The 57,671-nt window shown below is 65.4% G+C and carries 44 protein-coding genes and 5 pseudogenes (1 of these 49 only partly in view); 32 read left to right on the forward strand and 17 right to left on the reverse strand.

Features of this window, described 5'->3' with window-relative positions:
- Positions 1 to 88: 88 nt before the first annotated feature.
- Positions 89 to 445 carry a hypothetical protein gene (locus tag ACFPOB_RS18265; protein WP_067993607.1) on the reverse strand — a complete coding sequence of 119 codons (357 nt, stop codon included), beginning with the start codon at positions 443 to 445 and terminating at the stop codon, positions 89 to 91.
- Between the two features lie 305 nt (positions 446 to 750).
- Here ACFPOB_RS18265 and ACFPOB_RS18270 point away from each other — a divergent pair, with 305 nt between their 5' ends.
- Positions 751 to 1,197 carry a hypothetical protein gene (locus ACFPOB_RS18270; protein WP_377799796.1) on the forward strand — a complete coding sequence of 149 codons (447 nt, stop codon included), beginning with the start codon at positions 751 to 753 and terminating at the stop codon, positions 1,195 to 1,197.
- A 14-nt stretch (positions 1,198 to 1,211) separates the two neighbouring features.
- Here the strand turns inward: ACFPOB_RS18270 and ACFPOB_RS18275 are convergent, their stop codons facing one another.
- From ACFPOB_RS18275 to ACFPOB_RS18285, 3 genes are all read right to left on the reverse strand, one after another.
- Entirely contained in the window at positions 1,212 to 3,926 is a 2,715-nt protein-coding gene (locus tag ACFPOB_RS18275; RefSeq protein ID WP_377799797.1) for a caspase family protein, read from the reverse strand.
- 139 nt (positions 3,927 to 4,065) lie between these two features.
- Positions 4,066 to 5,157 carry a hypothetical protein gene (locus ACFPOB_RS18280; protein ID WP_377799798.1) on the reverse strand — a complete coding sequence of 364 codons (1,092 nt, stop codon included), beginning with the start codon at positions 5,155 to 5,157 and terminating at the stop codon, positions 4,066 to 4,068.
- Between the two features lie 20 nt (positions 5,158 to 5,177).
- Positions 5,178 to 6,125 (reverse strand): LysR family transcriptional regulator, encoded by a 948-nt coding sequence (locus ACFPOB_RS18285; RefSeq protein WP_377799799.1) that lies wholly within the window; start codon positions 6,123 to 6,125, stop codon positions 5,178 to 5,180.
- A gap of 304 nt (positions 6,126 to 6,429) precedes the next feature.
- Between ACFPOB_RS18285 and ACFPOB_RS18290 the strand changes: the two genes are divergently transcribed.
- The 8 genes from ACFPOB_RS18290 (at position 6,430) to ACFPOB_RS18325 (ending at position 15,540) form a co-directional block, all read left to right on the forward strand.
- Positions 6,430 to 7,461, forward strand: coding sequence for a transporter substrate-binding domain-containing protein (locus ACFPOB_RS18290; RefSeq protein ID WP_377799800.1), 1,032 nt, complete (start codon positions 6,430 to 6,432; stop codon positions 7,459 to 7,461).
- 55 nt (positions 7,462 to 7,516) lie between these two features.
- Complete coding sequence (locus ACFPOB_RS18295; RefSeq protein ID WP_377799801.1) at positions 7,517 to 8,713, forward strand: ABC transporter permease subunit; 1,197 nt, start codon at positions 7,517 to 7,519, stop codon at positions 8,711 to 8,713.
- Positions 8,710 to 9,843, forward strand: coding sequence for an amino acid ABC transporter permease (locus ACFPOB_RS18300; RefSeq protein WP_377799802.1), 1,134 nt, complete (start codon positions 8,710 to 8,712; stop codon positions 9,841 to 9,843). Before ACFPOB_RS18295 ends, ACFPOB_RS18300 begins: the two co-directional genes overlap by 4 nt.
- Positions 9,840 to 10,634: an amino acid ABC transporter ATP-binding protein gene (locus ACFPOB_RS18305; RefSeq protein ID WP_377799803.1), complete on the forward strand. Its 795-nt coding sequence runs from the start codon at positions 9,840 to 9,842 to the stop codon at positions 10,632 to 10,634. Before ACFPOB_RS18300 ends, ACFPOB_RS18305 begins: the two co-directional genes overlap by 4 nt.
- Positions 10,635 to 10,696: 62 nt before the next feature.
- Positions 10,697 to 11,998 (forward strand): serine hydroxymethyltransferase, encoded by a 1,302-nt coding sequence (locus ACFPOB_RS18310; protein WP_377799804.1) that lies wholly within the window; start codon positions 10,697 to 10,699, stop codon positions 11,996 to 11,998.
- 90 nt (positions 11,999 to 12,088) lie between these two features.
- Positions 12,089 to 13,258 carry an aminotransferase class V-fold PLP-dependent enzyme gene (locus ACFPOB_RS18315; RefSeq protein ID WP_377799805.1) on the forward strand — a complete coding sequence of 390 codons (1,170 nt, stop codon included), beginning with the start codon at positions 12,089 to 12,091 and terminating at the stop codon, positions 13,256 to 13,258.
- Between the two features lie 19 nt (positions 13,259 to 13,277).
- The gene (locus ACFPOB_RS18320; protein WP_377799806.1) at positions 13,278 to 14,282 is read left to right on the forward strand and encodes an asparaginase; all 1,005 of its coding nucleotides are present in this window, start codon (positions 13,278 to 13,280) and stop codon (positions 14,280 to 14,282) included.
- 52 nt (positions 14,283 to 14,334) lie between these two features.
- Entirely contained in the window at positions 14,335 to 15,540 is a 1,206-nt protein-coding gene (locus ACFPOB_RS18325; RefSeq protein ID WP_377799807.1) for an FAD-dependent oxidoreductase, read from the forward strand.
- A 141-nt stretch (positions 15,541 to 15,681) separates the two neighbouring features.
- Here the strand turns inward: ACFPOB_RS18325 and ACFPOB_RS18330 are convergent, their stop codons facing one another.
- From ACFPOB_RS18330 to ACFPOB_RS18360, 7 genes are all read right to left on the reverse strand, one after another.
- Positions 15,682 to 16,386 (reverse strand): hypothetical protein, encoded by a 705-nt coding sequence (locus ACFPOB_RS18330; protein ID WP_377799808.1) that lies wholly within the window; start codon positions 16,384 to 16,386, stop codon positions 15,682 to 15,684.
- Positions 16,387 to 16,507: 121 nt separating this feature from the next.
- A complete protein-coding gene (locus tag ACFPOB_RS18335; protein ID WP_377799809.1) occupies positions 16,508 to 17,518 on the reverse strand; it encodes a tyrosine-type recombinase/integrase in 1,011 nt (336 codons plus the stop codon).
- A gap of 74 nt (positions 17,519 to 17,592) precedes the next feature.
- Positions 17,593 to 18,966, reverse strand: a complete 1,374-nt coding sequence (locus ACFPOB_RS18340) for a hypothetical protein (protein ID WP_377799810.1) — start codon at positions 18,964 to 18,966, stop codon at positions 17,593 to 17,595.
- A gap of 144 nt (positions 18,967 to 19,110) precedes the next feature.
- Positions 19,111 to 20,034 (reverse strand): hypothetical protein, encoded by a 924-nt coding sequence (locus ACFPOB_RS18345; RefSeq protein WP_377799811.1) that lies wholly within the window; start codon positions 20,032 to 20,034, stop codon positions 19,111 to 19,113.
- A gap of 190 nt (positions 20,035 to 20,224) precedes the next feature.
- Positions 20,225 to 21,100, reverse strand: a complete 876-nt coding sequence (locus ACFPOB_RS18350; protein ID WP_377799812.1) for a hypothetical protein — start codon at positions 21,098 to 21,100, stop codon at positions 20,225 to 20,227.
- 146 nt (positions 21,101 to 21,246) lie between these two features.
- Positions 21,247 to 21,600, reverse strand: a complete 354-nt coding sequence (locus tag ACFPOB_RS18355) for a recombinase family protein (protein WP_377799813.1) — start codon at positions 21,598 to 21,600, stop codon at positions 21,247 to 21,249.
- 728 nt (positions 21,601 to 22,328) lie between these two features.
- Positions 22,329 to 23,195, reverse strand: coding sequence for a hypothetical protein (locus ACFPOB_RS18360; protein ID WP_377799814.1), 867 nt, complete (start codon positions 23,193 to 23,195; stop codon positions 22,329 to 22,331).
- A 468-nt stretch (positions 23,196 to 23,663) separates the two neighbouring features.
- Here ACFPOB_RS18360 and ACFPOB_RS18365 point away from each other — a divergent pair, with 468 nt between their 5' ends.
- Complete coding sequence (locus ACFPOB_RS18365; protein WP_377799815.1) at positions 23,664 to 25,184, forward strand: SLC13 family permease; 1,521 nt, start codon at positions 23,664 to 23,666, stop codon at positions 25,182 to 25,184.
- Between the two features lie 143 nt (positions 25,185 to 25,327).
- Positions 25,328 to 26,681: pseudogene (locus tag ACFPOB_RS18370) on the forward strand (IS701 family transposase).
- A 31-nt stretch (positions 26,682 to 26,712) separates the two neighbouring features.
- On the opposite strand, the pseudogene ACFPOB_RS18375 reads toward ACFPOB_RS18370, so the two are convergent.
- A pseudogene (locus tag ACFPOB_RS18375) lies at positions 26,713 to 27,092 on the reverse strand (IS5 family transposase); the annotation flags it as partial.
- Between ACFPOB_RS18375 and ACFPOB_RS18380 the strand changes: the two are divergent.
- The 4 genes from ACFPOB_RS18380 (at position 27,084) to ACFPOB_RS18395 (ending at position 28,719) form a co-directional block, all read left to right on the forward strand.
- Positions 27,084 to 27,539, forward strand: a complete 456-nt coding sequence (locus ACFPOB_RS18380; RefSeq protein WP_377799894.1) for a sll1863 family stress response protein — start codon at positions 27,084 to 27,086, stop codon at positions 27,537 to 27,539. The pseudogene ACFPOB_RS18375 and the gene ACFPOB_RS18380 sit on opposite strands and share 9 nt — an antisense overlap.
- Positions 27,540 to 27,578: 39 nt before the next feature.
- Positions 27,579 to 27,908 (forward strand): hypothetical protein, encoded by a 330-nt coding sequence (locus ACFPOB_RS18385; protein WP_377799816.1) that lies wholly within the window; start codon positions 27,579 to 27,581, stop codon positions 27,906 to 27,908.
- Positions 27,909 to 27,974: 66 nt separating this feature from the next.
- Complete coding sequence (locus ACFPOB_RS18390) at positions 27,975 to 28,388, forward strand: hypothetical protein (RefSeq protein WP_377799893.1); 414 nt, start codon at positions 27,975 to 27,977, stop codon at positions 28,386 to 28,388.
- A gap of 127 nt (positions 28,389 to 28,515) precedes the next feature.
- Complete coding sequence (locus ACFPOB_RS18395) at positions 28,516 to 28,719, forward strand: hypothetical protein (RefSeq protein WP_377799817.1); 204 nt, start codon at positions 28,516 to 28,518, stop codon at positions 28,717 to 28,719.
- 363 nt (positions 28,720 to 29,082) lie between these two features.
- Here the strand turns inward: ACFPOB_RS18395 and ACFPOB_RS18400 are convergent, their stop codons facing one another.
- A complete protein-coding gene (locus tag ACFPOB_RS18400; protein ID WP_377799818.1) occupies positions 29,083 to 29,685 on the reverse strand; it encodes a TetR/AcrR family transcriptional regulator in 603 nt (200 codons plus the stop codon).
- Between the two features lie 546 nt (positions 29,686 to 30,231).
- Here ACFPOB_RS18400 and ACFPOB_RS18405 point away from each other — a divergent pair.
- From ACFPOB_RS18405 to istB, 11 genes and pseudogenes are all read left to right on the forward strand, one after another.
- Complete coding sequence (locus tag ACFPOB_RS18405; protein ID WP_377799819.1) at positions 30,232 to 31,353, forward strand: thiolase family protein; 1,122 nt, start codon at positions 30,232 to 30,234, stop codon at positions 31,351 to 31,353.
- The gene (locus ACFPOB_RS18410; protein WP_377799820.1) at positions 31,353 to 33,650 is read left to right on the forward strand and encodes a 3-hydroxyacyl-CoA dehydrogenase/enoyl-CoA hydratase family protein; all 2,298 of its coding nucleotides are present in this window, start codon (positions 31,353 to 31,355) and stop codon (positions 33,648 to 33,650) included. Before ACFPOB_RS18405 ends, ACFPOB_RS18410 begins: the two co-directional genes overlap by 1 nt.
- A 19-nt stretch (positions 33,651 to 33,669) precedes the next feature.
- Positions 33,670 to 35,430 (forward strand): acyl-CoA dehydrogenase C-terminal domain-containing protein, encoded by a 1,761-nt coding sequence (locus ACFPOB_RS18415; protein WP_377799821.1) that lies wholly within the window; start codon positions 33,670 to 33,672, stop codon positions 35,428 to 35,430.
- A 28-nt stretch (positions 35,431 to 35,458) separates the two neighbouring features.
- Positions 35,459 to 37,108 carry a long-chain-fatty-acid--CoA ligase gene (locus tag ACFPOB_RS18420; protein ID WP_377799822.1) on the forward strand — a complete coding sequence of 550 codons (1,650 nt, stop codon included), beginning with the start codon at positions 35,459 to 35,461 and terminating at the stop codon, positions 37,106 to 37,108.
- 181 nt (positions 37,109 to 37,289) lie between these two features.
- Positions 37,290 to 38,039 (forward strand): electron transfer flavoprotein subunit beta/FixA family protein, encoded by a 750-nt coding sequence (locus ACFPOB_RS18425; RefSeq protein ID WP_377799823.1) that lies wholly within the window; start codon positions 37,290 to 37,292, stop codon positions 38,037 to 38,039.
- Positions 38,039 to 38,983 (forward strand): electron transfer flavoprotein subunit alpha/FixB family protein, encoded by a 945-nt coding sequence (locus ACFPOB_RS18430; protein ID WP_377799824.1) that lies wholly within the window; start codon positions 38,039 to 38,041, stop codon positions 38,981 to 38,983. The genes ACFPOB_RS18425 and ACFPOB_RS18430 overlap by 1 nt, the downstream gene beginning before the upstream one ends.
- Positions 38,984 to 39,004: 21 nt before the next feature.
- Positions 39,005 to 39,226: pseudogene (locus ACFPOB_RS18435) on the forward strand (integrase core domain-containing protein); the annotation flags it as partial.
- A 445-nt stretch (positions 39,227 to 39,671) separates the two neighbouring features.
- Positions 39,672 to 40,691, forward strand: coding sequence for an AI-2E family transporter (locus ACFPOB_RS18440; RefSeq protein WP_377799825.1), 1,020 nt, complete (start codon positions 39,672 to 39,674; stop codon positions 40,689 to 40,691).
- A 2-nt stretch (positions 40,692 to 40,693) separates the two neighbouring features.
- On the forward strand, positions 40,694 to 43,555 hold the full coding sequence (locus ACFPOB_RS18445) for a cation-translocating P-type ATPase (protein WP_377799826.1): 2,862 nt from the start codon (positions 40,694 to 40,696) through the stop codon (positions 43,553 to 43,555).
- Positions 43,556 to 43,914: 359 nt separating this feature from the next.
- Positions 43,915 to 45,414 carry an IS21 family transposase gene (istA, locus tag ACFPOB_RS18450; RefSeq protein ID WP_377799827.1) on the forward strand — a complete coding sequence of 500 codons (1,500 nt, stop codon included), beginning with the start codon at positions 43,915 to 43,917 and terminating at the stop codon, positions 45,412 to 45,414.
- Positions 45,411 to 46,265: an IS21-like element helper ATPase IstB gene (gene istB / locus ACFPOB_RS18455; RefSeq protein ID WP_377799828.1), complete on the forward strand. Its 855-nt coding sequence runs from the start codon at positions 45,411 to 45,413 to the stop codon at positions 46,263 to 46,265. Before istA ends, istB begins: the two co-directional genes overlap by 4 nt.
- Before the next feature lie 123 nt (positions 46,266 to 46,388).
- On the opposite strand, the pseudogene ACFPOB_RS18460 reads toward istB, so the two are convergent.
- Both ACFPOB_RS18460 and ACFPOB_RS18465 read right to left on the reverse strand, forming a co-directional pair.
- A pseudogene (locus ACFPOB_RS18460) lies at positions 46,389 to 46,865 on the reverse strand (IS110 family transposase); the annotation flags it as partial.
- A 122-nt stretch (positions 46,866 to 46,987) separates the two neighbouring features.
- Complete coding sequence (locus ACFPOB_RS18465; RefSeq protein ID WP_377799830.1) at positions 46,988 to 48,004, reverse strand: nucleotidyltransferase family protein; 1,017 nt, start codon at positions 48,002 to 48,004, stop codon at positions 46,988 to 46,990.
- Positions 48,005 to 48,641: 637 nt separating this feature from the next.
- On the opposite strand from ACFPOB_RS18465, the gene ACFPOB_RS18470 reads away from it, so the two are divergent.
- Positions 48,642 to 48,824 (forward strand): hypothetical protein, encoded by a 183-nt coding sequence (locus tag ACFPOB_RS18470; protein WP_377799831.1) that lies wholly within the window; start codon positions 48,642 to 48,644, stop codon positions 48,822 to 48,824.
- Positions 48,825 to 49,146: 322 nt separating this feature from the next.
- Here the strand turns inward: ACFPOB_RS18470 and ACFPOB_RS18475 are convergent, their stop codons facing one another.
- Positions 49,147 to 50,043, reverse strand: a complete 897-nt coding sequence (locus tag ACFPOB_RS18475) for a LysR substrate-binding domain-containing protein (RefSeq protein ID WP_377799832.1) — start codon at positions 50,041 to 50,043, stop codon at positions 49,147 to 49,149.
- 527 nt (positions 50,044 to 50,570) lie between these two features.
- Between ACFPOB_RS18475 and ACFPOB_RS18480 the strand changes: the two genes are divergently transcribed.
- The 5 genes from ACFPOB_RS18480 (at position 50,571) to ACFPOB_RS18500 (ending at position 57,163) form a co-directional block, all read left to right on the forward strand.
- The gene (locus ACFPOB_RS18480) at positions 50,571 to 51,554 is read left to right on the forward strand and encodes an efflux RND transporter periplasmic adaptor subunit (protein WP_377799833.1); all 984 of its coding nucleotides are present in this window, start codon (positions 50,571 to 50,573) and stop codon (positions 51,552 to 51,554) included.
- Entirely contained in the window at positions 51,551 to 52,630 is a 1,080-nt protein-coding gene (locus tag ACFPOB_RS18485) for an efflux RND transporter periplasmic adaptor subunit (protein ID WP_377799834.1), read from the forward strand. The genes ACFPOB_RS18480 and ACFPOB_RS18485 overlap by 4 nt, the downstream gene beginning before the upstream one ends.
- On the forward strand, positions 52,627 to 55,716 hold the full coding sequence (locus ACFPOB_RS18490) for an efflux RND transporter permease subunit (protein WP_377799835.1): 3,090 nt from the start codon (positions 52,627 to 52,629) through the stop codon (positions 55,714 to 55,716). Before ACFPOB_RS18485 ends, ACFPOB_RS18490 begins: the two co-directional genes overlap by 4 nt.
- A gap of 111 nt (positions 55,717 to 55,827) precedes the next feature.
- Positions 55,828 to 56,535: a TetR/AcrR family transcriptional regulator gene (locus tag ACFPOB_RS18495; protein ID WP_377799836.1), complete on the forward strand. Its 708-nt coding sequence runs from the start codon at positions 55,828 to 55,830 to the stop codon at positions 56,533 to 56,535.
- Positions 56,536 to 56,668: 133 nt separating this feature from the next.
- The gene (locus tag ACFPOB_RS18500; RefSeq protein ID WP_377799837.1) at positions 56,669 to 57,163 is read left to right on the forward strand and encodes a hypothetical protein; all 495 of its coding nucleotides are present in this window, start codon (positions 56,669 to 56,671) and stop codon (positions 57,161 to 57,163) included.
- A 266-nt stretch (positions 57,164 to 57,429) separates the two neighbouring features.
- Here ACFPOB_RS18500 and ACFPOB_RS18505 read toward each other — a convergent pair.
- Positions 57,430 to 57,671: pseudogene (locus tag ACFPOB_RS18505) on the reverse strand (alpha/beta hydrolase) (its annotated part continues 109 nt past the right edge of the window); the annotation flags it as partial.

Raw genomic sequence — 57,671 nt, forward strand, 5'->3', positions numbered from 1 at the left:
TGGACATCGCGATACCCCCTGTAAGAAGCTGAAAAAACCAAGCGATCGGCCGGCGCGGAGATTCCGCGTCGAACCGGGAAAGAGGCCGTCAAGGCCCGAAGACACTCGCCGCGGCGTCCGCGACCTGTCGTTCCGGATACGCTCGGCAATAGGCGATGATCGCAGCGGCGATACCGTCTGGGCCCGCGAAGCGCCGGTGAGGCTCACCGGTGCCCGATTCCACACGCCCGGTGAGGTAGCCGAAGCTCCATTGCAGCGCGGCGTGCCCCTCCGGCAGACGCGCCTTGGGAGGCGAGTCCAGCACGCGGCAGGACAGGCCGCCCGCGCCGTTCAGGCGCGGCACCGCGCTCTTGGCTGGCGCCGTCGCGCAGAGGAGGCACAGCGCCAGTCCGGCTCGCGCCATCGATCGGTTGAGCGAAAGATGTCCTGGTGTGGTGATCGACATGGGTCCCTCGGCCGATCGAAGAAGATCTCGTTTACTTTTGCCACCGGGCCGGCATCTGTCGATTGCTTCCGGTTGCCGGGCCTTGCCGTTGGCGAGCCGCCTCAGCGGGCGCGGGCAAAGAGCATGGCGGCGTCAAAGAGGATGCGGCCACCCCTTCCTCGCGAATCCTGTCTCACGGCGAACCGCAACCCAGCGCAAGCAGGCGCAATCGTCGCCGAGCGATCAAAGCTGTATATTCGGAAAACAGATCAGAGGTCGCCACGGGCCACCCGGTACAGGACATCATCAGCGCGAAGGAGAACGTCATGGATCTTCAGCAGAACCCTGGGGCTGAGCCCCCCGCCGCGCAGAAGGAACTCGGCTGGACCGGGAACCTGCTGTTCATCGTCTGCGGCGCGATTTCGATGGCGGTGGGCCTCTGGATCGCCAGGGCGGCGACCGACTTCCTCTTCCCGGAACCGTGGCTGAAGCCCGGCGCCCCCTATCATCCCTCCGTCGCGTGGCTCGTGCGGGATTTCCCGGAGCCGCGGCCGCCACAGAACCACTGGGACATCGTGCAGGATGCCGGCTTCGCCGCGTCGTGGCTCGCCCACAAGCTCGCCACGACCGTCGCAAGCGTGGTGATGGTCTGGCCGGGCATCGTCTTCGGCAGTCTCATGCTCTTCACCGGCTTCCTATGCTTCTTCGTGACGTGGAGGCTCTTTGTGGAGCGGATCTACGATGGGCGGTGGCCGGCCGGCAGAGCATCGTGACCGGCACCTTCGATCTATGGCGTTGGGCCGCGCGATCCGACGCGCCTCGCCGGCGGCAGCTGGGCGAGGATGAGCCAGCGCAGTTCGTCCGCGGGAAGAGCATCGGCCTCCTCGCGCCTCTCGCCGCCGATGAATAGGACCGGCTGAGCCGTCAGCCCCGTCGCCACTATGATGTCGTCGTGCTGACGTTGGAGGGCCGCCCGAGCCGTACCGTTTCGAAGGCATGCATCGACATCGACGGGTGGGATGTCCCCCTCGCTGAGGACGTCAGCGAAGGCCCGTCTTCGCTGCGCTTCTTCGGCGATGCTCCCCCACCGGACGGCGGCGGCCACGAGCTTGCGAAACCGAGCGAAACGCGTCTCGGGGGCGGCGCAGACAGCGAGCAGCGAGGCCTCGACGCTCGCGTCGCCGGGAGCCCTGAGCGGCACGACCGAAAGATGCGCGTCGCCGCTCGCGACGAAGGGTTCGACGACCTGCATCAGCTTCTCGAGACCGCAACTCCCGCAGGACGGGGACATCGCGAGCGTCAATGACAGAGGCGCGTCCGGACGGCCGGCCGTGATGCCGAGCGAAGAATCGAGCACCCGCTCCAACGTTCGCTCTGTCGCGATCCGGTCGAGTTCACCGCGCGCATCGAGCCCGATCCGCGGTTCCGGCGTCGCTCTGGCGACATCGCGTAGCAGAGCCTCGGCCTTGGCCGGATCGCGCAGGGCGGGATCGCCGTAGAGGTAGAGCCGGGCGAGCGTAAAGCGGGCATGAAGGTTCTGCGCGACCTCAGGCCGCTGGAGGAGCGCCATCGCCTCCTTCTGCTGCGGGTTGACGATCTCGCGTCCGTCGGCGCCGGTTCGGCCATCGGCGAGGAGGAGGCCCAGCCTCAGGATCGGCTCAGGCTGACCAGCTTTCGCCGCCGCGCGCAGCATTTCGAGCGCCCGCTGCGGGTTTCGCCCGTCGCCCAGATAATAATCCGCGAGATCGAGTGTCGCAGGCTCGAATCCGGCCCTGGCCGCCTCGTCCGCGAGCGCAAGCGTGTCCGGCCCGATGCTGTGCTCGCGCCCGATGCGCTGGCGAGCCTGCCAGTAGCGGCCGGCGATATCGCCGCGTGACGCCAGAAGGCCGAGCAGGCGCGTGCGCTCCTCGGGCTCTAGCCGATAGGCCGGATCGGTTTCCGCACGCCGCACGATAACCGCGATGGCGGGCCGAAACCCGGCGGCGACCGCTTGCTGCAGCCAGGCACGTTCCCGTTCCGGCGAAAACAGAGCCGGCGAAAGACCGTTTCCGCTGAAATTCTGCGCAGCGTAATAGGCGACCTCACCGGTGCTGTCCTCTGCCGCCGCCTTGCGAAAGGCCGCCTCCACCTCGTCCAGCGCCTCGTACGGAATGCCTCCGATGCCGCCGCTGCGGAGCGTCGCCTCCGCGACCGGCGCGAGAATGGCCGCGACGAGGACACCCTTCGCCTCGGCGTCCCGCAGCGACCGGACGATAGCCGCCGGGCCGGCTTCGGCCGTATAGCGCAAGGGCGCGATCAGCATCGGCGCGATCACACCGAGCGGAAGATCGGTCTGTGCCGCCCTTTCGGCGAGAGCATAGGCCTCTCGCTCTCTCGTTTCCCGCGCTTGTAAATGGAGGGCGTCGGCATCCTGCGAGGCCCAGCCCGCGGCCAGCAGCACAGCCTTCGGATCGCCATCGCGGAGACCGGTCGCGACCTGCTCTTTGGCACCGGCTTGAGAAGCCGCCTTTTCGACCAGCATGCGCGGGATTAATTGACACCAGTCGCGGCGCGTCAGCCCATAGCGATCCGGCGCTCCGTCCCAGGGCCGGGCGCAGGTCAGATCATAGGCCGCCTTGTCGAGCAGGCCCGCGCGCAGCAGCCAGGTCGTGCGCGTTTCCGGATAGGCGGTCCACCACAGCGTTGCCGCCGCAACCATCGCCAGCGCCGCGACGCCGGTGGCCATGCGCTGCACGGCCTGCCGGCGCGAGAGCCGGAACGGCGGACGTTTGCTCCAGTCGCGCAGCCGCTGCTCGTCGGATTCCGTCAGGGACAAGGGCGGCATGAAGCCTTCGCGATAGACCGAGACCGTCTGCTCGTCCTTCGTCCAGAGGCCGACCTTGGTGGCGACGTCGTCGATCATGTCCTGCAGGCGGCGGCCGGGGACGAGCAGCCCCGGCAACTCCTCGGACAGAGCGAGCGCGAAAGGGCTGTGATCGCCCCATCCGTCGGCGGCGCGCGCCCGGGCCGCCGTCGAGAAGATGAGTTGCGAGGGGCGCGGCAGCTTGGCGCGCGCGAGCCCGGCCGTGACGCCGGCCGCATCCGCGGACATGTCGGTCACGACCTCGTCGCGGCAGGCGTCGATCGCGACGATGGTGGCGCGGCGGGGGCAGCGGGCCAGCTGCGCCACCGCGACGTCGAGCGGCAGCGATCGCGTTGCGAGATAATGCGGCGCCGGGATGCGCGCATCGACCGGCAGCAGGAAGTTGCCGCCCTCGTGCTGCACGCCGTGTCCCGCGAAATAGAGCAGCGCGATCGCGTTCGCGCCGGCCGCGTCGAGCTCTTCGCCGAAGGCGATGACCGCGTCCTGCATCGCAGCCAGCGTTGCGTTCTCGACCCGTCGCACGGAAAAGCCCATGCCTTCGAGAGTCCAGGCCAGCAGGCGCACGTCCCGGACCGGATTGGCGAGCGCAGCCGGGGAATAGGAGGCGTTGCCGATCAGCAGGGCGAAGCGCTGCTCCACACCGGATCCAGAAGGTCCATCGATCTCAGGAGCGGCGGCCGTGGAATCCGGCGGAGCGTTGGAATCCAAGGCACTGGCTGCGGTAGCGCAGCTCTCTCCCGATAGATCGAACCAGCGGCTGCGCATCTGCGTCGCTCCGTCAGATGGTCACGATGTACTCGGCGCTCGAAACCGTCACGGCGCCCGCGTTGCGCCGCTGCAGGCGGCGCAGATTGGTCAGGAAGCGGGCCGTCTCCTCCTCGTCTAGCGCGCCCGGCTCCGCATCCGCCCCCCGCGGATCGAGTAGTCGGCGACTGTCGGTATCCCAGAGCAGCGCCGTGGTCGCCAGGAACCGTCCGGGCTTGGGCTGCACGGGCGCCGCTTCAGGCATCAGCAGCAGCTTTCCCTCTACCAGGCGCGGGCGGGACGGGGACGGCAGCCAAAGGATCGTTTCGGCCCAGCTGAGTTCCCAACATCTGTGTCCGATCGGGCGCGTGTCGCGCGCAAGCAGCGTATAGGCCATGGCGGGCTCGCGATCGATGCCTTGCACCGCGATGCGGCCCTTGTGCCGGCCCGCCTCGAAGACCACGGGTCCGTCGCCGCCGGACGGCAAGAAGCCGTCGAAGCTGCGATCGGCCGCGAATTTCTCGATGACGAGCCGCACGGTTCCCTGCGGATTGACCCCAGGTGCCAAGTCGCCGAGCAGCGCGTCCTGCGCCCGGTCGAGCGTTTCGCCGTCCTCGATCCGCGCTGCCGACTGGATGCGACGGATGAAGTCGTAGAGCGGGAGTGTGAACTCGGACGGAGCCAGCGGCTCCGCCAGTCCGGGCAATCCACGCGCTCGCAGGCTGACGTCGAGACGCTTGTTGACGATCTCGGCGAGTTCGGTGGCGGTATCGAGGGAGAAGCCGTAATCGCCGTAAAGCAGCTTCGAGAATTTCGGCGCGCTGCTCTCCCAATTCGTCTCGCCGAACAGCCGAAAGGCAATCTCCGCCTCGGGCATCGGCATGCCGACGAGCTCCCGAAAAGCGCGCCATTTCAGATACAGGCCCGGAGTCGTCGCCATATGGTCCAACCACCTGCGATGCGGTTCAGCTTCATCATGATGCTGTGCCGCAGCCGCGAAGACAATTGCGGTGCCGAATGTCTGGTATCCAGCAAGCTCCCAATGTCGGGTTGTGGCGCAATCCATCCGCAAGAGAGAATCAGCGATAGCGGCCATTCGGCCCCGCTGCTCTGGCGTCCACTCCATCCCGACGACACCGATGCCGGTTACATCTCGGTTTGGGGTCGACCAGCGGCGCCGATGCGCCCCTTCAGGTCTGCCATCGCGGCGACCACGGATCGAAGTCCCTCGACGAACCCGGCGACCGCCGGATTTCGCAGTTCGCCGCTGCGGAAGGCGACGAAGATCCGCCGCGTGATCGTCGGGCGAATTTCCTTCAGGAGAAGTGTGCCGATGTAGTCACGGCCTCGAAGCCCCGGATTGATGGAGACCGAGCAGCCGGCCTCGACCATGGCCCGGACGACTTCGAAACTGTGGCAGCGGCCGTTGATGATCGGCTCGAACCCCGCCTCCTGACAAGCCGCGACGATGACGTCAGAGTAGGTCGCCGAGGTCGTGTCCAGTGCCCAGCGTTCCGTCGCGAGCTCCTGAAGCGAGATATGGGCCTGATCCGCGAGCCGATGATCGGGCGGCAACAGGACCTGCAACCGGTCGTCGAACAGATGCAGCGTCTCGACCTGCGCTTCGGCGAGGCCGGCCGAGGTCGTCAGATCGTCGATGATCGCGACATCCGTCTGCCAGGCACGCAGCGCGGCCAGGCTGTCGACCGGTTCGGATTCCTCGAACATCGCCACGAGATCGGGGAATCGCTGTGATAGCGCGCGAATTGTCGGCGGGATCAGGGAAGCCGCGACGGACGGAAAAGCGGCGACCCGCAACTCACCGGCGACAGTCTTCTTCAGTTCGGCGAGGTCGGTCTTCGCTTCCTCCAGGATGCCGATGACGCGGCCGGCATGCTCGACGAGGCGAAGACCGGCCGGCGTCAATCGCACCCCGCGGCCACGGCGCTCGACCAGTTCCACGCCCGCTTCGTCTTCCAGCAGCGCGATCTGCTGTGAAACCGCCGATGGCGAGATCAGCAGAGCCTCGGCCACCGATGCCATTGTTTTCCGCAATGACAGCTCACGGAGCGTGCGAAGCCGGCCCAGATCCATCGAAAGCTCCTCACTCTGCCTACGGGGTAATCATCCTCTTTTACTAATGTATATAGCAAAATTAATTAAGTAGACGCGAATGTTTTTCGAGCGCTAGCGTCCTCTTCAGGGAGCACGGCCGCTGTCCCGCGAGCGGGAGGAGCGTATCGACGAGACAGGCCTCGGCTCCCCCGGATGCTTGCCAGGGCAAAGGCTCGGCTGGAGCCGGTTCCGGCGCGAGGTGGCCATACGCTCGCCCTTGGTTTGCGATCCCGACGGCCTGTCACGACCAGATTCAACGACAACGAAAAGCAGGGGTGTTCACATGTTCCATTCGAAGTTTCTGGCCGTCGCGCTCACCGCGGCGGCATCGCTCTTGGCGACCGGCGCTTCGGCGACGGTGCTCGACGCCGTCAAGCAGCGCGGCATCCTGAATTGCGGGACGGACAATACCGCACCGGGCTTCGGCTACCTCAACACGAAGACCGGAAAGATCGAAGGGCTCGACGCCGATTTCTGCCGCGCCATCGCGGCGGCCGTGCTCGGCGACGCCGGCAAGGTCAACTTCGTCGTCGTCACCGACAAGAGCCGCTTCAACGCCTTGCAGACCGGCCAGGTCGACGTGGTCTTCGCACACACCACGGTGAAGCCGGTGCGCGAGTCCGCGATCGGCATCGACTTCCTGCCGATCAATTTCTACGACGGCACGGGTGTGATCTTGAAAGCCGCCTCGGGCGTAAAATCGGTCGCCGAGCTCGAAGGTGCCACGATCTGCACCACACAGGGCTCCGGCACCGAGAGCACGCTGGCCGGCGTGATCCGCCAGCGCGGCTTCAAGACGACGAAGGTCCTGACTTTCGAGAACCTGGAGAAACTCTTCGCCGCGCTCCAGGGCGATCGCTGCAATGCGATGTCGACGGACAAATCGGCTCTCGCCGCGTGGCGCGGCAATTCGGCCAACCCGTCCGACTATACGATCCTGTCGGAGACGCTCGACAAGTCGCCCTTCGCCGGCTTCGTCGTGGGGAACGACTCCAAATGGCGCAATCTGCTGCGCTGGGCGACCTATGCCCTGTTCCAGGCGGAGGAATGGGACATCACCTCCGCCAATCTCGGCGAGAAGCTGAAGGACGAGAGCCCCTTCATCCAGAAGTTCCTGGGAGTGAAGGGCGGCTTCGGCAAGGATTTCGGCGTCTTGGACGATTTCATCGCCGCGATGGTCAAGTCCGTCGGCAACTACGGCGAGATCTACGATCGCAACCTGGGGCCGAAGACGCCCTATTTCATCGACCGGACCGGCACGCCCAACGCCATGTGGTCCAAGGGCGGCGCCCAATATTCGCCGCCGTGGAACTGAGCCGCCTTTTCGGGGGCGAGCCAGACGGCTCGCCCCTCTCTCTGGAGAGCGGGTCATGACGATGCAGATCGCCGAATCCCATTCCATCGCGCCGGTTCGGCGACGCCGGCTCATCGCGTCGCGCTGGCTGCTGCAGGCCGCGATCGTCGCCGTGGTCGCAGGGCTCGCCATCTGGCTCGGCCTCGCCGTTCGTGAAGCGCTGGCCCGCAAGGGCATTCAGTTTTCGTTCGGCTATCTCGGGAACGCCGCCAATATCAGCCTGAGCGAGGGCTTGGTTCCGGTACTCGACGGGCTCTGGCCGGCGCTGGAGCCGTTCACGCCGTCGCACAGCAACGCGCAGGCCCTGCTCGCGGGCCTCTGGAACTCGCTCAAGGTCGCGCTCGCCGCGATCGTCCTGTGCACGGTGTTCGGCACGCTGATCGGGATCGGCCGCCTCTCGACGAACTGGCTGGTCCGCAATCTCTCCTTCGGGCTGGTGGAAGCCGTGCGGAACACACCGCTGCTGATCCAGATCGTCTTCTGGTATTTCGCGGTCGTCCTGCGCTTCCCACCGGCGAATGCCGCCTCGAACTGGTTCGGCGGGCTCCTCGCCAGCCGTTCCGGCGTCTTCCTGCCCGGCCTGACACTCTCCGAAGCGTCCAGCCCCGCCTCATGGATGCTGCTCACGGCCGCCATGGTCGCGCTGATCGCCGCCTGTGTCCTACGGGGGCGCGGACGGAAGCTGACTTGGCTCGCAGGAGCGGCCATCGCTCTCGCCGCATGCGCCTTCATCGGCTTTCCCCTCGCTCCAGACCTCCCCGTCGCCACCCGTTTCGGCGCCCGCGGCGGGATCGCACTTTCACCCGAGCTCACCGCGATCCTGCTCGCGATCACGGTCAACAGCTCGGCCTATGTCGCCGAGATCGTGCGTGGCGCGATCGATTCCCTGCCGAAGGGGCAGTGGGAAGCGGCCGCATCGCTCGGGCTCTCCCGCAGCCATACGCTGCGCGACATCATCCTCCCGCAGGTCTTCCGGATCGTCCTGCCGTCGCTCGCCAACCGCTACATCAGCCTGACCAAGGACACGTCGCTCGGCATCGCGATCGGCTTTCCCGACCTGTTCAACGTCTACGGCACCGTCTCGAACCAGACTGGCCGCAATCTCGAAGGCGTGGTCATCGTGATGCTGACCTATGTCGTCCTGAGCTGGATCATCAGCGCCTGCGTCAATGCACTCAATGCCCGCGTGAACGGGTCGGGAGGAGCGCGATGAGCACTGCAGCCCTGCGGTGGGCGCACCGCAACCTCTTCGCCAAGCCGTTCGACACCGCATTGTCGGTCGTCGTCATCCCGCTGCTCGGTTGGACGCTCTACGCCTTCGCGCATTGGGGGCTCGCCGAGGCCCGCTGGGAGGTGGTCGGCGGCAGCCTCAAGGTGCTGATGACGGGCATCTACCCCGCCGAACACCTCTGGCGGGCCTGGTTCTCCGCCGCGACGCTGTGCGCCATGTTCGGCTCCGGCCTCGGTCTGTCGGTTCGCCCGAGCCTCGTGGCGCTGACGGCGGTGACGTTGACCGGCCTCGCCGTCGCGATCATCGTCGCGACGAGTTCCGGAGCGGCGGCAGGCGCCGCGACCGCGGCCTGCGCCTCGCTGGGCATCGGCGCCTGGATCGCCGTCCATTCCTTCGCCCCCGTGCGACGCCTCGTCCTGCCGGGCCTTCCGCTCGGCGTGGCGGCGATCTTCGCAGTGCTGTCGCCGCCGGGCTTCGAAGCCTGGGGAGGATTGCTGCTCAGCGTCGTGCTCACCATCACGGTCTCGATCCTCACCATTCCCTTCGGCATAACGCTCGCTCTGGCGCGGCAAAGCCGGATCGCCAGCCTGCGCGTCATCGCGACCGCCTATATCGAGACGATGCGGTCTGTGCCGCTGATCCTCGTGGTCTACTGGATCTGGATCATCGTGCCGCTGCTCGTCCCGGACACGTCCGTGCCGAGTCTGCTGCGCGGCATGGCGGGCTATGCGCTGTTTTTCGCGGCCTACGTCGCCGAGTATGTCCGCAGCGGCCTGCAGGCCGTGCTGAAGGGACAGATCGAGGCGGCGCGGTCGCTCGGCATGAGCACCTGGTCGGTCAATGTCGATATCGTGCTGCCGCAGGCATTGCGCGTCGTGGTGCCTTCCCTCGTCGGGCAGATCCTCGACATCTTCAACGGTGCGACGCTGGTCTTCATCATCGGCCTGACCGACTTCCTGCGCGCCGGCCAGATGATCCTCGCCGATCCACAGAACAGCGGCCGGACCTACGAGATCTACGTTTTCCTGTTCGCCGTCTACTTCGCGATCGGCGGGGCCATCACCTACGCCTCACGCCGTCTCGAAGCCCATCTCGCAAGGGGATCGCGATGAGCGCCTTCCAGAGCACGACCACCGCCCCAGCCCGCGACGCGATCGTCAGCATCGCCCGGCTCAACAAGTCCTTCGGCTCGTTCCATGTCCTGAAAGACGTCGATCTCGATGTCGGCCGGGGCGAGGTGCTCGTCGTCATCGGCGCCAGCGGCTCGGGCAAATCCACGCTGATCCGCTGCGTCAACGGGCTGGAGATGTACCAGAGCGGCCGGCTGACGGTCGACGGCTTCCACATGCCGACCCAGGCCGACCGCGAGATCGGCGGCGACAGAGAGCTGGCCGAGATCCGCAAGGGGGTCGGCATGGTGTTCCAGCAGTTCAATCTGTTCCCCCATATGAGCGCGATCGACAATGTCGCCATCGCGCCCATCCGGGTGCGCGGCCGCAAGCCGCAGGACGCGAGGGACACCGCGTTGCGCCTGCTGGAGCGCGTCGGCCTGCGCGATCACGCGCACAAGTTTCCGGGGCAGCTCTCCGGCGGCCAGCAGCAGCGCGTCGCCATCGCCCGTTCGCTGGCGATGGAGCCGCGCATCATGCTGTTCGACGAGCCGACCTCGGCCCTCGACCCCGAAATGGTCGGCGAGGTGCTCGACGTCATGCGCGAACTCGCCCGCGAGGGCATGACCATGATGATCGTGACCCATGAAATGGGCTTCGCCCGCGAGGTCGCCGATCGCGTCGTCTACATCGATCACGGCTGCATCCTGGAAATGGGCGCACCGGCCGAGATTTTCGACCGGCCCGCCCATGAGCGGACCCGCACCTTCCTCTCCCGCGTGCTCAGGCACTGATCCTTCGACCGTCCATCGCGGTCGCGCGGAACGCGCGCCGCCTTTCCTTCACGAGGCTCATCATGTCGACATCTCCCGCTCCCCTCCAGACGCTCTCCAACGATGCCGGCTGGCATGATTTCTTCGATGCCGACGCCCGCCGGCTCGGCGCCGACGTCGTGGCGCTGATCGACCTCGACCGCGAGCGCGAGAAGCGTTCGCTCAACATGATCGCCTCCGCCTCCTATGCGCCGCTGGGCCTGCGCCAGATCGAGGGGACGCATCTCGTCAACCGGGCTCCGATGGGATTGCCGGGCCGGCGCAGCGTGGCGAATTGCGAGGAGCTCGACGCGATCGAGATGCTCGCCATCGAGCGGGCCAAGGCGATCTTCGGTTCCGAATACGTCAACGTCCAGGCCCTGTCCTCGACCATCGCCAACGTGGCTGCGCTGCGCGCGATCCTGCCGGCCGACGGCGCGCGGCTGCTCACCTTCGACGAACTCGCCGGCGGTCATGTCAGCCATGGCGCCCTGCGCCACATCACCGGTGCCGGCCGCGAGGTCGTCTCCTTCGGCGTGACCGCGACGGGCGCGCTCGATCTCGACCAGGCGCGCGATCTCGCCCGCAAGACGCGTCCGCATGTCCTGCTCGCCGGCCCGTCCTCCTATCCGCGGGAAATGGATTTCGCCGCGCTGAAGACGATCGCCGACGAAGTCGACGCCCTGCTCTTCACCGATATCGCCCATGTCTCGGGGCTGATCGCGGCCGGCCTCCACGCCAACCCGGTGCCGTTCTCGGACGTGTCCACGACCTCGACCCAGAAGACGCTGTGCGGGCCGCGCAACGGGGCCTTCGTCTTCGCCAAGGAGAGGTTCGGCGCCGCGATCGATGCCGCGGTCTTCCCCGGCCTCCAGGGCCCGGCCGCATCCAACATGATCGCGGCGCGCGCCGTGCAGATGGAGATGATCGCGCGCCCCGCCTTCGCGCAGCTCATGCGCGAGATCGTCGCCAATGCGAAGGCCTTCGGAGCGGGGCTCGAGGACGGCGGCATCGGACTTTATACCGGCGGCACCGACTCGCACATGATCATGGCCTATACGGGCGAGAGCTGGACCCAGCCGCAGCTCGTCGCGGGTCTCGCCGCCTACGGCATTCTCGGAAACGCGATGCGCGCGCCGGGAACGGCTGGAGAGCCGCGCACCGCCTTCCGTTTCGGCAGCGTCGCCCTGACGATCCGTGGCCTGAGCGAAACCGAGGCTGCAGTGCTCGGCCGCGAGGTCGCGGACATTCTGCGCGCCGGCCCGGAGGCAAGCGTCGATCCCGCTCGGCTGCGCCGCCTGAAGGACCTCGCCGCCGCCCATCCCATCCCGTCCTTCGTCGACTGACCTTTCCAACGCCGACGCACGCGAAGGAAGGCCGTCACGGCGGCCTTCTCGCGATCGGCCACGCCCGTCCGTTAGCTGCCGGAGCCCTCCATGAGCCGCCATTACGATGTCGAGGCGATCCGTCGCCAGTTCCCCGTGACGGAGCGCATGCTCTATCTCGATTCCGCCCATCAAACCCCGCTCGCCACGAGCGTGCGCGACGCGCTGATCGCGTTCTACCGTGAAGGCAGCGAGACGGCCGGTCCCAAGCCGGTTTGGCTTGACCGGGTCGAGGCGGTGCGCGGCCGCTTGGCGAAGCTGCTGAATGCGGCGCCGGCGGAGATCGCCTTCACCAAGAACACCTCCGAGGGGATGAACATCGCCGCCAACGCCTTGCCGCTGGTGGCGGGCGACAATGTGCTCTTGGTCGAGGGCGACCATCCCAACAACGCCTACGCCTTCCTCAACCTCCGCAGAAAGGGGGTCGAGGTGCGCTTCGTGCCGATGACGGGCGAGACGGCGCGGGCGGAGATGTTCGCTCCCCATATCGACGCCCGCACCCGCGCGATCTCGCTCTCCCACGTCACCTTCCATGCCGGGCACCGCTTCGACATCGCCGCGATCGGCGCTCTCTGCCGGCAGAACGAGCTTTATTTCGTCGTCGACGCCATGCAGTCGGTCGGCGTCGTGCCGATCGACGCGGCCGCGAGCGGGGCGAACCTGATCGGGGCCGGCTGCCATAAGGGACTCCTCGTTCCGCAAGGGCTCGGCATCCTCTATTGCCGCGCTGGGCAGGACGAATTGCAGCCGGCCTATATGGCGATGTCGAGCCTCGCTCACCCGCCGGCCGACTACATCGCCCGCGCCGACAACATGGCTCTGAGACCGGGCGCGGGACGTTTCGAGATCGGCAATCTCAACCTGCCCGACATCCATGCGCTCGACGCTTCGCTCTCCCTGATCGAGAGCGTCGGCACTCCCGCGATCGAGGCGCATCTCCACGATCTCGGCGACCGCCTGATCGAGCGTCTCGACGGTCTGGGCGTCGGCCTCGTGGGACCACGCGCACGGGCCGATCGCTCGCCGCACATCTATGTCCTCGATCTGCCGGTCGAGCCATGGCACGCCTTCCTGTCGAGCCGGCAGGTTCGCGTCTCCCCGGAGCGCGACGGCATCCGCGTGTCCTTCGGACTGTTCAACACCATCGACGATGTCGACCGCTTCGCCCGCATCCTGACGGAGCACGGCACGCTGCCGGCCCGGGCGAGCGCCGCCGCCTGATAACGCGAGGTCGCGCGCCATGAGACGGGATCGGAGCCGCGTCGCGGTGATCGGCACGGGCGGGACGATCAGCGCCATCGGCCGCGACGCCTTCGACCTGCACGACTATGACGCCCATGGCGTCATGCTCGATGCAGCCGAGCTGCTGGCACGCTGCCCCCGCGCCGAGAGCGATCCCGATCGTTACGCCGTGCCGTTCGGCACGGTGTCGAGCGTGCGGATCGGCTTCGAGGAATGGCGGCACCTCGCGATCCTGTGCCATGACATCGCCGACCGCGACCCCGATCTCGCCGGAATCGTCATTGCGCACGGCACGGCTACGCTCGAAGAGACGGCCTTCTTCCTGCACCTCGTGCTGAAGATCGAAGTTCCGGTCGTCGTGACCGGAGCGATGAGGCCCTGGAACGGGTTGTCGAGCGACGCGGCGGCCAATTTGCGCGACGCGATCCGCGTCGCGGCCGTCCCGGAAGCGAGAGGCCTCGGCGTCATGGTCGTCATGAACGGCGAGATTCATGCCGCGCGCGACGTGACCAAGACGTCGACCACGCGTCTCGACGCCTTTCGATCCCCGACGGCGGGCCCGCTGGGCGAGATGAGCGCGGACCGGATCCTCTTTCGCCGTCGCCCTTGGTCCGAGCCCGCAGGGGATCCGCTTTTCGCCATCGACGCGATTCCGGCCCTCCCGCGTGTCGACATCCTCCATGCCTATGCCGGAGGAGACGGCGCGCTGGCGCGGGCGGCGATCGCAGCCGGGGCGCGCGGCATCGTTTCAGCCGGTTTCGCACCGGGCGAGACGCATCCCGAGGAGGTGGCCGCCCTGCGCGCGGCGGCCAAAAACGGGGTCGTCATCGTCCAGTCGACGCATGCGGGTTCCGGTCGGGTGCCACCGGCCGCGCATCTGGCCGAGAATGGTTTCATCGGGGCGGAAGACCTTCCGCCTCACAAGGCCCGCATTCTCCTCGCGCTCGGCCTGACGCTGACGCGCGATCCCGAACGGATCGCCGCAATGTTTCAGGACTGTTGAGAAGCGGAATGGACCGGGCCCGACTGCAAACTCTGGACATGGCGGGAACCGGATGACGGACATCATGATTCTGGGCGCTGGCGTCGTCGGCATGACGAGCGCCTACGCGCTGGCGCGCAGGGGATATCGCGTCACGGTCGTCGACGAGGGGCCAGCCCCTGCGACGGCCGGCGCGAGCTTCGGCAACGGCGCACAGCTCAGCTACGCCTATAGCGATGCCATGGCCTCGCCGAGCCTCCTGCGCAATCTCCCGCGCTATCTGCTCGGCCGAGACGAAGCGTTTCGCTGGAAGCCGTCGCTCTCTCCGGCATCCTGGCTCTGGAACCTCCGCTTCCTCGCGAACGGAACCCGCTCGGCCTTTGAGCGCAACACGCTCGAGATCCTCTCGCTCGCGCTGGAGAGCCGGCAGGCTCTGGCCGCGCTTCTCGCACGCCATCCGATCGACTTCGATCACCGCAAGGCTGGAAAACTGCATATCCACGCTTCCTCAGAGACCCTGGAGCAGGCCCGACGGATCGGAGAGCTGAAAAGCGCGCTCGGCGTCGACCAGCAGGTCCTGAACGCAAAGGAGGCGACCGAGCGCGAGCCGGCGCTCGCTCATTACGGCGCGCCCTTCGCCGGAGCGATCTGGTCGCCGATCGACGAACTCGGCGATCCCGTGATGTTTTGCCGAGGCCTCCGTTCGATCCTGGAGGACCAATACGGAGCACGCTTCCTGTTCAGGACGCGCATCACCGGGCTTCGTCGGTCGGGACGGAGCATCGCGGCGGTCTCGACCTCGCAGGGAGACCTCGCGACGCCTCGCGTGGTGCTGGCGCTGGGGACCGGTAGCCTCCGCGTCGCCCAGTCGGTCGGCATCGCCCCGCCGATCTGGCCGATGCAGGGCTATTCTCTGACGCTTCCCGCCACTCCCGACGCGCCGACCGCCAGCATCACCGATGTGAAGCGCAAGTTCGTGCTCTGCCGGATCGGCGAGCGCCTGCGCGTCGCCGGCCTCGCCGATCTCGGGGGCGCAGACACACCGTTCAAGCCCGAGCGCGCCGCGACCCTCCTGCGTACGGTGGGGGCGATCTTCCCGAAAGCCGGCGATTACGACGAGCGACAGGAATGGACCGGCTTCCGCCCGCTGGCGCCGAACTCCCGACCGCGGATCGGCCCGACGCCGATCGAAGGCCTCTATCTCAACTGCGGCCACGGATCGCTCGGATGGACGCTTGCCTTGGGCTCAGCGGAGCGATTGGCTGTTTTGCTGAGATAACCAGTGGCAAATGACACCACCTAACCCCGTCATGTTTGCTAATGTCCGCTGCATGGCCAGACGCCAATGGCCGCCTCTGGCGCATCCTTCGAGTCCCCGGCTTCAAAGGCTGCCGCCCGCGTTTCAGAATTCCTGGGCCAGTTATGCCGCGAGACACACCGCCGCCGCGGCCTCGGCCACGACAGCCGTCGCTTTCGTCAGCGGCAGAAAGTACAGCTCCTTTGCCCGCACGATCCCATGAGCGAATCCCGTTACAGAAGGAAGATCGGTGAGCTGCTTACCGCGGGCCAACAGGTGAGTTCGGCCCTCCTCGGTCTCGGCCCAGCTGAGCACGGAATGCGCAGCGATTGCGTGGCGAAAGCGGCATTCAAATTGTCCGCGCGAGAGGTCGCGAGGCAGCGTGACAAACAAACACCCATCGCGAAGCTTGAGTCCGGGTGGCATCGCACGAGCGCCCCCCTTGAACGGGATGAGGCTATAGTCGTCGAAGCCGGCGCGATGGGATCCCGCCACCGTGTCATATCCACCGTATCGAATTTTCGAGAGATCATCGACTCGGTCCTGGGCAGACCGGCGCGTCGTCGTCCCAATCTTGTATATCGCCTTCCCGACGGCCTCGGCGCGTTGCCGCAGCCCCGGCGAGCCTGCGAGATAGATTCCGACCTCGACGCGCTGTGCGGCTATCGTAACGGCCGATGGGTATGTTGACGCTTCAGCCGGCCCGTTGGACGGGATACGCTCGAGCTCCTGGAGACGCCTGGATGCGAGATGGATCATACCGACGATTTCGAGCGCGCTTGCACTGTCGATCGTGGCTTTGAGAACGTCGTAAGAAAGCTTAGTCATTTCTTGGGGGTCCTTTACCGATAACTGGCAAAATCCCCGTCTGAATTGTAATGGCTCAAGATCGGCTGCCAAGATCGCAGGTGACAGCCAAAACGGTTGCCACAGCATTTCTGGCCGATGGTCACTTCTGAAGACGCGCGGCTCGCTGAAGGGCTTGCTTGAGGGCAGCCTGATAGACATGGCGGCCGAACTCCACGCGCGCTGGCGCATACACCCGGTCGGTTTGCGTCTGATCGGCGTGCTGCAGTTGTCGCCAGGCGACTTCGGCTCCGAGGCTTCGGTCTCCACGCGCCCAAACCGCCACCAGTCGCCGGAAACTGTGCGGATTGATCTTCTCGCCACACAGACGCTCGGTCAGTTTGCGAATTCGGGAATATGCGGTGGGATACGACAACGCCCCACCTTTGGCTCCTAAGAAGAGGTTCTTTGGCGAATTGGCGGAACACAGGATCGGCCTGACAAACTCAAGGTAGAGTCTGACGCAGCGGCCCAGTTCTTTGCCAAGCACGGCGTTGAAATCCTGACCGCCTTTCATCTCCTCACCGGGAATGTAGATAACGATGTCGGCCTCATGCACGATGAGCCGATTGCCAAGATCGAGCGAGAGGACGTTCTTGATCCGCAAAGGCAGCTGGGTCAGGAGCATCACGACCAAGGCCGTCAAAGCCTCGCTCGCAGCACGGCGCGCGCGGGCGCGTTCGCGCCAGCGCATTCCCAAGCGGCGGATTTCGCGAACGCGAACCAGGAAGAACGCCTTTGCCGAGCGATACACTTGCCGGGCACTAGCCCGCGGCGGCGGGATGTAGCCGCGCGTAGGGGAGCTTCCAGCGACTTCGGCGATGATGGCTGCAGCGTCCTTGAGATCGGCGCGGACACACAATGCCTTCAGGCGCTCCATCAAGGTCAGAACCGATCCGTCCTTGTTCGTCTTCGCGAGGTCGGCCATGAAGCCTTCGAGCGTCTGCCGGGTCAGGCTCTGCGCGAGGGGAAGATGTAGGGAAGCGGGATGGCAGCGGTCCAGGTAACCCAGAAAGAACCCTAGGACCTGCCGAAGATTCTGCTGTGTCGCAGGGCGCAATTCGGTCCGCTTCTCAAGGGGATCGTAAGACCCCTCGGAGGCGATCGCGACCACGCCGCGCTGCTCGGCTGACCAGCGATCCCTTTGAAGGGATCTCGGTTGCCTTTTGCGGTGTGCTTGCGATGGGGTCACGGCTGATCCCCGCGATCGCTTCGCGGCGCCTCGAAGCTGTCTTCGATGCGCTGGGTGCCATCCCGCCCCAACAGGGACCGGAAACGCGTTCTGAAATTTGACGCGAAGCGGAACCCATTGGCATCGGACAGCCAAGGAACGATTTTCTCGTTCTCGCGAATGGCCGCGATGTTCGCGCCGTCGCGCAGCAATTGCAGGGTTAGGCCGCCATGCCCGACCGCTGACAGGAACCTCTTGACGCCGGTCGAGAGAGCGCTGCCGCTGACCGGTCCCAGACGACCGGAGTCAAGGAACGCGTGAGGGGCGTGGCCGAGGCGATCGGTGATTGCCGCATGGTAGAGTTCAATAGCGGCACCGAACTCCTCGGGAAGTCCATGCTCCAGGTCGACGAGGGTGCGATTGCGCGGCCCCTCGAGATGCGGCCTGCCGCCGCCGTTCGGACGCGAAAAGGTCGCCTGCTCGATCGTGCCGCGAGGACAGAGGTTCCAGATTGCGAGCCCTACGGCGATGCACGCGCGCGCTCGGGCCAGGGCGTCATAGTCGGGAGAATTTGCCAGAACCCTTTCGAGCTCGACGACCACGGCATCCATGATCGAGGCGACAATCTGCGTTGTGAAATGACCGACCTTCTTCACCTGGTTGGCAGGGAGATCGATGCCGGCCGGCCTGTGCCGGAACCTGACTTTTCGGACGACTTTTATAAGGCCGGCCGCCTGCCCGCTCTTCTGGAGCGCCCGCTCGATCGCCTGCAGCGCCAGATCTCGTGCCTTGCTGCGGGCGGCCCCGGGGTAGAGGTTGTCGACCGCCGCCGTGAGCATCGGGTAATCGGCCAGGTCCGCTATCGAGCCGACCTGATGTCCGGACTTGGCCGCCGTCTCGGCGATCCGCACGATACGATTGCGCTCGTTGTAGAGGTTATGCTCGGCAGGACTTGCATTCGGATCGGGCGACCCGAACAACTGATCGAGCTCCTCCCAAAAGCGAGCTGGAAGAAGCTGACCTCGCAGGAGCCGTGCGGTCTCGCGTTTCCCGGCTCGGGACGTGAGGGCTTGCAGGTGGTTGAACGCCTGCAACGTGCGAAGCTCATTCCAAGCCCGGATCAAGCTCGAGATGAACGATTGCGGATCCTGGACACCCCAGTCCGCCAACTGGTCGCGGTACAGGTCAATCGTTTCGTCATCGATCTCAGACGCGGCGATGTGCTGGTCGCTGGCGTATTGGAGGAGCGGACTGATATAGGTCCTGAACCGCTTCGGCATCTCCTGATAGAGCGAGCCGATCTCGGGGCCGAAGCTGCTGGGCTTGGCGCGTGGCTTCAGCCGGCAGCGCTTGGCTGGAGCCTCGAATGAGGCGTCAGGCTTTTCATTCATGGGGGTGAATCTCCTTACGGTTGCTGCCCTTCTTTGCTGCTGGCGAATGCACCGCCGAGAGCTCCGGCTTGGAGTCGTTGACGACGAGCGTTTTCGCCGGATTTCGACGCAGGTTCGGCTGACGAGAGCTAGGGACCATCCGGATCATGCCTGCCCCCGGATGGCCGGCTCCCGCGCCTGGAGCGCGATCGCGTCGGCCAACGCGGAGCAGTTGCGGCGACGCAGAAAGGCAAGCGCCTTCGCAAGCGCCGCGGGTGCGATGTCGATGGGCTGGCGCCTCTCGCGCCTGGTCCTGTGCGGCGTCAGGTCGAACACTGCCGGCGGCATCTTGAAAGCCACGCGCTGCGTGATCGGCGTGAAGGCCAGCAAAAGGACGAGAGCGGCGGTGACGGTCGCGGGCGACGGGACGATCGGCTCGCCGGTAGCCGCGTGCGTGATCGTGAGCGACATGGACGAATGCGGCAGATCGAAAGGCCAGTGCCGGATGCTGATCTTGACCGTCACCGTGTTGGCGGGAAAGCTCCGCAAACGCGGATCGCTCGCCAGCACCGCGCGCAGACGGGACTCGAAATCCCATCGGCTCAGGCGACGACGAAGCCTGGCCCCTTCCAGTAAACAATGATGGATCCACCAGGCGGTCGTGCCGTCGGGATAATCGGTGGGCGACGCATAGGCGATCGCCTTTTCGATCGCCCGGACAGGACGCGTCGCCTCATCGGCTGGATGGCCAAGCACGCTGAGCGCGATGGCCGCCGCCTCCCGCGCCCGGATCGCGGCCGCGCAGTCGGACTCCGCAGCGCCAGCGAAGCGGAACAAGGCCGTCAGGGAGGACTTCCCGCGCAGGGTGATCTCCCGGAGGCCGCCCGCGTCGCCAAGCACGGCCGTGCCGGCTGCTGTGATCGGCTCAGGAGCGAGCGGTCCGAAATCGCCGCGACCGAAGGTGTCGTTCCGCCACCCCGGATACACGCCGATGATCCAGTCGAAATCGGCCGGAATCGCGAAGGTCTCCTGATCGCCCGCCAGCAGGGATCGGATGAATGCGGAGTGATCGTCCGGGATGCTGATCATGGGATCCACACATGTTCGGCGCTCCCCGATCGACTGTCGGGGACGCAAGTGGCACAGGGGCTGCCGGCTTCGACGCAGGTCGCACGGGCTAGCCCATGGGAGGACGACCCGAGCCGGCCGGGCAGGCTGAGTGCGCCGGAACGGCTGTCCCACGGGTTTGGTCGCGTTGCGCCGGGCGACGCCATCGCGGTCATGACGATCGAACCGCGGCGTTGGCTTGGGCGATGACCGCCAAGGCGAGATCGTTCAGTCCGATCCTGCGCAGGTACTGGATCGCCTTGCGATGGTTCAGCCACCGGCGCTCGGACGCGATGCGATCCGCCGCACGCAGCGTGGCCGAACTGCTCGGGCGCAGGGTCAGCGTGGCAGAGTGATCGACATACGCGTACCGCCGCCCGAAATTCCGGGTTCGGAGCAAGATGCACAGGATCGCCTGGGCGGTAGGCTCCGCGATTTCGATCGGCGTATCGTCGCGTTCGCGCCAGATCCCAAAGGCGGCGCGCGCCGAGCTTGCGAGTGCCGGGTTCCCATCTGGTGAAAATCCCGCCATCCATTGCGCATACACCGCCTGGCTTTCAGCAAGCGCCATGCGCACTTCCGGATCTGCCCGAATGACGGATTCGATCTGGGCGTTGGCAAACGCTTCGGGGATCGCCCTGACTGCTGCCACTTGCCGATCAAACCTGCCCCCTGCGGTCACCTCGCTTGATCGAAAGAAGGGCCTGCCCTTGACCAGCATCTCGTGAGGCCAGTGGACAGTATCTTTGAGCAGGTAGATCATCGGCGGCCGCACGCAGGAGCTGTCGGCCCACTCGACCATCACATGCGAGAATGAATCGCGCTCGTTTCGAGGCTGCCTGGTCGCGTATTCGATGACACCAAGCGCATTTTCAGCCGCCTGCTTCGTGTAACGTTCCGCCTCCTCTGCCGACCTGGCAAAACCGGCCCATAAAGAGTTCGCATTGTTTGCTGATCCTTCCACGAAGGTTGCTCCACGCCAGAGGGAGAGTTCTTCCGTGAAAATGTCGATCAGCTGGAGCTGTTCATAACCGTCCATTTGATCCATTGTCAGGTTCCTTTTCTCCGGGGGATATCCCGCCTCTTCCCACCCGACCTCTCGCCTCGCGCCGGTTCTGCTGCGCTCGATAAGGGCAGCATCCTTGCGACGCTGGCGGCACGCGTCGGTCTCCGCTGCCCCGGCCGGCCCGGCACTCAGTGACGATGACGGCGCGTCGACGATCCGCCGCTGTGAGGAGCGATCTCGACGTGGACGCCGAGACGGCGAAGTCGCGTGACGATCTCGCTCTGCTCCTCCGGATCGGGGCCGAAATCGCGCAGAGTGCTGATCACCACGCGATCGAAGCCGCCGCGAGCGGCGTCCTCCGTCAGCACAGTGAGCCGCGGACGCCGCACCGCCGGGACGCTGTCCTCGCGCTCGACATAGACGAGCGCCTGTCCGACCGAGACGCCTTTGCGGATGAGGGACTTCAGCGCGTGCTCGACCTGAGCCTGGATCACACCCTGGCCGACGCCTTCGCGATCGACCACGTAGACAGCAATGTTCATGATTTGTCCTTCGATACCCGGAGCTGGGGACGTAAGCAGCTGTTTCGCCGGGCGATTTTCGTCGCCAGACGATCCTGTGTGCGGAATAGCCTCAGTTCTGGAAGGCCGCGGCGCGACGTCCTCGCCACGTGATCATCTGGTGATCAGGGCATAGTCGGTCGCGTCGTTGCCGGTTGGCCTGGGGCCGGTGACGGGTTCAAGATCGCCGAGCGATCGAGCCGAAACAACGGACAAGTTGGGACAGTTCGTTGGCCAAGCTTGTGCCTTGACGGGCATTGACGACAAAAGGCCTTGCAGTGCCGCAGCGGCCCCGACCCGCTCTCGCAACACGGCCTGGCTTCGAATGCCTCTGCTCGTCATGGGATCGAGACGTTCTAGCCGGGAGGCGAAAGTATCCGCTGGGCGGGGCGCGCCACCGGTTCGAAGCCGCGACGACTGACAGATGCCATGTGCGGGCAATTCCCCTGCCCTCTCTGCATCGCTCACGATTTGAAGGAGGACGAGAAGACCAGCTGCCCGGAGGCCTGATGCGACGTGCGGTCCGTACGGAGCCGACAGCCGCTGAACGAAGCCCCTGGTTAGCGGGAGCCAAGGTGGGGTCAGGGAGGCCCTCTGCGTAGCTGAACGATCGTCCCGCGCCGCGGCAATCCGACCGGCGCGAAGAGCTGGGACCGCCCACGAGCGAATGACGCGAAAGGCACCGCGCGGCCGGCACGCATCGTGCTGCGTTAGGCCAATTTAAGCAGGATAGCTCTGAGATCAGCTTCTGAGCGGTCGCTCTCCAGTATTTCGATTAGCTTCTTGCGAGATCTTGAAAATGTCTTGAGGCTCGCTGCGTGTGTCTTTCCCGTTTCACTCTTAAGCTCGCTAAGATAACTTTGGTGCTGCGAAACAAGGCTATCCTTCAAAACGCCTGACAAATGCTGCCTTAGCTGCCACCTTAGCGCATTTATCTGCCCAAGTTTTCGAGACATCCCTGATATCAGCTGGTTGACCGAGTCATGGTCGACAGGCTGGGGAGCGATACTCGTGCCAAGTTTTGCCGCATGGATGGAGAACAGAAACTCCCCCGCCGGCGAGCGCGCAATTCCTCGATCCCGGTCTATCACATCGAAGGATCGCCAGACGTCGAGCGGCAGCACGGCGAAGTCGCCCCAAGCATGCTGCACACGTGCGACGATGGCGCAGCTGCCGACCGTCACCGCATTCTCAAACCATGTCTTGAGCGTCTGCCATGCCGTTTTGATCTCCTCGGCGGCGTGCACGGAAGCCGCGGCGTCAGCGCCGGTGCCGCTGGTCAACGCAGGGACCATTTCTGCGACCGTGCTGTTCGGGTCGATCTCGAGAAACCGATGGCCACTGGTTGGCTTGACGAGGAACACGCCCTCCTCAGCATCGAACAGCAACGTGCCAGGGAATGCGGCGTCGAAATCCATCATCGTGATGTTCGGATCGAGATCGTACCACTGATCAAGATCAAAACCGTGCTGGAAATAAAATGGCCCTAGGCGCAGCGGCACCCAATCAGGGTCAGGTGCGGCAATGACGACATTGGTCGTGTTGGCGTAAGGGAAGGCATGCTCGCCGTCGCTCATATCAAATCCCGCAATTCCAAGCCGCAGTACAGCCGGCGAGTTTCTTCACGCTACACCCACATTCATCCGGCTTGGAATGGGCAAGTGGACGCTCACCATTCGAGGGAAGAGGGTTGGTGAGGGCATTCCGCACATCAAGGTCGACGTCGTTGCGGGACATTCGGCGATTCAGCCGATCGCGCGTGATCACCTCAAGAACCATCACGCCAGCCATCTGCACAAAGCGCAGCAGGCCGGCTCCTTAGCTGTTCGCCGACTCGGGACCTAAGCGTTGAAGGTCGCCGAACGAGCTTCGCCGACCGAGCCTCTGGGAATTGCGCTGCCGTGTGGCGGCTAACGACCGCGCGGGATGCGCGCACGGAGCACCTTGTTGATTATCCTACGCGTCGTCGTTTTGATGTCGATCAATGGTATCGCGCTCCTATCGCGGCACGGAGAGCGCGGCGCGTCGGACGACAGGAGAATCCAATGGTTCACATGGTTGGCCCGGACACGGCCAAGGGCCGGAGCGTTTCCCCTCCCGTCGCGCCATCCTGGCTGCGCACCAACTGGTCCCTGTGCCTGGCACTCATCGCCCTCGTCGCAGTGGTGCTGGCGCCGACGCCCGAGGGGCTGTCCGTCGCCGGCCAGCGGATGCTCGGTGTTCTCGTCTTCGCCGTCATCGTGTGGATGACGGAGGTGCTCGACTATGCCGTGTCGGCGCTCTTCATCGCGGCACTGATGGCCTTCCTCCTGGGCCTGTCGCCGTCGCTTACGCAGCCGAGCGTGCCGATCGGCACCAGCGCCGGCCTCGGCATCGCCTTCGGCGGCTTCGCCAACAGCGCGCTGGTGCTGGTCGCGGCGGCGCTCTTCCTCGCCGCCGCCATGACGATCACCGGGCTCGACAGGCGCATCGCCCTGGTCATCCTGGCACGGGTCGGCACAGAGACGAAGCAGGTGGTGATTGGCGCCATCATCGTCGGCATCGTGATGGCCTTCCTGGTGCCGTCGACGACGGCGCGCGTGGCCTGCATCGTGCCGATCATGCTCGGCATCATCACGGTGTTCGGCGTCGAGCGCCGGGGCGCCTTCGCCGGCATGCTGATGATCACGACGGTCAACACCGCGAGCATCTGGAACATCGGCATCAAGACGGCGGCGGCCCAGAACATGGTGGCCGTCGGCTTCGTCGAGCGGACGCTGCACTACACCATCACCTGGCTCGAATGGTTCGTCGCCGCGGCGCCGTTCGCCGTCATCATGACGGTCGTGATGTATTTCATCATGACCCGCATGATGCCGGTCGAGGTCAAGGAGGTCGTAGGTGGCCGCGAAGCGATCCGCGTGTCGCTGGACGAGCTCGGCCCGATGAAGTCCTCCGAGAAGAAGCTGCTTGCGATCTCGCTGGCCCTCCTGGCGCTGTGGTCGACGGAGGGCGTGCTGCACCGCTTCGACACCTCCTCGACGACCGTCGCGGCAGTCGCGCTGATGTTCCTGCCGGGGATCGGCATCATGACCTGGAAGGAGGCGCAGCCGCGCATTCCTTGGGGTACCGTGATCATGTTCGGCGTCGGCATCAGCCTCGGCACCGCTCTGCTGACGACCGGTGGCGCGACCTGGCTCGCCAATCATGTCGTGGCTTGGTTCGGGCTAGGTAGCGCCAGCCCGCTCGTGATCCTCGGGGTCCTGGCCCTGTTCCTGACCGTGATCCATCTCGGCTTCGCCAGCGCGACGGCGCTCGCCTCCTCGATGATCCCGATCGTCATCGCGATGCTCCAGGGCGTCGGCGGCAACAAGCTCAACGTCGTCGGCATGACCATGCTGCTGCAGTTCGTCGTCAGCTTCGGCTTCATCCTGGTCGTCAACTCGCCCCAGAACATGGTTGCCTACGGCACCGACACCTTCGAGGCTAAGGATTTCACCCGCACCGGCATCGTGATCACCATTGCCTCGCTGGCGGTGTTCTTTCTGCTCTCCGTCACCTACTGGCGCTGGCTCGGCTACGTTTAGGCTCTGGATCAATTTAGGCTCTCCGCATAACGGGTCGCGCAGGCGCTTGATCGCGCCCCAACGGTCGAGTTCCTGCTGCTAGCACTACTTTGGCAGATTTTTAGGACGGCTGGCATTTTTGGGATTTCCCAGGCGGAGTTTGCGTGATTCATGGGTGGTCGGCTTTGTGGAGGGCCGGCCATGGAGAAGAACTGGAAGTCCGATCTCGATGTTTGGCTTTCGCCCTTTCTCGCAGCTCTGCGGCACAAGGTGCGGGCGCGGATGTGCCCGGGCTATGTTGTGGGGCTGATCGGTGCCGGAGACCGCAAGAGCATCCAGCCGATGGCGGCGCGGGACGGTGGCGTCGGCTACGACCAGCTTCATCACTTCATCGCCGACGGTGTTTGGGACGCGGCGCCGTTGGAAAAGGTCCTGCTCGCCGAGGCTGACAGGATGGTCGGCGGCAGCGAGGCCTGGCTGATCGTCGACGACACGGCCCTTCCGAAGAAGGGCGAGCGCTCGGTCGCTGTTGCGCCGCAATACGACTCGGCCTTGGGCAAGAACGCCAACTGCCAGCCCCTGGTGTCGCTGACGCTGGCTTCCGGTGAAGTCCCCGCCATGGTGGGGTTGCGGTTGTTCCTGCCCGAGAGCGGGACGAGCGATCCCACACGACTGGCCCGGGCCGGCGTGCCGGACGGTCATGGAGACTATCGGACCAAGCCCGAGATCGCGCTCGCCGAGATCGACCGGGCGCGCACGGCCGGCCTGCGCTTCGGTTGTGTGCTGGCCAATGCCGGTTATGGCCTCTCCGCGCCATTCCGGCAGGGGCTGAGCGAGCGTGGCCTCACCTGGGCCGTCGGCATTGGGGCGCGCCAGAAGGTCTACCCGGTCGATGTGGCCCTCATCTTTCCCGTCGCCGGGCGCGGCCGCCCGCGCAAGAACCATGTGCCCGACGCGAAGTCGGTCTCGGCGGAGAAGACGCTGGCGACGGCGCCCTGGCGCACGCTGAGCTGGCGGCGTGGCACCAAGGGCCCACTCAAGGCCCGCTTCGCCGCCGTGCGGATCAAGGTGGCCGATGGCCCGCCCCAGAGGATCGGCAATATGGGGCAGCAGCATCTGCCAGGAGAGGAGGCCTGGCTGATCGGCGAACATCGCTCGAATGGAGAGCGCAAATATTATCTCTCGAACCTGCCCGCCGGCGCCTCGCTCAAGCGTCTGGCCGGCGCCATCAAGGCGCGCTGGATCTGCGAGCAGGCGCATCAGCAACTGAAGGAGGAACTCGGGCTCGATCACTTCGAGGGACGATCATGGACCGGGCTGCACCGGCACGCGCTCATGACCATGATCGCCTACGCCTTCCTCCAATCCCGTCGCCTCAAACAGGCGAAGCGGGAAAAAAAGAATCCAGGGCCCGCCACCGCAGCCGACCCTGCCAGCGATCCGGGCGACCATCATCGCCAAGCTCGAACGGCCACCGCCAACACAATGTCCGCACTGCCGCCGACGGCTCAACTCTAAAAATCTGCCAAAGTAGTGCTAGGGTCCGGACTCATAACCAGTAGCAGACGGTTGCAGCAATGCAGACGGCTGCGAGGAAGTTGATGGCCAGGCGGTCATATCGCTGGCGACGCGGCGGAAGTCCTTGAGGCGGCAGAACATGCGTTCGATGGCGTTCCGATCGCGGTAGAGCACGGGTGAAAAGCAGTTCTTCCAGCGCCGGTTCGCCTTGGGTGGGATGTTCGGCATCGCGCCTTTCTCCTCGACCTGCCGGCGGATGGCATTGCTGTCGTAGCCCTTGTCGCCATTCAGGATGCGGGCGGCCGGGATCTGCTCCAATAGGACCGAGCCCGCCGTGCAATCGGCGATCTGGCCGCCGGCCAGCAGGAACGCGATGGGTCGGCAGTCGCGGTCGGTCAGCGCGTGGATCTCCGCGATCGACGCGACGCGTACCGTGCCCAGGCTGAAGAGGCTGCGGCCAACGCCAAGACCTGGACGGATGCGCAGGTCGCCGCGGCGCAGAAATCGCTGGATGACGGTTGGACCGCCTTCCAGGCTGCTCGGGATCGGTATCTCGAAGCGGCGAAGGTCGATCTGGCCACCCGCCGGGCGATACTGGAGGCCGAACTTGACGCGCACCAGAAGGCGTGGCGGAGTTCGATCGACGAACTGCGCAGCAAGGCGTCCAAGCTGGCGGCCGACCAGCGGGCGGCGGTAGACGCCCGGATCGCTGCGTTGAACGCTCAGGTGGACAAGGCGAAAGCCCGGATCGCCCGTCTTGAGGATGCATCCGCCGAGGCGTGGGGAAAGACGAAGAAGGGCTATGCGGATGCGCAGAATCTCTTCTTCGACGCCTATGCTTCGATCCGCAAACCATAGAGGACGCTACGAAGTAGCCCCCTATGGGCCGGAGGCGGAATGACGACGCTCCGTCTTCCGGCTCCGGCAAGTGTCAAGGAGAAGGCGATGAGTCTCATGAGCGAAATCCAGAGCCTCCGTGCGCAACTCGATGCTCATGCCCGCAGGGAGTCGGCAAGGAATGCAGACGCGGAGAGACAGCCTGCGTCGCCGCCTCCTAGCCCGGACATCCCTCATGACGGGATCGACGTCGACACTTTCCTCAAAGCGGTCATCGATACCCTCGACGAGTTCGCCGACGAGCTCGACCGTTTCCCGCGTCTGACGGCACTCGCGGCGCTCGGGCTTGGTCTCGCGGCCGGCGTCGTTATCGGTCGCCAGTTTCGCTAGCCGTCTCCATGACCGCCAGAAAGGTCAACAATGTCCACTCTCAATTCCGCAAAACTGTATGGTCGCGTGGCCTTGCTGCGTCGTCAAGTTCTGCTTCGGCAATTGATCCGGCGCGCCATCGCAGGGGCACTCGCGGTCGCCGCCTTCACCGTTACCGCTGGGCTGGCCACCTACGCGCTGTTCCTTGCGATCAGGGCTCCGTTCGGCGACATCAACGCGGCGCTAGCAGTGGCCGCGCTCTACCTTGCCGTGGCTCTCCTTCTGCTGGCCTATACGTTGCGCGAACCGCAATCTCCGGAGCTCGAAGCACTGGCGGAAATGGAGGCGGCGGCGCTTGAGACGATCACGGCTGAGACGCAGGGCGTGGTCCAGATGGTCAACGCCGCCGGTTATCGCTTTGAGAGTCTCGGAAGCAGCCTGGCGCTCGGCGTCAGCATCCTCGGTGCGCTTCGCAGGCTCTTGGCCGCCCGAAAGCCCTGAGACGAACCAGCCAGCCAGGGCGCTGTGCCGCTCCATTCTGGAGCATGCTCCTGCCCGCACGCTCATTGGAAGCCCGAATTTCTCCGCGCATGTCACACGCATGCCGGCCACTCGAAAGGACCATGCAATGCCGGACCTCATCGTTGTCAGTTTCGGTATCCAGGACGCGGCGGACGACGTTCTGCTCACGCTTGCCAGGCTTCAACTGGAGTTTCCGGAGATCGACGGTGAAACGGGTCTGAACTGCGCCGGTTGGGCAAAGAAGCTGCCGGGGGCGGCAACGATTAGCGTCGGATCGGTCGGCCTCGCCTCCGACTTCTTCGGCGCCTAAGGATCGAGCGCTGCTGGGCTCGGCGACCTCAAAGAGCGGCTCGAACGTGAGGAATTCGACCTGATCGCCGTGAGCCGCGCGCTGATCTCGGATGCACAGTGGGTGCGAAAGGTCGGCTCTCACCAGACGCAGGATTTGCGGGGGTTCGATGCCGCCGATCTCGCCGAACTGGTGTGACCGTCAGTCCAACGCCGACACTGTGACCGCATGCCGAACACCTTCGCCTCGAAGGCCGGCATGTGGCTTCGCTCCGTAACATCTCGTGCGGCGGTCATGCCGCGTTCCCGCGGCAACTTGAGCGTCGGGCTGTCCGGTCGATCAGACTGCTCCGCGTCGCCATGGCCACCGCCGGCAGAAAATTCATCATTGCCCGTTGCAGTCATCGTGGTGGAAGATCGCCATGATCTGCCGGGCGATTTCCGCCGGAGTCTGGCCACCCTGCCGATACCAGGAGCCGACATTGTTCAGGAGCGTCAGCAGCAACAGGCGATAGATCTTGCGGTCCAGGTTCGGCGCAAGCGGCAGATCGTCGACCAACTGGACGAAGATCCGCTCGAAGGCATCGCGCTTCGCCACGAGGCGCTCGCGGACGGCTGGCGGAACGGACTGGAAGTCGCTCATCAGCGGCATGGTGATCGAATTCGGATCGAGCTGGATCTCGAGCATGGTCGTGGCGGCCGCGGAGAGCCGCTCCCAGGGACCTTCGGCCTTGGCGATCACCGAGCGTATCCGGTCCTCGGCGACCTGAAGCGCGATGTCGTGGATCTTCACGAACAGCGCCTCCTTCGACTTGATGTAGTGATAGAGCGAGCCGCCGAGCAGGCCGACACGCTCGCCAATGTCCCTTACCGACGTGGCGGCATAGCCGCGCTCGGCGAAGAGCACAGCCGCGGCCTCCAGGATCTCCCGATGGCGCTCGTTGATCTCGTCCTTGAACAGATCGCTCGCAAGCGCGCCGGTCAGCACCGATCGCCTTCGCGAGGAAGTTTCATTCGCCGCCATTCCATCGCCCCTTGGTCCGGGCCTCCGCATTCCCCGGATCGCCCGCATCGCTGCGAGTGCAAGCATCGCGGGTCGCGCTTGTAAAGCGACGCGCCCCTTTCGCACACCAGTGTCTGCATTCATGTCTGCATTCATGGCAGCGTCGGTTCCGGCGTCATCGGAGCCAGAGACACCCCCATCGGATCAGACTTTTGTCGTGCCGATAAAGTCGCGCTTGAGCATTGTATCAACCGTTTGATACAAGCGCGATCAAAGGTGGAGGAGACTCCTTGCGTGCAGGCTGCGATCCAGGTGCGTGAATCGGTGGAGTTCGCCACGGCGACCGCCGGAGCCGGGACCTCCGTCGGTCCCGACAAGCCGGACGTGTCGTCTGCGGGCCGGCTCGCAGGGGAGCGCGCGGCTGCTTCGTCGGCTCGCCTCCCCTTCCCCACCATGACCCGGGTGCGGCCAGAGGGCGCTGGCGGCCCGGTTTGCCCGACATTGTGACTGGATACCTGAAGGAGCGCCCTCATGGCGGAAGCCTATATCGTCGACTATCTGCGCACGCCGTTCACGCCGGCCTACAGGGGGGCCATCGCCTCGGTTCGCCCGGACGACCTCGTGGCGGGCGTCATCGCGGCACTCGTCAACCGGGCGAATGTCCCGGCCGGGGAGATCGAGGACGTCAACCTCGGCTGCGCCTTTCCCGAAGGCGAGCAGGGCCTCAACATCGCCCGCTGCGCCGCGCTGATCGCAGGCCTGCCGCAATCGGTCGGCGGGTCCACGGTCAACCGCTGGTGCGGCTCGTCCATGCAGGCGATCCAGATGGCCGCCGGCGCGATCGCTATGGGAGCCGGTGACGCCTTCGTCGCGGGCGGCGTCGAATCCATGAGCCGCGTACCGATGATGGGGTTCAACCCGCTGCCCAATCCCGGCTGGACGGAGGCCCAGCGGCTCGCCTTCCTCAACATGGGCCTGACGGCGGAAAACCTCGCGGATCGCTACGGGCTCTCCCGCGAGGAGCAGGATGCCTATTCGCTCGAAAGCCAGCGGAAGGCGCTCGCGGCGCGGGCTGACGGCAGGCTAGCTGTCGAGATCGCCCCGGTCGGCGATATCGCCACCGATGGCTGCCCGCGGGAAACGGATGCCGCGAAGCTCGCCGGGTTGAAGACGGCCTTCAAGGCCAATGGTTCCGTGACGGCCGGCAATTCCTCGCCTCTCACCGACGGCGCCTCGGCAACGCTCGTCTGTTCGGCCGACTTCGTCGCCCGGCACGGGCTCAAGCCGCTTGCCCGCGTGGCGAGCTATGCGATTTCCGGTTGCGCCCCCGAAATCATGGGCATCGGCCCGGTGGAGGCGAGCCGCAAGGCCCTGAAGCGAGCCGGCATCTCCACGGCCGATCTCGCGGTCGTCGAGATGAACGAGGCCTTCGCGGCGCAGGTGCTCGCCTGCTGCCGCGATCTCGATATCGATCCGGCCAGCCTCAACCGGGACGGCGGCGCCATCGCGCTCGGCCACCCGCTCGGCGCCACCGGCGCGCGCCTGGTCGGCAAGGCAGCGAGCCTGCTCAAGCGCGATGGCGGGCGCTACGGGCTTGCCACCCAGTGCATCGGGGGCGGACAGGGCATCGCCATGGTTCTGGAGGCGGCGTGATGACGGCGATCAACAAGGCCGTCGTCATCGGCGCGGGGGTGATGGGCTCGGGCATCGCCGCTCATCTGGCCAATGCCGGCGTCAGCGTCGTGCTGCTCGACATGGAGAAGGCGCTCGCCGATGCAGGCGTGGCGCGCCAGATCAAGGCGGGCGGCTTCATGGACCCCGCCTTCGCATCCCGCATCGTCACGGGCTCGACCTCCGACGATCTCGGCCTCGCTGCCGACGCCGACTGGATCGTGGAGGCGATCGCCGAGCGGCTGGACGTCAAGCAGGCGCTCTACAAGGCCCTGGAGCCCCTGCGTAAGCGGGGCTCGATCGTCTCCTCGAATACCTCGACCATTCCCCTCTCCGCGCTGACCGCCGGCTTGCCGGACAGCTTCGCCGCCGATTTCCTGATCACCCATTTCTTCAACCCTCCGCGCCGCATGCGCCTGCTCGAGGTGGTCGAAGGACCGAAGACGCGGCCGGAAGCCGGCGCCGCGATCCGCGATTTCGGCGACCGCGCGCTCGGCAAGCGGGTCGTCTCCTGCCGGGATACGCCCGGCTTCATCGGCAATCGCATCGGCAACTACTGGATCGCGGCCGCCCAGAACGAGGCGATCCGGCTCGGCCTCGACGTGGAAGAGGCCGATGCCGTCATCAGCAAGCCTTTCGGCATTCCCTCGACCGGCATCTTCGGCCTTCTCGACCTGGTCGGCATCGACCTCATCCCTCTCGTCATGCGCAGCCTGCAGGGCGCATTGCCGCCGAGTGACGCGATCCATGGCTACGACGCGGAGCCGCCGCTGATCGCCCGGATGATCGCGGAGAACCGCATCGGACGCAAAAGCGGCGCCGGCTTCGTGCGCCTCTCCGCCGATCGCAAGAGCCGCGACGTCACCGATCTCACGACCGGCGACTATCGGCCGATCAAGCCCGTGGCGTCGGAAAGCCTCGAAGCGGCCAAGGGAGACGCCCGCGCGCTGATGGAGCATTCCGGCCTCGGCGGACGATATGCTGCGGTCGTCATGGCGAAGACGCTGGCCTATGCCGCGTCGCTGGTGCCGGAGATCGCCGACGGGCCAGATGCCGTCGACGACGCCATGCGCGCCGGCTACGGCTGGAGCGAGGGGCCCTTCGAACTAATCGACCGGCTCGGCGCCGGCTGGCTGGCGTCGCGCCTTTCCGCACACGGTCTTGCAGTGCCCGCCTATCTCTCGCTCGCGGCCGAAAGGGGCGGCTTCTATTCGGTCGCGGATGGCCGGCGCATGTGCCTGCTGCCCGATGGCTCGACGCGGCCTGTCCACCGGACTGAAGGCGCGATCACCATCGCCGACCTCTCGCTCGCCGGGGCTCCGGTCGCGGATTACGGCTGCGCAGCGTTGTGGGATCTCGGCGACGGCGTGGCCTGCCTCGAATTCCGCACCAAGATGAACACCTTCTCGGACGCATTGCTCGGTGCGATCCATGCTGCGATCGAGGTGGTGAAGGTGCGCTTCAAGGCGCTCGTGATCGGCAGCGATACCGCGCTCTTCAGCGCGGGAGCCGATCTCCGCGTGTTCCTGGATACCGTCGAAAAGGGCGGCCCGGAGGCGCTAGGCCCCTTCATCGACCGAGGTCACGCCGCCTTCAAGGCCCTCAAGTATGCGCCGTTTCCCGTCGTCGGCGCGCCGGCAGGGCTGGCCTTCGGCGGCGGCTGCGAGATTCTGCTCCATTGCGACGCGGTCCAGGCCCATGCCGAACTGTCAATCGGCCTGGTCGAGACGCGCATCGGCGTCATTCCCGGCTGGGGCGGCTGCAAGGAAATGCTGATCAGGCAATACGCCATGCCGGCCGCGCCCCATGGCCCGGTGGCGCCCGCGATCGCCGCCTTCAACCTGATCGCCCCGGCCAGAGTCTCCGGGAGCGCTTTCGAGGCCCTCAGCCTCGGCTTCCTGCGGGCGACCGACGGCGTCACCATGAACCGTGACCGCCTGCTCGCCGACGCCAAGCGCAAGGCCCTGGAACTCGTGCCCGGCTACGTGCCGCCCGACAAGCCGCAGTTCGCCCTGGCCGGCCCCTCGGGAGCCTCTGCCATCCGCAACATCCTGGATGGCGAGGCCATCGCCGGCCGCGCCACCGCGCATGACCGGGCAGTGGGTGGCGCCCTGATCGAGGTCCTGACCGGCGGTGCCACGGCCGATCCGCTGAAGCCCCTCGGCGAGGACGACGTCACCGCTCTGGAGAAGAGCGCCTTCATCGACCTTCTCGGAACGCCGGAAACGATAGCCCGCCTGAAACACATGCTCGCGACCGGCAAGCCGCTTCGCAACTGACACGGGAAAGACAGGAACAATGGCCTCCTACACACCGCCCGTCGCCGATATTGCCTTCCTGCTCGAAGAGGTCTTCGACTTCGACGACCTGATGCAGGCCCTCCCCGGCTATGAAGACGTCAATGCCGAGCTTGCGGTCTCGGTCCTCGACGAAGGCGGAAAGTTCTGCGCAGGCGTGCTCGAACCGCTGAACCGCCCGGGCGACGAGGAGGGCTGCCGCCTCGAAAACGGGCTCGTCTCCACGCCGAAGGGTATCGCCGAGGCCTACAAGGCCTTCGTGGAGGCCGGCTGGGCCGGCCTTTCGGGAGACCCGGAATATGGCGGCCAGGGCCTGCCGCGCGCCGTGCAGATCCTCCTCGACGAAATGCTGTCCTCCGCGAACCTGTCCTTTGGCCTCTTTCCGGGGCTCACCCGAGGCGCGGCGGAGGCGATCGCACACCATGCGAGCCCGGAACTGAAGGCAACCTACCTGCCGAAGATGATCTCGGGGGAATGGACCGGCGCGATGGCGCTCACCGAAGCCTCGGCCGGCACAGATCTCGGCCTCCTGACCACGAAGGCCGAGCCCGTCGGCGACGGCTCCTACCGGATCAAGGGCACGAAGATCTTCATCTCGTCGGGCGATCAGGACTTCGGCGGCAACATCGTCCACCTGATCCTGGCCCGGCTCCCCGACGCTCCTAAGGGGGTCAAGGGCATCAGCCTGTTCCTGGCGCCGAAATTCCTCCTCCGGGAAGACGGCTCGCTCGGCGCGCGCAACGGCATGTCCGTCGGCGCACTCGAACACAAGATGGGCATCCACGCCCAGCCAACCTGCGTAATGAACTATGACGGCGCGATCGGCTGGCTGGTCGGCGAGCCCGGCCGCGGCCTCAATGCCATGTTCACGATGATGAACGCCGAACGCCTGTTCGTCGGCATCCAGGGGCTCGGCATCGCCGAGGCGGCCACCCAGAAGGCCACGGGCTATGCGCGCGAGCGCCTGCAGGGCCGCTCACCCGATGGCAGCCGCGGGCCCGTCGCGATCATCGAGCACCCCGATGTCCGCAAGATGCTCCTGACGGGGCGCAGCATCTCCGACGCCTGCCGGGCTCTGGCGATCTGGACCGCGATGCAGATGGACATTTCCGCCAGGCACCCCGACGCGGCCGTGCGCCGGGAGGCCGACGAACTCGTCGCCCTGCTCACGCCGGTGGTCAAGGCGGCCTTCACGGATTTCGGCTTCGAGACGGCCGTCACCTCGCAGCAGGTCTTCGGCGGCCATGGCTACATTCGCGAGTGGGGCATGGAGCAGTTCGTCCGCGATGCCCGCATCACGCAGATCTACGAAGGCACCAATGGCGTGCAGGCCATGGACCTCGTCAGCCGCAAGCTGCCGATGGCGGACGGGGCGGTGGCCTCGCGCTTCTTCTCGATCATCCGGCACGATCTGCAGGCCGCAGCGCAGACGCCAGCAGCTCGTGCCATCGCCGAAGCGAGCGAGCAGGCGCTAGGCCGGCTCGAACGCACGACGCAGAGCCTGCTCGCCGCGCGTGACGAGCCCACGGCGGCCGGGGCTGCCGCAACCGACTATCTGCGCCTCTTCGCGCTCGTCTCCTGCGGCTGGATGTGGGCCCGGATGGCGGAGAAGGCGGCGGTCGGAGACACGCCGCTGCACCGCCGCAAGCTCGCGGCGGCGCGGTTCTTCGCCGAACGCGTGCTGCCGCAGGCCATCGGCCTGGAGGCGGCACTCGCCAATGGACCGGGCTCCCTGATGGAGCTCGAAGCCGACCTGTTCTGATCAAGAAAATTCGTGGGAGGATAATGACATGCTTGGACAGATGATGAATGCGCCGCTGCTGGTGTCGTCGATCCTGCGACACGCGGCGGCCTACCACGGTGACACGGAAATCGTGTCCCGCACGGTGGAGGGGCCGATCCACCGCTACACCTATGCCGAGCTTTCACGGCGGGCGAAGAAGCTCGCCAATGCGCTCGAGCGCCTCGGCCTCGAACGGGGCGACCGGGTCGGAACGCTGGCCTGGAACGGCTATCGGCACATGGAGCTGTATTACGGCGTCTCCGGGTCGGGCCTCGTCTGCCACACGATCAATCCGCGCCTCTTCCGGGAGCAGATCGCCTACATCATCGATCATGCCGGAGACAGGGTTCTCTTCTCCGACCTGTCCTTCCTGCCGATCCTCGAAGCGCTGGCCGACACGCTGAAGACCCTGAAGGCCGTCGTCATCATGACCGACGAGGCGCATATGCCGACGTCGGACATCCTCCCGAATCTCGTCTGCTACGAGACGCTCATCGCGGGGGAGCCGGACGAATACGAGTGGCCCGAGTTCGACGAGAACACCGCCTCCGGCCTGTGCTACACCTCCGGCACCACCGGCGAGCCCAAGGGCGTGCTCTACAGCCATCGCTCCAGCGTACTGCATGCCATGTCTGCCGCGCTGCCCGACGTGCTGGGACTCTCGTCCCTGGATTCGGTTTCTCCCATCGTGCCGATGTTCCACGTCAACGCCTGGGGCGTGCCCTTCGCCGCCCCGATGGTCGGCGCCAAGCTCGTGATGCCGGGGCCGAAGCTCGATGGCGCGAGCCTGCATGAGCTGTTCGAGCAGGAAGGGGTGACGGCCACCGCCGGCGTACCGACCGTCTGGCTCGGGCTGCTCGACTGGATGGACGCGCACGCACGGTCCTTCACCAGCCTGAAGCGCGTGGCGATCGGCGGGGCCGCCTCGCCGCCGATCATGATCAGCCGTTTCCAGAGCAAGGGCGTCATGGTTCGCCACGCCTGGGGCATGACGGAAACCAGTCCGATCGGCCTCGCCGCGGCCCTGACGGCGAAGCACGAGGGGCTCTCGCCCGAGGAGAGGCTGATGCTGCAGTCCAAGCAGGGACGCCCCGTCTTCGGCATGGAGTTCCGCATCGACGATGCCGCCGGCAGGCCGGTTGCCCGCGATGGCAAGAGCTTTGGCTCCATGCTGGTGCGCGGCCCCTGGATCGCCGCCGCCTACTTCAACAGCCCGGCCAGCCCGGCGCATGAGGTCGAGGGCTGGTTCAACACCGGCGACGTCGTGACCATGGATGCCGATGGCTTCGTCCAGATCGTCGACCGCACCAAGGACGTGGTGAAATCCGGGGGCGAATGGATCAGCTCGATCGAGCTTGAGAACATCGCCCAGGCTCATTCGGCCATCAAGGAAGCCGCCGTCGTCGCCCGGCCGGACGAGCGCTGGGGCGAGCGCCCGGTGCTCGTGGTGCAGCTCAAGCCGGAGGCCAGCTTCTCGCGGCACGACATGATCGAGCTCTATACGGGCAAGATTCCGAAATGGAGCATCCCGGACGAGGTCGTGATCGTGAAGGAGTTGCCCCATACGGCGACAGGCAAGCTCCTTAAGACGGCCATTCGGGAGATCGTCGTGAACGAGACGCAGCCGGTACCGCTCGATGACGGAATCGCGGGATGATGCGGGATTCCGCCGGAATTCATCGCCCCCCTAGAGCTGATGACGGTGGGCGTCGGCAGCCATCATCCGCGATGATCTCAGCCGCGTCGTATCGTTCGACGCTGCGGGGGGTGGCGCAGGCAAGACGGGCGATCCCTGCCCGCACGTCGGAAGCGATGACGAACAGGACTGAGGCATTCAGATGAAGATACTGGTGTCCGTGAAGCGGGTTGTCGACTACAACGTGAAGATCCGTGTGAAGGCGGATGGCTCTGGCGTCGAGCTTTCCAACGTGAAGATGTCGATGAACCCCTTCGACGAGATCGCGGTCGAAGAGGCGCTGCGTCTGAAGGAAGCCGGCAAGGCGACCGAGGTGATCGTGGTGTCGATCGGCCCGGCGCAGGCGGCCGAGACGATCCGGACGGGGCTGGCGATGGGCGCCGACCGCGGCATCCTCGTCAAGGCCGAGGGCACTGTCGAGCCGCTGGCGGTCGCCAAGCTCCTGAAGAAGGTGGTCGAGCAGGAGGCGCCGGGCCTTGTCATCCTCGGCAAGCAGGCGATCGACGACGACTGCAACCAGACCGGCCAGATGCTGGCGGCGCTGCTCGGCTGGCCGCAGGGCACGTTTGCCTCGAAGGTCGCGCTTGGCGACGGCTCGGTCGACGTCACCCGTGAGGTCGATGGCGGCCTTCAGACCGTGGCGCTCAAGCTGCCTGCGATCGTCACCACCGATCTGCGCCTGAACGAGCCGCGCTACGCCTCGCTGCCCAACATCATGAAGGCCAAGAAGAAGCCGCTCGATGAGACCTCGGCCGAGGCGCTCGGCGTCGATGTCGCGCCGCGCCTGAAGGTCCTGAAGACGGTCGAGCCGGCTGGCCGCTCCGCCGGCGTGAAGGTCGGCTCCGTCGCCGAACTCGTCTCCAAGCTCAAGAACGAAGCGGGAGTGCTGTGATGGCCACGCTGCTGATCGCCGAACACGACAACGCCTCGGTCAAGGACGCCACCGCCAAGGCCCTGACCGCCGCCAGGGCGCTGGGTGCGCCCGTCCACGTCCTCGTCGCCGGTGAAGGCGCGAAGGCCGCGGCCGAGGCTGCAGCCTCGCTAGACGGCGTCGAGAAAGTGCTGCTGGCGGATGACGCCGCTTACGGCCACGCGCTGGCTGAGCCGCTGGCGGCCCTGATCGTCAAGCTCGCGGCCGGCTACGACGCCGTCGTCGCGCCCTCGACCACCACCGGCAAGAACGTGCTGCCGCGCGTCGCCGCTCTACTCGACGTGATGCAGGTCTCGGACGTCACCAAGGTGATCTCGCCCGACACCTTCGAGCGTCCGGTCTATGCCGGCAACGCGATCCAGACGGTGCAGGCGACCGACGCCAAGAAGCTCCTGACGATCCGTACCGCCTCCTTCCAGGCGACCGGCGAAGGCGGCTCGGCCCCGGTCGAGGCGGTCTCTGCGGCGGAGAATGCCGGCCTCTCGACCTTCAAGGGCGAGGAGGTCGCGAAGTCCGATCGTCCGGAGCTGGCTTCGGCCAAGATCATCGTCTCGGGCGGGCGCGCGCTCGGCTCGGCCGAGAACTTCACCAAGGTGATCGAGCCGGTCGCCGACAAGCTCGGGGCCGCCATGGGCGCCTCGCGCGCGGCGGTCGATGCCGGCTACGCCCCGAACGACTGGCAGGTCGGCCAGACCGGCAAGGTCGTGGCGCCGGAGCTTTATGTCGCGGTCGGCATCTCGGGCGCGATCCAGCACCTCGCCGGCATGAAGGACTCCAAGGTCATCGTCGCGATCAACAAGGACGAGGAAGCGCCGATCTTCCAGATCGCCGATTACGGCCTCGTCGGCGACCTCTTCGCCATCATGCCGGAGCTCGAGGCCGAGCTCGCCAAGATCGGCAAGTAAGGGGGAGTAGCCCCTGGGTTCCGCGACGAACTCCTCGACGGCGAGATCTTCTACACCCTCGCGGAAGCGAAGATCATCGTCGAAAGCTGGCGGCGGCACTTCAACACCGTGCGCCCACATGGCTCGATCGGATACAAGCCTCCCGCGCCGGAGGTCTTCATCCCCGCCATGACCGCACGGGCGGCTGCGCAAACCAGACCAGCTACGCCGCCCGCGCTGGCGCAGAGGCCAACCGTCCACTAACAATCGCAATGGACCTCTCGGCGGGGGCGGATCAATCCGCGGGCTGGCCGTCAGCCTATATCCCCTTATGGACGCGCCGGACGCCCTGCCGAACCGGTTCGTGGCTCTTTGGGATCCGGTCACGACCAAGAGCGATCAAGGCAGCCGCCGTTATCGATCGATGAACCAGGCAGGCGCCTTGCCCGAAAGCAAGACGGCGGCGACTTCCACTTGAGAGTGACGAGGCATCGGAGGTGGTCGCTTGACTGGTGCGTCCGTCGCGCCTCCCACCTTCTGCGCGCGTCGGGAAGACCTGGAGCCCAGGTCGTCGGGGATGCGCATCGGTCTCACTCCGATATTTCGTTTCTGCCGCGTGTCATGTCGTTTGGTTCGCGATAGAGGAGCTTGGGGCGATGGAGGCGAACACTGGATGATACCCAGGAGGACGATCGAAGCGCTCAGCTTCATGGCCGTCGTCGTCATAGTGACGGCGGCGTTCATCTGGCTTTTGCTCCCCTACTACGGCGCCGTCCTCTGGGCCGTCATTTTGGCGATCCTGTTCACCCCGCTGCACCGAAGACTTTTGGAACGGTTAGGGGGGCGCCATAATCTGGCGGCGGCGCTCAGCGTAACGGTCTGCATTTGCATCGTCGTAGTTCCAGTCACGCTGATCCTCGCGTCGCTCGCGCAGGAGGCGGCCGGCTTCTATCGCCGGATCAGCTCGCAAGAGCTCGATCTCGCTGCGATGCTCGCGCGAATCCGTCGCGAAATGCCTCCGTTTGTCCTCGATACGCTGACGATGCTGAACTTGGGAAATCTCGCAGAGATCCAAGCGCGACTGACCTCCTTCCTCTTGCAAGCTACTCAAACGATCGCTGGAGGAGCCGTAACTTTCGGGCAGAACACGGCAGAGCTTTTCGTAAGCCTCGGCATCATGCTGTATCTTCTATTTTTCCTCTTTCGCGATGGAACTGACCTGACGGCCATCCTTCATAGAGCGAGCCCCCTGGATAAGCGCCACACAGGTCACATCCTGAGCAAATTCGCGTCCGTCGTGAAAGCGACGATCCAAGGCAACGTCATTATTGCAGCAATGCAGGGCGGGATCGGCGGCATCGCCTTCTGGGCGCTGGGCCTCGACGGAGCGATCCTGTGGGGCGTGTTGATGGCGGTCCTATCTTTATTGCCGGCGGTGGGCGCGGCGCTGGTCTGGCTGCCAGCCGCGGGATATTTGCTGCTCTCAGGTGACTACATGAGAGGAGTGATACTCCTCGCAATCGGCACGCTGGTGATCAGCACTGTCGACAATTTTGTGCGTCCACTTCTGGTCGGCAGGGGAACGCGTCTTCCGGACTACGTCGTCCTTGTCTCAACCGTCGGCGGCCTTTCACTTATCGGCATGAACGGCTTTGTCATCGGCCCGCTGATCGCAGCGCTGTTCTTGGCGGTGTGGTCGCTGTTCATCGACGATCAATCACATTCCTGAGCATGCTCGTCACAGCCTCAAATTCCGAATCTGACGAACCGTATCGGCAGACGTGCGAAGGCGCGCTCTCGGCTGCAGCCGCGGACCCCAGCTTCGGCCTCAGCGAAGCCGAAGCAAAGCGTCGCCTGACGGAATATGGTCCCAATGAGCTCGATGCACCGCCGCCACGACCGGAATGGCTGAAGCTGCTTGCGCAGTTTACCGACACCTTGGTGCTCCTCCTTCTCGCCGCCGCGACGATCTCCGCGGCCGTTTGGTGGTACGAAGGGGAGGCTGAGCTTCCCTACGAAGCTCTGGCCATCTTCGCCATCGTCATTCTCAATGGGCTGCTGGGCTATATTCAGGAGGCCCGGGCGGAGCGCGCCGCGGCGGCTTTGCGCCAATTGTCCGCCATGCGCTCGGACGTCATCCGCGACGGGGCTCGAACGAGCATCGCCTCCGCTGACCTTGTGCCGGGGGACATCATCCTCATCGCCGAGGGGGATACGATTCCCGCCGATGCCCGGCTGATTCAGTCAGCCGCGCTGCAGACGATGGAGGCTGCGCTCACCGGCGAGAGCCTGCCCGTATCCAAGGATATCGCCGCCATTCCCGACAGGGCGGAGATCGGCGACCAGCGCAACATGCTCTTCAGCGGCACCATTGCCATCTACGGGCATGGCCGCGCCGTCGTCACGGCGACCGGCATGAGAACGGTGATGGGTCGTATCAGCGACATGCTGGAGAAGGCCCCAGACGAAGCGACGCCGTTGCAGAAGGAGCTTGGCCGCGTCGGCAAGATGCTTGCGGTGACCGTCGTCCTGATCGCGGCTACCGTCATCGCAACCATCCTCCTCTTGTCGGAGGTCCGCGGCTTTTCTCGCACGGTCGACGTGATGCTTCTTGGCGTCGCGCTCGCAGTGGCCGCGGTGCCGGAAGGACTGCCAGCGGTCGTCACCGCCGTCCTATCGCTCGGCATGCAGCGCATGGCGCGCAGCAGAGCGATCATTCGCCGCCTCTCCGCGGTAGAGACGCTAGGCTCCGCGACCGTCATTGCTTCGGACAAGACCGGCACTCTGACCAAGAACGAGATGACGGTGCGTCGGATCATAACCGCGAGCGGCTGCGCCAACCTCTCAGGAACCGGATATGCGCCAAATGGCCAGGTCGAGCTCCGCGAGGCGAAGCCTTCCGATGGCCTCCTTCAATTTGAGATCCTGCGCGCGCTGACGGCCGCTGAGCGTGCAAACAACGCGTTGCTCAGTGAGCGCGAGGAGGGCTGGGTCGCGCACGGCGACCCGACGGAGGTGGCGCTCATCGTCGCCGCGCGCAAGGCCGGTCTGCTGACGGAGACGCTCGATGCGCGCTTCGGTCGGGTCGGGGAGGTGCCATTCTCGTCCGAACGCAAGCTGATGAGCACGATCCACCGCGATGCGGAGCAGCCGGGACGCCTCGTCCTGGTGACCAAGGGTGCTCCCGACGTGTTGCTCGTCCATTGCACCCACGAACTCGTTGGGGAGGACGCTGTGCCGCTCACCGATGCGCGCCGGGTCGAGATCATGATCAGCAACGAAGCGCTCGCCCAAGAAGCGCTGCGTACGCTCGGCGTCGCCTTCCGCTCGCTGCCGGCAAAGCTCTCCGAGGGCGGCCAGTTCGAGGAGGAGATGGAGCGCGAGCTCGTCTTCATCGGCCTGATCGGCCTGATCGATCCGCCGCGGCTCGAGGCGCGCGAAGCTGTGGGGCGTGCGAAGGCCGCGGGTATCCGCTGCCTTATGATCACGGGAGACCATCCCAAGACCGCGAGCGTCATCGCGCGCGAGCTCGGCATTTCCATGGACGACCAGGTGGTTACAGGCGCCGAAATCCAGGCCATGACGGACGAAGAGCTCGACCGTGCGGTGAGAGAGGTCTCCGTCTACGCGCGCGTCAATCCCGAGCACAAGCTGCGGATCGTGCAGGCTCTTCAGCGGACGGGAGAAACGGTCGCTATGACCGGCGACGGCGTCAACGATGCGCCAGCGCTGAAAGCAGCCGACATAGGCATCGCGATGGGGGGCACCGGCACCAACGTCTCCAAGGAGGCAGCGGACATGGTTCTGGCGGACGACAATTTCGCGACCATTGTCGCCGCGGTCGAAGAGGGGCGAGCGATCTTCGCCAACATTCGGAAGTTTCTGCGCTACCTGCTCTCGTCGAACATCGGCGAAGTCATGACGATGTTCTTTGGCATTCTCCTCGCCGGCACGATCGGCCTCAGCGGAGCCGGCATCGACGGTCTTGCATTGCCGCTTCTGGCGACCCAGCTTCTCTGGATCAATTTCGTCACCGACGGCGCGCCTGCACTCGCCATCGGCGTCGACCCTGCGGACGACGACGTTATGAGCCGGCCGCCGCGACCGCTCGGCGAAGGGGTAATGACCGGCCGGATGTGGGCGGGAATCGTTTTTCTCGGCGTCGTCATGGCAACTGGAACGCTGCTCGTCCTCGATGGAGCCCTTCCCGGCGGGTTGATCGAGGGCTCGGGTACGATCGCGTACGGGCAGACGATGGCGTTCACCACCTTGGTGATGTTCCAGCTCTTCAACGTCTTCAATGCGCGCTCAGACGAGCTCAGCGCCTTTCAGCGGCCGTTCCGAAACCGCTGGCTTTGGCTCTCGGTCGGATTGTCGCTGGTACTGCATGCCGCAGTGATCTACACGCCGTTTCTGCAGAAGGCGTTCTCCACAGTCTCCTTGAGCATCAGCGACTGGCTGCTCTGCATCGGTGTCGCGAGCTCGGTGCTGTGGCTGCGCGAAATCGAAAAGGTGGTGATGCGTCGCCTAGCTTCGGGCGATGCCGACGCCGGCTCGCTGGATCTCGATCCGGATCACGTTGACGCGTCGTAGCTGCGTAGACCGTCACGAGGGCATTCAGAGCAGCGACCCGGCTATCGCGAAGCATCTTTGGCCCAGCTAGCGCCCTCGGCAGAACTCAAAGCACGACTACGCCGAGCAGAGGGGCAATTGATCTTGGGAAAAGAACAGCGAGGCCTATTCAAGACCCATCCGATATCGCGGCCGATCATGATCCCACGCCCAGTCGCGCCTCGTTCAGATCGATCTCCCGCACCAGTTTGCGGGTGATCTCGTCCGGCAGTGTGCACGGCGGTGAGAAAACCATCCAGTGAAGCGCCTGCGTTTGTGCGGGCGCGGGCGGCGTAAAAGTCGTCCACTGGATAGGCTGATCCCTTTCGGGGTCGGCGGGGATGTTCGCTGTGGAGGTCTACGCGGCGGTTCGCGATTTCGTTTTCAATCAGAAGCAGAGCCGACGGGAAGCGGCTCGCGTGTTCGGGCTGAGCCGCGAAACGATCGCCAAGATGTGCCGGTTCTCGATCCCTCCGGGCTACACGCGCACGAAGCCGGTCGAGAAGCCGAAGCTCGGTCCGCTGCTGCCGGTGATTGAGGCGATCCTGGACGGAGACCGGGCGTCTCCGGTGAAGCAGCGCCATACGGCGAAGCGGATCTTCGAGCGGCTGCGGGACGAGCACGGCTTTGCCGGCGGCTACACGGTGGTGAAGGACCATGTGCGGCTCTGCCGGGCGCGGGGCCGCGAGACCTTCGTTCCGCTGGCCCATCCGCCCGGTCACGCCCAGGTGGATTTTGGCGAGGCGCTGGCGGTGATCGGCGGCGTGCGGCAGAAGATCCACTTCTTCTGCCTGGACCTGCCACAGTCGGATGCCTGCTTCGTGAAGGCGTATCCGCGCGAGACGACGGAAGCGTTCCTGGACGGTCACGTCTCGGCTTTTGGCTTCTTCGGCGGTGTGCCGCTGTCGATCCTCTATGACAACACCCGCATTGCGGTGGCGAAGATCTGCGGCGATGGCCGGCGCGAGCGGACGCGGGCCTTCACCGAGCTGGTGAGCCACTATCTGTTCCGGGATCGGTTCGGGCGCCCGGGCAAAGGTAACGACAAGGGCAAGGTCGAGGGGCTGGTGAAGTATGCCCGCTCGAACTTCATGACGCCGATCCCTTTGGCGGCGAGCTTCGCCGAACTGAACGCGATGTTGGCCGAGCGCTGCCGCCGCCGACAGGACGAGCGGGCCGGCCGGCATGGCCAGACGATCGGGGAACGGCTTGTTGCCGATCTCGGGGTCTTGCGCCCTTTGCCGGCAGTGCCGCTGGAGCCGTGCGAGAAGCGTGGTGCGCGGGTCTCGTCGACGGCGCTGGTCCGATATCGGTCGAACGACTACTCGGTCCCGACGGACTATGGCTTCCAGGACGTGGTGGTGAAGGGCTTCGTCGAGGAGGTCGTGATCCTGTGCCGGGGCGAGGAGATTGCCCGCCATCCCCGCAATTACGGGACGGGCGTGTTCGTCTCCGATCCGCTGCACTATCTGGCGCTAATCGAGGAGAAGCCGAACGCCCTCGACCAGGCGGCGGCCTTGCAGGGCTGGGACCTGCCCGAGGCCTTCCAGCACCTGCGCCATCTCCTGGAAGCGCGCATGGGCAATCGCGGCAAGCGCGAGTTCATCCAGGTGCTGCGGCTGATGGAGGCCCTGCCGCGCGACATCGTGAGCTTCGCCGTCGGCGAGGCGATCCATCTCGGTGCGATCGGCTTCGATGCGGTGAAGCTGATCGCGCTGGCGCGGCTGGAACGGCGCCCACCGCGCCTCGACCTCGCGGCCTATCCGCATCTGCCGAGAACGGCGGTGAAGACGACGTCGGCCTCCGATTATGCCGTGCTCCTGCCGGGAGCGGCGGCATGACAAAAGAGACGATGCCGGCGGGCACGACCGCGGGAACGCCGCAGGTTCTGCTGGCGCACCACCTCAAGCAACTGAAGCTGCCAACCGTCCTGCGCGAGTACGACAAGGTGGCACGGGAATGCTCCCGCGACGGCGTCGATCATCCCCGCTACCTGCTACGGTTGGTCGAGCTCGAACTGATCGACCGGGAGCGGCGCACGGTCGAGCGGCGGATCCGGGCGGCGCGCTTCCCAGCGGTGAAGAGCTTCGACACCTTCGACTTCACGGCGATCCCGAGCCTGAACAAGATGCTCGTGCTGGAGCTGGCGCGCTGCGGCTACATCCTGCGCCGGGAGAACATCATCGCGCTCGGCAACAGCGGCACCGGCAAGACCCATGTCGCCCTCGCGCTCGGGCTGGCCGCTTGCCAGAAGGGCTTCTCCGTCGCCTTCACGACGGCGGCTTCGCTGGTCAACCAGCTTCTCGAGGCCCGCGACGAGAAGCGCCTGCTCCGGCTCCAGCGCGAGTTGCAGGCGGTCAAGCTGCTGATCGTCGACGAGCTTGGTTATGTGCCGCTGTCACCGACCGGCGCCGAGCTCCTGTTCGAGGTCTTCTCGCAGCGCTACGAGCGCGGCTCGACCATCGTCACCTCGAACCTGCCCTTCGAGGACTGGACGTCCGTCCTGGGATCGGAACGGCTGACCGGCGCGCTGCTCGACCGCCTGACCCACCACGTCAGCATCCTCGCCATGAACGGCGACAGCTACCGCCTCAGGCAATCCGCCGGTCGCCGGCGTGCCGCCGCCGCGGCGGAGCAAAACCAGGCCACCCCAGACGAAGCCGATCCCGAAACCGGGGAGATCATCGCCTGATCAACACCGGCAGTGCGATATGGCAAGGGCCCCGATCGGGGCCCTTGCCATATCCGCCGCTCCCCAACGCCAGTGGCCTGCTTTTACTCCGCCACGATGGCCTGGAATCCGACCGCCGTTGACAGACGCTTCATCGATCGTGTGGCGGTAGGTCAGCGCCGTCACCACGCCGACGCCGGGAACTGTCATCAGCCGGCGTGTGGTGCAGTCGTCATGGGCGAGACGCCGGACCTGAGGATCGAGCTTGTCCTGTTCCTCGCAGACCTGTTCATGGACGCTGAGGAGCGCCCCGATCACGGATCGGAGCGGATGATCCTCGTCAATCAGCTCAAGGACCTTTCGCCTGAACTGTGCACCAATCGATCGGCTGAACTGCAGCCCAAGCTCCTTCAGCATCGAACGGATCTGGTTTTCCAGATCGCCGCGGATGGCGACAAGCCGCGAGCGTGCAACGAGCAGGGATCGGGTTGCCTGGCTCTCGCCGCTCTTGACCTTGACCTCCCGATACCAGCCGACGCGAACCAGTTCGGCCAGACCCCGGGCGTCGTTCTCGTCGCTCTTGTTCATTCGAACCGACAGCACGGCCTTCGCGTGACGGGCAGTGCCTCCTGCGCCACCTGCCGCTCGCCCATCATCGCGCCGCCCTCTGCCAAGGCGACTGCCCCTCGGCAACGACGACTTCTTCAACGACAAAGGCCAGTTGCGGAGCTGGCTTAGCATTCCTACTCTAGCAGCTTCGCCACATTTGGTAGGCGGTTGAGCGTCGCACCAATCCGGTCACGCCACTGCGGACCCACGCTCATCGCATCGGCGTAGGCATCATGCAGTTCATCCGGCCTGTCCTCGGCAAGGATCCCGATCAAGAAGCTCGCCTGCAGCCTGTCCTTGTGGGCTTTGAGACTGTCTGGCCCATCCCGCCGACGGTCCGCCACGATGAGCTTGTGGATAGCCATTCGCTCAGGCCGCGGAATCTGAACCAGAACCCCGTTGCGATACGTGATCGCAGCCGTGATCGGCTCGGCGATGAGGTAGTTGAGATAGTGCAGCGACTGCGCATGCACGCCCAGTGCGGCCAAGGGACGGAGCTCCTCGGTCTCGGCAAAGGACGGGGTCAGGAACTCGACCAGCAGGTCATTGCGCGTCTGCTTCCAGCGCCATGTCTTGAGATGATCGAGCGTCGGCATCGGCGCGAACGAGAAATCGCCCAGGACCTTCTGAAGCGGCTCGGAGACCGTATCCTCCAGTGCCAGCGACAATCGCTCGAAACTTGCGATGTCGATATCACCGGTCTGCGCCGTCGCATCGAATGCGAACCGCACCCCCAACTCACCTTCATAGAGGCGGAAGGCTTGTGTCCCGACAATCGTACCGCCGAGACGGAAAACCCCGGCCGTCGCCATGGCGTTGAGGAGACTGCCGGTAGCGGCGTCGACACCGAGGAAGCCTTCGGCGCGCAGGATACGGATCAGTCGCGCGCGATGCCGGCGTCGCTCTTCGAGCGTGCTGTTGAGGTCCGCAGCGCGAGCAATCCGCTGCTGCAGTTCAGGGCTGTCCTCGCCGAGATATGTCTTCTTGACCTCAGAACCGACCCGAAACGAGTCGTACCAGTAGACCCGCTTATTGCGCTCCACCCTAGTTGGTGTCCCGCGCAGCCCCGATACCGTCTCCTCCCGCAAGGAGCGAAGGAGATCGTGATAGGCCGAGTGCGCGATCGGCGAGTGACGAGTAATGGCGACCATGAATGTTCAACAAAATTGGATTCGGTTGAACATACATCATGTTCAACAAAATTCAACAGCGTTGAACAAGCCGCTCCGACGGCATCTCAAAGCTGGATTTCCGCCCCGATTATGTTAGGAATCAAGCTGTGCCGTGATTGCCACTTGGCTTTCACACCTGACATTGCCGGACACCAAAAAACACGTTTATTTTCAATGTATAACGCTCTTTGGTGGAGGTTCGAGTCCTCTCCTGGGCACCACTCTTTCTTCCTCAGCAGGAGAAAGAGTTACGCATTGACAACGAGTTGCATGGCAGCCGCTTTCACACGGCGGTTTGACACCATGGCTCTCGCAATGTCCCGACCCTTCACTACCAAGCAGGGTCCCTACGATCTCAATGTGAAGGTGCCCAAGGCGCTTCGCGCGCCGGCCAAAGGCCGACGCGTCAACCTCCCCGTGGCGGGAGAGCAGCACAGCGTGATTATCGGCGAAAAGCTCGTCTTATCGCTGAGGACCAAGGCCCGGAGACGGCAAAAACGCGCTTTCGCTTGGCGGCGCAGGCGCTCGGTCAGTACTTCTTGGCCCTAGAAAAGGGCCTCAGCCGCTGACGCGCACCCAGCAGACCGCGCTCGTAGGCGACATCTACCGGGGGGTGGTGCGCGATATCGATACAGACGACAATTTTCTGGATGCCATCGAGGCGACGACCACCGCGTTCGACGCCAATGTTGCGCACCATCTCGGCTCGACGCCCGTCGACGAGTCGCTTGACGGTATCCCGGCGCGACCGGCTGACGAAAAGGCGCCCGAAACTCCTGGCCGCGATCGATATGTATGATCCAAAGGCCCTCGCCGCCTTCAGACGATCGTCGCTGGGCCCGGCCGAGATCGCGGCGCGGTCCTCCTAAGGCGAGGCATGCCCCCGAGCACACGTCCGGGTTTGTCGTGCGAGAGGAAGCCGCCACCGTGGAGCGTCGCCTCGGGATGAGGTGAGGGTTCGCGATTGGCCAGAGGCGTCCCGAGGTTCGCCCTGAAGCCGGCGTGCTCCCGCACACGGGCGGCACGCGCGCTGTAGAGCGCGCGGCCTCAGAGCCAGGTAGCACGCCGTGATTGTTGCGGCGGGTGTTTTCTCGCGTGCGGGGCGATCGCTCGGCCGCGCATCAAAGCTGATCGGCACGTACCATCTGCAGGAATTTGGCGACGGCGGGGTCGTCGGCATCGCGGCGGAACACGACTTCGGTGCCGAACTGGATGCTATTGCCCGCGATGGGCCGATAGGCCACCTGCTCGCCAACGCTGATTGAGACGACGGATGATGGCACGATGGCCACGCCCAATCCCGCGCCGACCAGGCTCACAAGCGAAAATCCGCTCTGAGCTTCATACGCGACGCGCGGGGCGAAACCGAGGACCAGCTGGACGAACGAGCGGTCCAGTTCGTTGTCGGACCCGATATAAAGGATAAAGGGCTCATTGGCGAGCGCCTCGCGCGGAATCCGGGTGCGCTGCGCCAGGGGATGGTCGACCGGAAGTGCGAGCCGTATTGGCCATTCCATCAGGCGGATCGCATCAAGTTCCCCCGGCAGCTTCCAGGCAGGAGTGCCGATGAAGCTGGCGAGAACACCGATTTGGATACGGTTCTCCAGCAACTGGGCTATTTGGCTGCTCGGATGGAGTTCATGCAAGCCGAGTTCGACATCGGGAACCTGCCGCCGATACTCCCGCAGGGTTTTCGACAGTACCCCAGAATACGAGACGTCGGCAGAATATCCGATTTCAATCCGCCCGATCTCGCCGCGCCCGGCACGGCGGGCCACGACCGCGGCATGCTGAGCCTGCTCAAGGGTGCGTCGCGCCTCCCTCAGGAAGAGCCGGCCAGCCTCGGTCAGGGTCACCACCCGGTTCGTTCGGTTGAGGAGTTGGACGCCCAGCATCTCCTCCAGCGCCTTGATCTGAATGCTCAGAGCCGGCTGCGCGATATGGAGGCGCTCGGCGGCTCGGCCGAAATGCAGCTCTTCGGCCGTCGCGACGAAGTACCGGAGGTGACGCAGGTCCATGGATCCAGTTCCCAAACCATATTCTTGAAGCCACCCTTCTCAGCTCCGCAATGGCAGAGGATCGCGACCAATGCGGTTGGGTGCGGGATGTTATTAGATATTGAGATTGATATCATTTCTCAATCAAATCCGCTGCAATAATATATTGAAGCAGGAATTATCGCTCATTTATCAGCGCTTCCCGGCCGCTTTGCCATGTCTGCGGGAAGGGCCGGCGGAGACGTTTCGACCGAGACCTGCCATGACGCGCCGGCGGCATCGCCGGACGAGGGCGGTCGTCCAGCGTCCGCTACCTCGATAATTGATATCTTTAAACAATCATAATTCGAATAACAATATATTGGATCATATCGACTTGCACGACTATCCCCACCCCATGAGCTGCGGCTCGCGACAGGAAAACGGGGCGTGTGATGGGATACAGTCGTCGATCGCGCAGTTCGGTCTGCTGGACGGCAATGCTTGCCGTGACGGGCCTCACCGCCTGCCAGGAGCAGGCCAAAGGCCCGGAGAATCCGCCGGTCGCCGTGCAGGTCGAGGCGGCCGCGCTCGCCGACTATGCGCCAACCATTCGGCTGACCGGCGAGATCCGGGCACGGGTCGAGAGCGACCTGTCCTTCCGAGTCGCGGGCCGCATCGCCGAGCGCCTGGTCAATGTCGGCGACCACGTGACGGCGGAGCAGGTGCTGGCCAGGCTCGATCCTCAGCAGGAGCGGGCGACGGTCACGGCCGCCGAAGCCGCCGTGGCGTCGGCCGAGGCTGTGCTCCGCCAGGCGACCTCCAGCTACGAGCGCCAGAAGGCGTTGCTCGCCCGAGGTTTCACGACCCAGCGCGAGCACGACCAAGCCCAGGAAGCCTATCGCACAGCGCAGGCTTCACTCGCAGATGCGAGGGCCCGGCTCGGCACGGCGCGCGACCATCTATCCGATACGGTGCTGCGGGCGGGCGTCGCCGGGGTCATCACGGCGCGCAGCGCCGAGACCGGGCAGGTCATGCAGGCGGCGCAGACCGTGTTCTCGATCGCCCAGGACGGGCCGCGCGATGCGGTATTCAATGTCAACGAGTCGGTCTTCACTCACGAACTTGCTGATCCCGCCATCGCGCTGACGCTGGTGGCCGACTCGACCGTGACGGCAACGGGTACGGTGCGGGAGGTTTCGCCGACCGTGAACAGGGCCACGGGGACTGTCCGGGCCAAGATTGAGATCACGCAGCCGCCGGCAGCGATGACGCTCGGTGCCTCCGTCATCGGCGAGGGCCGGTTGCAGTCCCGCAATCTCGTGGTGGTGCCGTGGAGCGCGTTGTCCAGCGGAAACGGCCGACCGGCCGTGTGGACCGTCGATCCTCAGACGAAGGCCGTGTTGCTGAAGCCGATCACCGTCGAAGGCTACGGAACCGGCAAGGTTTTCGTGCGGGAGGGGCTCCGGCCCGGCGAGATTGTTGCGACCGGCGGGACGCAGTTCCTGCGACCCAACCAGATCGTCGCGGTCGCCAAAGGAGCAGCCCAATGAAACTCGTCCTGACATCCCTGACCGTGCTGGGGGCGGTCGCTCTGCTCGCGGGCTGCAAGGAAGAGCAGCACACGAAGGCGCCGGCTCCCCGACCCGTTCTTACCGTTGCCGTCGCCCCGCAGGCCGTGCGGACCGTCGGCTTTGCCGGAACCGTCGAGCCTCGCTACACCTCCGACCTCGGCTTCCGGGTGCTCGGGCGCATTGTCAGCCGCGAGGTCGATGTCGGCGACGTCGTCAGGAAGGGCCAGCGGCTGGCCAGGCTCGACCCCGTCACCTATGAGCTGGCGGTGCGGTCGGCCCAGGCCGACCTGGCCAGCGCGACCGCCCGTCTCGACAACGCCGCCGCGACGGAGGCTCGCCAGCGCACGCTATTCCAGCAGCACATTTCCAACGAGGCGCAGTTCGATGCCGCCACGCAGGCGCACCAGTCTGCGCAGGCCGATGTCACCCGCGCCAGGGCGGATCTCGACAAGGCCGAGGAGCAGCTCAGCTACACCGAGCTACGCGCTGACTTCGACGGCGTCGTCACCAGTGTTGCGGCCGAGCCCGGGCAGGTGGTTCAGCCGGGCCAGACAGTCGCCGCGGTGGCCCGCCCGGATATCCGCGAGGCGGTGGTCGACCTGCCCGAGAGCATCGGGCGGGACCTCAAGCCGCAAGCCCGCTTCGACATCGCCCTGCAAATCGATCCGTCAGTCCAGGCTGCCGGGTCGGTGCGGGAGATCGCCCCGCAAGCCGATGCCGCCACCCGCACGCGGCGGGTCAGGATCACGCTCGACAGCCCGGCGAAGAGCTTTCGCTTGGGCACGACGATCACCGCAACGATCACGACGCAGGTTTCGCCGGATATCGAGCTCCCGGCCACGGCCCTGTTGGAGCGGGACGGCAAGACCATGGTCTGGGTCGTCGATCCGGCCACCCGGACGGTGTCGACCCGGGACGTGACGATTGCCGCGGGAGAGCGATCCTTCGTTCGGATCCTCGACGGTCTCACCGCCGGCTCGCGCGTCGTCATCGCCGGCGTGAACAGCCTGACCCCTGGCCAATCAGTCAAACTCCCAGACGGGGCATTCCAATGACCAACCGCTTCAACCTGTCCGACTGGGCGCTCGAACACCGTTCGCTCGTCTGGTACTTTATGATCGTCTCGGCCATCGCAGGCATCCTCGCCTATGTCAGTCTGGGTCGTGAGGAAGATCCGTCGTTCACCATCAAGACGATGGTGATTGCCACCCAATGGCCCGGCGCTACGGTCGAGGACACCGCCCGCCAGGTCAGCGACCGCATCGAGAAGAAGCTCGAAGAGCTCGACTCGCTCGACTACACCCGCAGCCAGACCACGGCGGGCCAGAGCGTCATCTATGTCAACCTGAAGGACACGGTCAAAAGCCGCGATGTGCCGGGCGTCTGGGTGAAGGTCCGCAACATGGTCAACGACATCAAGCGGGAGCTGCCGCAGGGTGTCGTGGGTCCCGTCTTCAACGACGATTTCGGCGACGTCTTCGGCAATGTCTACGCGTTCACGGCGGACGGCCTGACCCAGCGGCAACTGCGCGACTATGTCGAGGACGTGCGGGCCAAGGTTCTCACGGTACCGAATGTCGGCAAGGTCAACCTGATCGGCGCCCAGGACGAGGTCATCTTCCTCGAATTCTCGACGCGCGAAATGGCCGCCCTCGGTCTCAGCCAGCAGGAGGTCGTCCAGACGCTCCAGGCGCAGAACGCGATCACGCCCTCGGGTGTCATCGAGGCCGGCCCTGAGCGCATCAGCGTCCGGGTGACCGGGCAGTTCACTTCGGAGGAGGACCTGCGCGGCCTCAATCTGCGCGTGAACGACCGCTTCTTCCGCCTCAGCGACATCGCCACCATCAGCCGCGGCTATGTCGACCCGCCGCAGGCGCTGTTCCGGTTCAAGGGCGAGCCGGCGATCGGGCTTGCCATCGGCATGAAGACCGGCGCCAACCTGCTTGCGTTCGGCGAGGCGCTGCACGAGCAGATGCGCAAGATCACCGGCGAGTTGCCGATCGGCGTCGGCGTGCATCTCGTGGCCGATCAGCCCGTCGTGGTCGAGGAGGCGGTCGGCGGCTTCACCAAGGCGCTGTTCGAGGCCGTGGCGATCGTGCTGGTGGTCAGCTTCATCAGCCTCGGCATGCGGGCCGGCCTGGTGGTCGCACTCTCGATCCCGCTCGTGCTCGCCATGACCTTCGTGGTGATGCAGTACACCGGCATCTCGCTCCAGCGCATCTCGCTCGGCGCCCTCATCATCGCCCTCGGCCTCTTGGTCGACGACGCGATGATCGCCGTCGAGATGATGGTAGCCCGGCTCGAGGCCGGCGACACGCTGAAGAAGGCCGCCACGGCCGTCTACACCTCCACCGCCTTCCCGATGCTCACCGGAACGCTCGTCACCGTCGCGAGCTTCATCCCGGTTGGCCTCAACAGCAGCAACGCGGGCGAGTACACCTTCACGCTGTTCGTGGTGATCGCGGCCTCGCTGTTGCTGTCCTGGATCGTCGCGGTGCTGTTCGCGCCCCTGCTCGGCGTGACGCTGCTGCCGAAGACGATGAAGAAGCATCACGACAAGCCGAGCCGCCTCATGACGGCGTTCTCGCACCTCCTCGTCGGCGCCATGCGCTGGCGCTGGCTGACCATCGGCGTGACGGTGGCGATGTTCGCCGTCTCGCTCTACGGGATGCGGTTCGTCGAGCAGCAGTTCTTCCCGTCCTCGGACCGCAACGAGGTCCTCGTCGACTTCACCTTGCCGCAGAACGCCTCGATCACCGAGACGAAGGCGCAGATGGACCGCTTCGAGGCCAAGCTCGCCGGCGATCCCGACGTCGATCACTGGTCGTCCTATGTCGGCCAGAGCGCCGTGCGCTTCATCCTCTCCTTCGATCCGCAGCCGTCGAATCCCAATTACGGCCAGATGGTCATCGTGACCAAGAGCATCGCGGCCCGCGAGCGCCTCAGGGGCAAGATCAAGACCTGGAGCCGGGAGGAGTTTGCCGGCTTGGATGTCTACGCTGACCTGCTGGCGCTGGGGCCTCCGTCCGGGCGCCCGGTCCAGTACCGACTCAGCGGGCCCGACATCCACAAGGTCAGGGAACTGGCGCAGCAACTCGCTGCCATCGTCGGCGAGCATCCCCGGGTCAGCGATCTCGGGTTCAACTGGAACGAACCCGCACGGGTGGTGAAGGTCGACGTGCTCCAGGACAAGGCTCGCCAGCTCGGTGTGACCTCGCAGGACATCGCCGGCCTCCTCAACGGCGTGGTTGGCGGCACCAGCATCACCCAGGTGCGCGACGCGATCTACCTGGTCGATGTGTTGAGCCGGGCCGGCGCCGCCGAGCGGGGAGCGATCGAGACGCTGCAGAACCTGCAGTTGCCGGGCAAGAATGGCCAGTCCGTGCCGTTGGCGGCGGTCGCGACCTTCCGCTACGAGCTCGAACAGCCGGTGATCTGGCGCCGCAGCCGCCTGCCGACCATCACGGTCCGGGGCAGCATCGTCGATGCCACCCAGCCGGCGACGATCGCCCAGCAGCTCGAACCCAAGGTGCAGGAGTTCGTCCGGGCGCTTCCGGCCGGATACGGGGTCGTCGTGGCGGGGCCGGTGGAGGAGAGCGCCAAGTCCCAGGGGCCGATCGCGGCCGTGGTCCCGCTCATGCTGTTCCTGATGGCGACCATCCTGATGGTCCAGATGCAGAGCTTCTCGCGTCTGTTCCTGGTGGTCGCCGCGGCCCCGCTCGGGCTGATCGGCGTCGTGGCGGCGATGCTGCCGGGCGGCGCTCCCATGGGTTTCGTGGCCATCCTGGGCGTGCTGGCGCTGGTCGGCATCCTCATCCGCAACTCGGTGATCCTGGTCGTGCAGATCGAGGATCTCCGGCGCGAGGGCCGGGCACCGTGGGAGGCCGTGGTCGAGGCCACCATGCACCGGACGCGGCCGATCCTGCTGACGGCGGCCGCGGCCAGTCTGGCGCTGATCCCGATCGCGTTCGAAGTGTTCTGGGGACCCATGGCTTTCGCCATGATGGGCGGCATCATCGTCGGCACGTTGCTGACCCTGCTGTTCCTGCCGGCGCTCTACGTGGCCTGGTTCCGCATAGAGGCGCCCTCGCAGCCTGCGCCGGAACGGCTACCGGCGGAGCCAATGCACGAGCCGGCCTAGACCCCGCCGCATTGATTGCTCGGCGAATAGGCCCGGAACTCTTGCTGCATCCGATCCTGAACGCCGAGCATCGCCCCGGCCGCTACGCCCCCTGCGGCCGGGACCCACTCCTTGGCCTCCGAAAAGGACGACATGCCCATGCCTAATGACAACCACCGCCGCCATGATCTCAGGAGTTCGATCGGGAGACGGCAGATCCTGGACGGAGCACGCCAGGTGTTTCTCGTGAATGGCTTCAGAGGCACCAGCATCGACCAGATTGCGGCGGAAGCCGCCGTCTCGAAGCGGTCGCTCCACCACCATTTCGGCAGCAAGGACGCCCTGTTCAGATCGCTAATCACCGAGGAAGGAGCGAGGATCGCAGCGGCCTTGCCATCGATCGATCGGGATGAGCCGAACGCGTGCTCGGCCATGCGGCAGATCGGGGGCGCCGTGCTCGAAACCCTGAACCATCCGACGACCGTCACCACGCTCCGTTTGATCATCGGCACCCTCGGTCACTTTCCACGATTGGGCGAAGAGTTCCTGCGGGCCAGCCTCGGCCCGACCATCGAGCAGATCGCGACCTATCTCGATCTCCAGGCGGCTTCCGGCAGCATCCGGATCGACAACAGCCGTGCCGCGGCAGAGGATTTCGCGCGGCAGTGCCTCGCGCATGTCATCGAACGCCTTCTGGTGCCCGGACAGGCGTTTCTGACGGAAGCGGAATGCGCGGCCTTGGTCGGGGATATTCTCCGCAACTGCAGCGTCCGCTGGCAGCACGACCTTACCCGCCAGGGCATTGTCGGTCCGATCCTCCCGGACGAGCGGCAAGCATGATGACGACCTTGCTGCTGCACGTTGTCACCATCCTGATCGCAGGCTGCACGACCTGTCTCGCGCTCGCCCGCAAGCCGGACGCTCCGTTTGGGACGAAAGGCTTGCCGAGGCACCCTCACTCTGGACAGCAATCATGGACCTCAAGCCGCAGTGGATCACCCTGGTCGTGGCCTGCACGGCGATGATCGCCTCGATCGCGGGCCCGTTCGTCAACACGCGCATCGCCCGGATCCAGTTCAAGGCGAACGTGCTGTCGGTCAATCGCCAGAAATGGATCGAGACGATGCGCGACCTCGTGGCGAGCCTCAACTCGCAGTTCCTGGCCGTGGGGATGATCCGCCAGACCTTCGGGGAACCGGCCGCGATCGTCATCGCCCGGGACCCCGAGATGTTCAGGCGCGTCGAGAACGTGCTGGTGACTGTTTCCAAGATTGAGCTGATGCTCAACCCGCTGGAACAGGACCATCAGCAACTCAATGCCCTGATGAAGGACGGGATCGACCAGCTGCGCTCTCCGCCTCCGGGACTCGAAATCGAGGGCCGCATCGAGGGCATCAGCCACGACATCACAAGAGTCGCGCAAGCGGTTCTCAAGCGGGAATGGGTGCGGGTCAAACGCGGCGAATGAAGGCGCCGGTCACGGCAATCAGCGCACGCCCTTCGATAGGGCGGATCGATCATCGTCATCGCGGCCACAGGCTTCGGCGGGACTGTGGCCACCGGATGCACCAGCGCAGCCGATGGAGAATTGTCTCATTCGGGCGCGACAAAGGCGTAAGCGCCGGCCGAGCCGACGCGACCTGGGCCCGTGGCCACGCCAGCCCAGTGGCAGGGTGTGGCTGGACTTTGACTATGAGCCCCACCTCCGAAGGATAAGCCTCATCGGAAACTGAAGAGGCTCGCAGCGCCTTTCACCGATTGGGCCGCCCCTGCCGCGACGATCCCGAACTGATTGCCAGTACCGATTGTAGTCTCCGCGACAGCCTGCCCGGCCACGAGCCGTTGGCCGAGCAGGCGGACGACCTCGAGGCGCTCCGCGAATTTACCGTGATTGAGGGGATCGCCGCCCTTAAGCGCCGTCAGATCAAGGACTGTCACACCGTCCTTCTCGAGTTCGGACCGATATGGCTCAACAG

Origin of the sequence: Allobosea eneae (assembly GCF_042657265.1) — a bacterium.
In the GTDB taxonomy this organism is placed as follows: Bacteria; Pseudomonadota; Alphaproteobacteria; order Rhizobiales; family Beijerinckiaceae; genus Allobosea; species Allobosea eneae.

Excerpts from the sequence above, each read along its gene's own strand:
- ACFPOB_RS18265 (WP_067993607.1), bottom strand. The coding sequence starts at position 445 with ATGTCGATCACCACACCAGGACATCTTTCGCTCAACCGATCGATGGCG.
- ACFPOB_RS18270 (WP_377799796.1), top strand. The coding sequence starts at position 751 with ATGGATCTTCAGCAGAACCCTGGGGCTGAGCCCCCCGCCGCGCAGAAG.
- ACFPOB_RS18280 (WP_377799798.1), bottom strand. The coding sequence starts at position 5,157 with ATGGAGTGGACGCCAGAGCAGCGGGGCCGAATGGCCGCTATCGCTGAT.
- ACFPOB_RS18285 (WP_377799799.1), bottom strand. The coding sequence starts at position 6,125 with ATGGATCTGGGCCGGCTTCGCACGCTCCGTGAGCTGTCATTGCGGAAA.
- ACFPOB_RS18290 (WP_377799800.1), top strand. The coding sequence starts at position 6,430 with ATGTTCCATTCGAAGTTTCTGGCCGTCGCGCTCACCGCGGCGGCATCG.
- ACFPOB_RS18295 (WP_377799801.1), top strand. The coding sequence starts at position 7,517 with ATGACGATGCAGATCGCCGAATCCCATTCCATCGCGCCGGTTCGGCGA.
- ACFPOB_RS18300 (WP_377799802.1), top strand. The coding sequence starts at position 8,710 with ATGAGCACTGCAGCCCTGCGGTGGGCGCACCGCAACCTCTTCGCCAAG.
- ACFPOB_RS18305 (WP_377799803.1), top strand. The coding sequence starts at position 9,840 with ATGAGCGCCTTCCAGAGCACGACCACCGCCCCAGCCCGCGACGCGATC.
- ACFPOB_RS18310 (WP_377799804.1), top strand. The coding sequence starts at position 10,697 with ATGTCGACATCTCCCGCTCCCCTCCAGACGCTCTCCAACGATGCCGGC.
- ACFPOB_RS18315 (WP_377799805.1), top strand. The coding sequence starts at position 12,089 with ATGAGCCGCCATTACGATGTCGAGGCGATCCGTCGCCAGTTCCCCGTG.
- ACFPOB_RS18320 (WP_377799806.1), top strand. The coding sequence starts at position 13,278 with ATGAGACGGGATCGGAGCCGCGTCGCGGTGATCGGCACGGGCGGGACG.
- ACFPOB_RS18325 (WP_377799807.1), top strand. The coding sequence starts at position 14,335 with ATGACGGACATCATGATTCTGGGCGCTGGCGTCGTCGGCATGACGAGC.
- ACFPOB_RS18330 (WP_377799808.1), bottom strand. The coding sequence starts at position 16,386 with ATGACTAAGCTTTCTTACGACGTTCTCAAAGCCACGATCGACAGTGCA.
- ACFPOB_RS18340 (WP_377799810.1), bottom strand. The coding sequence starts at position 18,966 with ATGAATGAAAAGCCTGACGCCTCATTCGAGGCTCCAGCCAAGCGCTGC.
- ACFPOB_RS18345 (WP_377799811.1), bottom strand. The coding sequence starts at position 20,034 with ATGATCAGCATCCCGGACGATCACTCCGCATTCATCCGATCCCTGCTG.
- ACFPOB_RS18350 (WP_377799812.1), bottom strand. The coding sequence starts at position 21,100 with ATGGATCAAATGGACGGTTATGAACAGCTCCAGCTGATCGACATTTTC.
- ACFPOB_RS18355 (WP_377799813.1), bottom strand. The coding sequence starts at position 21,600 with ATGAACATTGCTGTCTACGTGGTCGATCGCGAAGGCGTCGGCCAGGGT.
- ACFPOB_RS18360 (WP_377799814.1), bottom strand. The coding sequence starts at position 23,195 with ATGAGCGACGGCGAGCATGCCTTCCCTTACGCCAACACGACCAATGTC.
- ACFPOB_RS18365 (WP_377799815.1), top strand. The coding sequence starts at position 23,664 with ATGGTTCACATGGTTGGCCCGGACACGGCCAAGGGCCGGAGCGTTTCC.
- ACFPOB_RS18385 (WP_377799816.1), top strand. The coding sequence starts at position 27,579 with ATGACGACGCTCCGTCTTCCGGCTCCGGCAAGTGTCAAGGAGAAGGCG.
- ACFPOB_RS18395 (WP_377799817.1), top strand. The coding sequence starts at position 28,516 with ATGCCGGACCTCATCGTTGTCAGTTTCGGTATCCAGGACGCGGCGGAC.
- ACFPOB_RS18405 (WP_377799819.1), top strand. The coding sequence starts at position 30,232 with ATGGCGGAAGCCTATATCGTCGACTATCTGCGCACGCCGTTCACGCCG.
- ACFPOB_RS18410 (WP_377799820.1), top strand. The coding sequence starts at position 31,353 with ATGACGGCGATCAACAAGGCCGTCGTCATCGGCGCGGGGGTGATGGGC.
- ACFPOB_RS18415 (WP_377799821.1), top strand. The coding sequence starts at position 33,670 with ATGGCCTCCTACACACCGCCCGTCGCCGATATTGCCTTCCTGCTCGAA.
- ACFPOB_RS18420 (WP_377799822.1), top strand. The coding sequence starts at position 35,459 with ATGCTTGGACAGATGATGAATGCGCCGCTGCTGGTGTCGTCGATCCTG.
- ACFPOB_RS18425 (WP_377799823.1), top strand. The coding sequence starts at position 37,290 with ATGAAGATACTGGTGTCCGTGAAGCGGGTTGTCGACTACAACGTGAAG.
- ACFPOB_RS18430 (WP_377799824.1), top strand. The coding sequence starts at position 38,039 with ATGGCCACGCTGCTGATCGCCGAACACGACAACGCCTCGGTCAAGGAC.
- ACFPOB_RS18440 (WP_377799825.1), top strand. The coding sequence starts at position 39,672 with ATGGCCGTCGTCGTCATAGTGACGGCGGCGTTCATCTGGCTTTTGCTC.
- ACFPOB_RS18445 (WP_377799826.1), top strand. The coding sequence starts at position 40,694 with ATGCTCGTCACAGCCTCAAATTCCGAATCTGACGAACCGTATCGGCAG.
- istA (WP_377799827.1), top strand. The coding sequence starts at position 43,915 with ATGTTCGCTGTGGAGGTCTACGCGGCGGTTCGCGATTTCGTTTTCAAT.
- istB (WP_377799828.1), top strand. The coding sequence starts at position 45,411 with ATGACAAAAGAGACGATGCCGGCGGGCACGACCGCGGGAACGCCGCAG.
- ACFPOB_RS18465 (WP_377799830.1), bottom strand. The coding sequence starts at position 48,004 with ATGGTCGCCATTACTCGTCACTCGCCGATCGCGCACTCGGCCTATCAC.
- ACFPOB_RS18475 (WP_377799832.1), bottom strand. The coding sequence starts at position 50,043 with ATGGACCTGCGTCACCTCCGGTACTTCGTCGCGACGGCCGAAGAGCTG.
- ACFPOB_RS18485 (WP_377799834.1), top strand. The coding sequence starts at position 51,551 with ATGAAACTCGTCCTGACATCCCTGACCGTGCTGGGGGCGGTCGCTCTG.
- ACFPOB_RS18490 (WP_377799835.1), top strand. The coding sequence starts at position 52,627 with ATGACCAACCGCTTCAACCTGTCCGACTGGGCGCTCGAACACCGTTCG.
- ACFPOB_RS18500 (WP_377799837.1), top strand. The coding sequence starts at position 56,669 with ATGGACCTCAAGCCGCAGTGGATCACCCTGGTCGTGGCCTGCACGGCG.